This window comes from Mycobacterium sp. PDNC021, from assembly GCF_048282635.1.
Taxonomy (GTDB): Bacteria; Actinomycetota; Actinomycetes; order Mycobacteriales; family Mycobacteriaceae; genus Mycobacterium; species Mycobacterium llatzerense.
Genome location: NZ_CP182502.1, coordinates 4,395,509 through 4,451,589, shown reverse-complemented (window position 1 = coordinate 4,451,589; position 56,081 = coordinate 4,395,509). Strand labels below are relative to the sequence as shown.

At 68.0% G+C, this 56,081-nt stretch carries 57 protein-coding genes and 1 pseudogene (2 of these 58 running past the window's edge); 32 read left to right on the top strand and 26 right to left on the bottom strand.

Going from position 1 to position 56,081, the window contains the following annotated elements; genetic code table 11:
- A protein-coding gene (locus tag ACNO8X_RS21275; RefSeq protein ID WP_043399648.1) for a HesB/IscA family protein crosses the window boundary here: on the top strand, positions 1–262 show its 3' portion. 107 nt of this gene lie to the left of the window's left edge; only the last 262 of its 369 coding nucleotides appear in the window; its start codon lies beyond the left edge, outside the window; its stop codon occupies positions 260–262.
- 32 nt (positions 263–294) lie between these two features.
- On the opposite strand, the gene ACNO8X_RS21270 is transcribed toward ACNO8X_RS21275, so the two are convergent.
- Entirely contained in the window at positions 295–939 is a 645-nt protein-coding gene (locus ACNO8X_RS21270; RefSeq protein WP_260941181.1) for a hypothetical protein, read from the bottom strand.
- A 74-nt stretch (positions 940–1,013) separates the two neighbouring features.
- Between ACNO8X_RS21270 and ACNO8X_RS21265 the strand changes: the two genes are divergently transcribed.
- On the top strand, positions 1,014–1,988 hold the full coding sequence (locus ACNO8X_RS21265) for a carbohydrate kinase family protein (protein WP_418002585.1): 975 nt from the start codon (positions 1,014–1,016) through the stop codon (positions 1,986–1,988).
- A gap of 84 nt (positions 1,989–2,072) precedes the next feature.
- Here the strand turns inward: ACNO8X_RS21265 and asnB are convergent, their stop codons facing one another.
- The gene (asnB, locus tag ACNO8X_RS21260; RefSeq protein ID WP_418002584.1) at positions 2,073–4,028 is read right to left on the bottom strand and encodes an asparagine synthase (glutamine-hydrolyzing); all 1,956 of its coding nucleotides are present in this window, start codon (positions 4,026–4,028) and stop codon (positions 2,073–2,075) included.
- A gap of 138 nt (positions 4,029–4,166) precedes the next feature.
- On the opposite strand from asnB, the gene ACNO8X_RS21255 reads away from it, so the two are divergent.
- The 4 genes from ACNO8X_RS21255 to ACNO8X_RS21240 all read left to right on the top strand — a co-directional run bounded on the left by ACNO8X_RS21255 (position 4,167) and on the right by ACNO8X_RS21240 (position 7,326).
- The gene (locus tag ACNO8X_RS21255) at positions 4,167–5,207 is read left to right on the top strand and encodes a cytochrome c oxidase subunit II (RefSeq protein ID WP_071289421.1); all 1,041 of its coding nucleotides are present in this window, start codon (positions 4,167–4,169) and stop codon (positions 5,205–5,207) included.
- A 10-nt stretch (positions 5,208–5,217) separates the two neighbouring features.
- Entirely contained in the window at positions 5,218–5,637 is a 420-nt protein-coding gene (locus ACNO8X_RS21250; RefSeq protein WP_043399640.1) for a cytochrome c oxidase subunit 4, read from the top strand.
- A 189-nt stretch (positions 5,638–5,826) separates the two neighbouring features.
- A complete protein-coding gene (locus ACNO8X_RS21245; RefSeq protein WP_418002583.1) occupies positions 5,827–6,654 on the top strand; it encodes a hypothetical protein in 828 nt (275 codons plus the stop codon).
- Positions 6,655–7,326, top strand: a complete 672-nt coding sequence (locus tag ACNO8X_RS21240; RefSeq protein WP_418002582.1) for a DUF2561 family protein — start codon at positions 6,655–6,657, stop codon at positions 7,324–7,326.
- On the opposite strand, the gene ACNO8X_RS21235 is transcribed toward ACNO8X_RS21240, so the two are convergent.
- Positions 7,323–7,433: a hypothetical protein gene (locus ACNO8X_RS21235; RefSeq protein WP_418002581.1), complete on the bottom strand. Its 111-nt coding sequence runs from the start codon at positions 7,431–7,433 to the stop codon at positions 7,323–7,325. The genes ACNO8X_RS21240 and ACNO8X_RS21235 overlap by 4 nt on opposite strands.
- A gap of 181 nt (positions 7,434–7,614) precedes the next feature.
- Between ACNO8X_RS21235 and ACNO8X_RS21230 the strand changes: the two genes are divergently transcribed.
- Positions 7,615–8,067 (top strand): hypothetical protein, encoded by a 453-nt coding sequence (locus ACNO8X_RS21230; protein WP_418002580.1) that lies wholly within the window; start codon positions 7,615–7,617, stop codon positions 8,065–8,067.
- Positions 8,068–8,183: 116 nt separating this feature from the next.
- Here ACNO8X_RS21230 and ACNO8X_RS21225 read toward each other — a convergent pair whose 3' ends face one another.
- Genes ACNO8X_RS21225 through ACNO8X_RS21210 form a run of 4 tightly spaced genes read right to left on the bottom strand, consistent with a single transcriptional unit; the run spans position 8,184 to position 12,428 of the window.
- Positions 8,184–9,821, bottom strand: a complete 1,638-nt coding sequence (locus tag ACNO8X_RS21225) for a cytochrome b (RefSeq protein WP_071287035.1) — start codon at positions 9,819–9,821, stop codon at positions 8,184–8,186.
- On the bottom strand, positions 9,818–10,981 hold the full coding sequence (locus tag ACNO8X_RS21220; protein WP_064858744.1) for a ubiquinol-cytochrome c reductase iron-sulfur subunit: 1,164 nt from the start codon (positions 10,979–10,981) through the stop codon (positions 9,818–9,820). Before ACNO8X_RS21220 ends, ACNO8X_RS21225 begins: the two co-directional genes overlap by 4 nt.
- Entirely contained in the window at positions 10,978–11,820 is an 843-nt protein-coding gene (locus ACNO8X_RS21215; protein ID WP_409431433.1) for a c-type cytochrome, read from the bottom strand. Before ACNO8X_RS21215 ends, ACNO8X_RS21220 begins: the two co-directional genes overlap by 4 nt.
- Complete coding sequence (locus ACNO8X_RS21210) at positions 11,817–12,428, bottom strand: cytochrome c oxidase subunit 3 (protein WP_043403275.1); 612 nt, start codon at positions 12,426–12,428, stop codon at positions 11,817–11,819. Before ACNO8X_RS21210 ends, ACNO8X_RS21215 begins: the two co-directional genes overlap by 4 nt.
- Positions 12,429–12,497: 69 nt before the next feature.
- On the opposite strand from ACNO8X_RS21210, the gene trpD reads away from it, so the two are divergent.
- Positions 12,498–13,589, top strand: coding sequence for an anthranilate phosphoribosyltransferase (gene trpD / locus ACNO8X_RS21205; RefSeq protein ID WP_231575724.1), 1,092 nt, complete (start codon positions 12,498–12,500; stop codon positions 13,587–13,589).
- Here the strand turns inward: trpD and ACNO8X_RS21200 are convergent.
- A pseudogene (locus ACNO8X_RS21200) lies at positions 13,527–15,335 on the bottom strand (DEDD exonuclease domain-containing protein); the annotation flags it as partial. The gene trpD and the pseudogene ACNO8X_RS21200 overlap by 63 nt on opposite strands.
- A gap of 130 nt (positions 15,336–15,465) precedes the next feature.
- On the opposite strand from ACNO8X_RS21200, the gene ACNO8X_RS21195 reads away from it, so the two are divergent.
- The 4 genes from ACNO8X_RS21195 (at position 15,466) to ACNO8X_RS21180 (ending at position 19,014) form a co-directional block, all read left to right on the top strand.
- The gene (locus tag ACNO8X_RS21195; protein WP_043987105.1) at positions 15,466–15,705 is read left to right on the top strand and encodes a hypothetical protein; all 240 of its coding nucleotides are present in this window, start codon (positions 15,466–15,468) and stop codon (positions 15,703–15,705) included.
- 154 nt (positions 15,706–15,859) lie between these two features.
- Positions 15,860–17,002, top strand: coding sequence for a peptidoglycan hydrolase RipC (ripC, locus tag ACNO8X_RS21190; protein WP_418002579.1), 1,143 nt, complete (start codon positions 15,860–15,862; stop codon positions 17,000–17,002).
- A gap of 59 nt (positions 17,003–17,061) precedes the next feature.
- The gene (locus tag ACNO8X_RS21185; RefSeq protein ID WP_418002578.1) at positions 17,062–17,829 is read left to right on the top strand and encodes a peptidase; all 768 of its coding nucleotides are present in this window, start codon (positions 17,062–17,064) and stop codon (positions 17,827–17,829) included.
- Between the two features lie 18 nt (positions 17,830–17,847).
- On the top strand, positions 17,848–19,014 hold the full coding sequence (locus tag ACNO8X_RS21180) for a glycosyltransferase family 4 protein (protein WP_418002577.1): 1,167 nt from the start codon (positions 17,848–17,850) through the stop codon (positions 19,012–19,014).
- A gap of 17 nt (positions 19,015–19,031) precedes the next feature.
- On the opposite strand, the gene ACNO8X_RS21175 is transcribed toward ACNO8X_RS21180, so the two are convergent.
- From ACNO8X_RS21175 to ACNO8X_RS21160, 4 genes are all read right to left on the bottom strand, one after another.
- Positions 19,032–19,511 (bottom strand): hypothetical protein, encoded by a 480-nt coding sequence (locus ACNO8X_RS21175; RefSeq protein WP_418002576.1) that lies wholly within the window; start codon positions 19,509–19,511, stop codon positions 19,032–19,034.
- 9 nt (positions 19,512–19,520) lie between these two features.
- Positions 19,521–21,011 carry a M23 family metallopeptidase gene (locus ACNO8X_RS21170; protein WP_418002575.1) on the bottom strand — a complete coding sequence of 497 codons (1,491 nt, stop codon included), beginning with the start codon at positions 21,009–21,011 and terminating at the stop codon, positions 19,521–19,523.
- Positions 21,012–21,185: 174 nt separating this feature from the next.
- Complete coding sequence (locus tag ACNO8X_RS21165) at positions 21,186–21,803, bottom strand: hypothetical protein (protein WP_418002574.1); 618 nt, start codon at positions 21,801–21,803, stop codon at positions 21,186–21,188.
- 160 nt (positions 21,804–21,963) lie between these two features.
- Positions 21,964–23,751 carry an AMP-dependent synthetase/ligase gene (locus ACNO8X_RS21160; protein ID WP_418005989.1) on the bottom strand — a complete coding sequence of 596 codons (1,788 nt, stop codon included), beginning with the start codon at positions 23,749–23,751 and terminating at the stop codon, positions 21,964–21,966.
- A gap of 102 nt (positions 23,752–23,853) precedes the next feature.
- On the opposite strand from ACNO8X_RS21160, the gene ACNO8X_RS21155 reads away from it, so the two are divergent.
- From ACNO8X_RS21155 to ACNO8X_RS21130, 6 genes are all read left to right on the top strand, one after another.
- Positions 23,854–24,243: a polyketide cyclase / dehydrase and lipid transport gene (locus ACNO8X_RS21155; RefSeq protein ID WP_418002573.1), complete on the top strand. Its 390-nt coding sequence runs from the start codon at positions 23,854–23,856 to the stop codon at positions 24,241–24,243.
- Between the two features lie 106 nt (positions 24,244–24,349).
- The gene (locus ACNO8X_RS21150; RefSeq protein ID WP_260941199.1) at positions 24,350–24,787 is read left to right on the top strand and encodes an SRPBCC family protein; all 438 of its coding nucleotides are present in this window, start codon (positions 24,350–24,352) and stop codon (positions 24,785–24,787) included.
- Positions 24,783–26,033 carry an ArsA family ATPase gene (locus ACNO8X_RS21145; protein WP_390892782.1) on the top strand — a complete coding sequence of 417 codons (1,251 nt, stop codon included), beginning with the start codon at positions 24,783–24,785 and terminating at the stop codon, positions 26,031–26,033. The genes ACNO8X_RS21150 and ACNO8X_RS21145 overlap by 5 nt, the downstream gene beginning before the upstream one ends.
- A complete protein-coding gene (locus ACNO8X_RS21140; protein ID WP_418002572.1) occupies positions 26,030–26,443 on the top strand; it encodes a hypothetical protein in 414 nt (137 codons plus the stop codon). Before ACNO8X_RS21145 ends, ACNO8X_RS21140 begins: the two co-directional genes overlap by 4 nt.
- Before the next feature lie 87 nt (positions 26,444–26,530).
- On the top strand, positions 26,531–27,232 hold the full coding sequence (locus ACNO8X_RS21135; RefSeq protein WP_418002571.1) for a lysophospholipid acyltransferase family protein: 702 nt from the start codon (positions 26,531–26,533) through the stop codon (positions 27,230–27,232).
- 144 nt (positions 27,233–27,376) lie between these two features.
- Positions 27,377–27,757: a hypothetical protein gene (locus tag ACNO8X_RS21130; protein ID WP_418002570.1), complete on the top strand. Its 381-nt coding sequence runs from the start codon at positions 27,377–27,379 to the stop codon at positions 27,755–27,757.
- A gap of 34 nt (positions 27,758–27,791) precedes the next feature.
- Here ACNO8X_RS21130 and ACNO8X_RS21125 read toward each other — a convergent pair whose 3' ends face one another.
- Positions 27,792–29,051, bottom strand: coding sequence for a glycosyltransferase 87 family protein (locus tag ACNO8X_RS21125; protein WP_418002569.1), 1,260 nt, complete (start codon positions 29,049–29,051; stop codon positions 27,792–27,794).
- A 112-nt stretch (positions 29,052–29,163) separates the two neighbouring features.
- On the opposite strand from ACNO8X_RS21125, the gene ACNO8X_RS21120 reads away from it, so the two are divergent.
- Positions 29,164–30,003, top strand: a complete 840-nt coding sequence (locus ACNO8X_RS21120) for a hypothetical protein (RefSeq protein WP_418002568.1) — start codon at positions 29,164–29,166, stop codon at positions 30,001–30,003.
- Positions 30,004–30,498 carry a polyadenylate-specific 3'-exoribonuclease AS gene (locus ACNO8X_RS21115; RefSeq protein WP_418002567.1) on the top strand — a complete coding sequence of 165 codons (495 nt, stop codon included), beginning with the start codon at positions 30,004–30,006 and terminating at the stop codon, positions 30,496–30,498. It abuts the gene before it with no gap.
- A gap of 1 nt (position 30,499) precedes the next feature.
- Here the strand turns inward: ACNO8X_RS21115 and ACNO8X_RS21110 are convergent, their stop codons facing one another.
- The 5 genes from ACNO8X_RS21110 to sigC all read right to left on the bottom strand — a co-directional run bounded on the left by ACNO8X_RS21110 (position 30,500) and on the right by sigC (position 34,347).
- Positions 30,500–31,957, bottom strand: coding sequence for a copper resistance CopC/CopD family protein (locus tag ACNO8X_RS21110; protein WP_418002566.1), 1,458 nt, complete (start codon positions 31,955–31,957; stop codon positions 30,500–30,502).
- Complete coding sequence (locus ACNO8X_RS21105) at positions 31,954–32,634, bottom strand: YcnI family protein (protein ID WP_418002565.1); 681 nt, start codon at positions 32,632–32,634, stop codon at positions 31,954–31,956. Before ACNO8X_RS21105 ends, ACNO8X_RS21110 begins: the two co-directional genes overlap by 4 nt.
- 26 nt (positions 32,635–32,660) lie before the next feature.
- Positions 32,661–33,230, bottom strand: a complete 570-nt coding sequence (locus ACNO8X_RS21100; protein ID WP_418002564.1) for a DUF5134 domain-containing protein — start codon at positions 33,228–33,230, stop codon at positions 32,661–32,663.
- A gap of 28 nt (positions 33,231–33,258) precedes the next feature.
- Positions 33,259–33,717 (bottom strand): hypothetical protein, encoded by a 459-nt coding sequence (locus tag ACNO8X_RS21095; protein ID WP_418002563.1) that lies wholly within the window; start codon positions 33,715–33,717, stop codon positions 33,259–33,261.
- A gap of 75 nt (positions 33,718–33,792) precedes the next feature.
- Entirely contained in the window at positions 33,793–34,347 is a 555-nt protein-coding gene (gene sigC, locus ACNO8X_RS21090; RefSeq protein WP_043403239.1) for an RNA polymerase sigma factor SigC, read from the bottom strand.
- A 214-nt stretch (positions 34,348–34,561) separates the two neighbouring features.
- Here sigC and ACNO8X_RS21085 point away from each other — a divergent pair, with 214 nt between their 5' ends.
- Positions 34,562–36,727 carry a heavy metal translocating P-type ATPase gene (locus ACNO8X_RS21085; RefSeq protein ID WP_418005988.1) on the top strand — a complete coding sequence of 722 codons (2,166 nt, stop codon included), beginning with the start codon at positions 34,562–34,564 and terminating at the stop codon, positions 36,725–36,727.
- A gap of 49 nt (positions 36,728–36,776) precedes the next feature.
- On the opposite strand, the gene ACNO8X_RS21080 is transcribed toward ACNO8X_RS21085, so the two are convergent.
- A complete protein-coding gene (locus ACNO8X_RS21080) occupies positions 36,777–38,735 on the bottom strand; it encodes a cytochrome c oxidase assembly protein (protein ID WP_418002562.1) in 1,959 nt (652 codons plus the stop codon).
- Between the two features lie 113 nt (positions 38,736–38,848).
- On the opposite strand from ACNO8X_RS21080, the gene ACNO8X_RS21075 reads away from it, so the two are divergent.
- Positions 38,849–40,222 (top strand): PepSY-associated TM helix domain-containing protein, encoded by a 1,374-nt coding sequence (locus ACNO8X_RS21075; RefSeq protein WP_418002561.1) that lies wholly within the window; start codon positions 38,849–38,851, stop codon positions 40,220–40,222.
- The gene (locus ACNO8X_RS21070) at positions 40,219–40,875 is read left to right on the top strand and encodes a DUF5134 domain-containing protein (RefSeq protein WP_418002560.1); all 657 of its coding nucleotides are present in this window, start codon (positions 40,219–40,221) and stop codon (positions 40,873–40,875) included. Before ACNO8X_RS21075 ends, ACNO8X_RS21070 begins: the two co-directional genes overlap by 4 nt.
- 5 nt (positions 40,876–40,880) lie before the next feature.
- Here the strand turns inward: ACNO8X_RS21070 and ACNO8X_RS21065 are convergent, their stop codons facing one another.
- Positions 40,881–41,594 carry a zf-HC2 domain-containing protein gene (locus ACNO8X_RS21065; RefSeq protein WP_418002559.1) on the bottom strand — a complete coding sequence of 238 codons (714 nt, stop codon included), beginning with the start codon at positions 41,592–41,594 and terminating at the stop codon, positions 40,881–40,883.
- A gap of 112 nt (positions 41,595–41,706) precedes the next feature.
- Here ACNO8X_RS21065 and ACNO8X_RS21060 point away from each other — a divergent pair, with 112 nt between their 5' ends.
- A complete protein-coding gene (locus tag ACNO8X_RS21060) occupies positions 41,707–43,104 on the top strand; it encodes a class II 3-deoxy-7-phosphoheptulonate synthase (RefSeq protein ID WP_260941226.1) in 1,398 nt (465 codons plus the stop codon).
- A gap of 81 nt (positions 43,105–43,185) precedes the next feature.
- Here the strand turns inward: ACNO8X_RS21060 and ACNO8X_RS21055 are convergent, their stop codons facing one another.
- Positions 43,186–44,427: a protein kinase domain-containing protein gene (locus ACNO8X_RS21055; protein ID WP_418002558.1), complete on the bottom strand. Its 1,242-nt coding sequence runs from the start codon at positions 44,425–44,427 to the stop codon at positions 43,186–43,188.
- Between ACNO8X_RS21055 and ACNO8X_RS21050 the strand changes: the two genes are divergently transcribed.
- Entirely contained in the window at positions 44,417–44,821 is a 405-nt protein-coding gene (locus tag ACNO8X_RS21050; RefSeq protein WP_043403214.1) for an Rv2175c family DNA-binding protein, read from the top strand. The two genes, ACNO8X_RS21055 and ACNO8X_RS21050, sit on opposite strands and share 11 nt — an antisense overlap.
- A gap of 38 nt (positions 44,822–44,859) precedes the next feature.
- Here ACNO8X_RS21050 and ACNO8X_RS21045 read toward each other — a convergent pair whose 3' ends face one another.
- Entirely contained in the window at positions 44,860–45,375 is a 516-nt protein-coding gene (locus ACNO8X_RS21045; protein WP_418005987.1) for a TetR/AcrR family transcriptional regulator, read from the bottom strand.
- 127 nt (positions 45,376–45,502) lie between these two features.
- Here ACNO8X_RS21045 and ACNO8X_RS21040 point away from each other — a divergent pair, with 127 nt between their 5' ends.
- Together ACNO8X_RS21040 and ACNO8X_RS21035 are read left to right on the top strand one after the other, a co-directional pair.
- Positions 45,503–46,105, top strand: a complete 603-nt coding sequence (locus tag ACNO8X_RS21040) for a class I SAM-dependent methyltransferase (RefSeq protein ID WP_418005986.1) — start codon at positions 45,503–45,505, stop codon at positions 46,103–46,105.
- 2 nt (positions 46,106–46,107) lie between these two features.
- Positions 46,108–46,497 carry a PPOX class F420-dependent oxidoreductase gene (locus tag ACNO8X_RS21035; RefSeq protein WP_418002557.1) on the top strand — a complete coding sequence of 130 codons (390 nt, stop codon included), beginning with the start codon at positions 46,108–46,110 and terminating at the stop codon, positions 46,495–46,497.
- Here the strand turns inward: ACNO8X_RS21035 and ACNO8X_RS21030 are convergent.
- The 4 genes from ACNO8X_RS21030 to ACNO8X_RS21015 form a co-directional block, all read right to left on the bottom strand.
- Positions 46,494–47,993: an alpha-(1->6)-mannopyranosyltransferase A gene (locus ACNO8X_RS21030; protein ID WP_418002556.1), complete on the bottom strand. Its 1,500-nt coding sequence runs from the start codon at positions 47,991–47,993 to the stop codon at positions 46,494–46,496. The two genes, ACNO8X_RS21035 and ACNO8X_RS21030, sit on opposite strands and share 4 nt — an antisense overlap.
- A 9-nt stretch (positions 47,994–48,002) precedes the next feature.
- Positions 48,003–49,061: a bifunctional (2E,6E)-farnesyl/geranyl diphosphate synthase gene (gene idsA2, locus ACNO8X_RS21025; protein ID WP_418005985.1), complete on the bottom strand. Its 1,059-nt coding sequence runs from the start codon at positions 49,059–49,061 to the stop codon at positions 48,003–48,005.
- Positions 49,062–49,177: 116 nt separating this feature from the next.
- Entirely contained in the window at positions 49,178–49,804 is a 627-nt protein-coding gene (locus tag ACNO8X_RS21020) for an LppM family (lipo)protein (protein WP_418005984.1), read from the bottom strand.
- A gap of 90 nt (positions 49,805–49,894) precedes the next feature.
- On the bottom strand, positions 49,895–50,488 hold the full coding sequence (locus tag ACNO8X_RS21015) for a GNAT family N-acetyltransferase (RefSeq protein ID WP_260941233.1): 594 nt from the start codon (positions 50,486–50,488) through the stop codon (positions 49,895–49,897).
- Positions 50,489–50,740: 252 nt separating this feature from the next.
- Between ACNO8X_RS21015 and ACNO8X_RS21010 the strand changes: the two genes are divergently transcribed.
- The 5 genes from ACNO8X_RS21010 to ACNO8X_RS20990 all read left to right on the top strand — a co-directional run.
- Positions 50,741–51,133, top strand: a complete 393-nt coding sequence (locus ACNO8X_RS21010) for a DUF3040 domain-containing protein (protein ID WP_260941234.1) — start codon at positions 50,741–50,743, stop codon at positions 51,131–51,133.
- 377 nt (positions 51,134–51,510) lie between these two features.
- A complete protein-coding gene (mraZ, locus tag ACNO8X_RS21005; RefSeq protein ID WP_043403199.1) occupies positions 51,511–51,945 on the top strand; it encodes a division/cell wall cluster transcriptional repressor MraZ in 435 nt (144 codons plus the stop codon).
- Positions 51,920–53,068 carry a 16S rRNA (cytosine(1402)-N(4))-methyltransferase RsmH gene (gene rsmH / locus ACNO8X_RS21000; RefSeq protein WP_418002555.1) on the top strand — a complete coding sequence of 383 codons (1,149 nt, stop codon included), beginning with the start codon at positions 51,920–51,922 and terminating at the stop codon, positions 53,066–53,068. Before mraZ ends, rsmH begins: the two co-directional genes overlap by 26 nt.
- The gene (locus ACNO8X_RS20995; RefSeq protein WP_418002554.1) at positions 53,065–54,249 is read left to right on the top strand and encodes a hypothetical protein; all 1,185 of its coding nucleotides are present in this window, start codon (positions 53,065–53,067) and stop codon (positions 54,247–54,249) included. Before rsmH ends, ACNO8X_RS20995 begins: the two co-directional genes overlap by 4 nt.
- Positions 54,246–56,081 carry the 5' portion of a peptidoglycan D,D-transpeptidase FtsI family protein gene (locus tag ACNO8X_RS20990; RefSeq protein WP_418002553.1) on the top strand. The gene runs 111 nt beyond the window's last position, so only the first 1,836 of its 1,947 coding nucleotides appear in the window; its start codon is at positions 54,246–54,248; its stop codon lies off the right edge, out of view. The genes ACNO8X_RS20995 and ACNO8X_RS20990 overlap by 4 nt, the downstream gene beginning before the upstream one ends.

The following is a 56,081-nucleotide window of genomic DNA, read 5'->3' as shown; positions in this document are numbered from 1 at the left end:
CCGTGACGACCTTGCGCTGCGTATCGCCGTGCAACCAGGCGGCTGCGCCGGCCTGCGTTACAACCTGTTCTTCGATGACCGCACCCTCGACGGTGACCTGACGGCCGAGTTCGGTGGCGTCAACCTCACCGTCGACCGGATGAGTGCTCCCTACGTGCAGGGCGCGACCGTCGACTTCGTCGACTCCATCGAGAAGCAGGGCTTCACCATCGACAACCCGAACGCCACCGGCTCCTGCGCCTGCGGCGATTCGTTCAACTGACCTAGCCGACCGTGCTGGTCCGGCGGCCTCTCCTACAGGGAGTCCGCCGGACGCGGCAGGTACGAGCAGACCAGAGTCTCGCGCGGCTGCACCAGCAGCTGGGCGACCGCCTGGAATTCGTTGTTCTTCGGTCCCGAACCGCGCGGCAGCCGGCCTGACGGCGCCACCTTCATGGTGAACAGCACCTGCGCCTGATTCGGCGACAGCATCACGATCTTGTCGATCGACGTCACATCCGCCTGACCGAACTGCTTGCGGAACGCATCACTGGCCAGATTCGCCACGGTGAAATCCGTGGCGTGGTCCTTCACGCCGTCATACAAGCCGCACAGCGCGTGCCGCGCCACCGCTTGCTTGTCCTGCTGCAGCAGCGCGTTCAGATAGCCCTGGATCGCCGACTTGGCGGTGGCGTCGGTCAGGCCGCGGTCGCTGGTGCTGCGGACCGTGAAGATGAGTCCACCGATGACCGCAATGACCGCAACCACGGCGCCGACGACCAGCAAGATCCGCTTCTTGTTGTTACCGCCGCCCGACGGGTACTGCACCGCCGGTGGCAGCGTCGTCGGATAGGCCGGAGGAGGGCCGGCGGAAGGTGCACTGTAGGGGGCACCGTAGGTGGAGTTCCCCGGACCCGGCTGCGGGGGAATCGATTCCGGGTACGGATATGCGCCGTCCATGTTGTCCACAGGCTAGCGCACCCGGCCTGACGTCCCGGTCCGGCTACTCCGGCTGTGCTGGGTAAGCTCGCCGAATGACCATTGCCGTGACCGGATCGATCGCGACCGACCATTTGATGCGTTTCCCCGGCCGATTCGCCGATCAGTTGCTGGCCGAGCACCTCCAGAAGGTGTCACTGAGCTTCCTGGTCGACGACCTGGTGGTGCACCGCGGCGGCGTCGCCGGCAACATCGCCTACGCCATCGGCATCCTGGGCGGCAGCCCCGCGCTGGTCGGCGCGGTGGGTAAGGATTTCGACGAGTACCGCGGCTGGCTGACGGAGCACGGCGTCGACTGCTCGCAGGTACTGGTGTCCGACTCCGCCTACACCGCACGGTTCGTTTGCACCACGGACGAGGACATGGCGCAGCTGGCGTCGTTCTATCCCGGTGCCATGTCCGAGGCGCGCAACATCAAGCTGGCTGATCTCGTTGCCGCCCAGGGCGAGCCGGAGCTCGTGATCGTCGGGGCCAACGACCCCGAGGCCATGTTCCTGCACACCGAGGAATGCCGGAAGCTGGGTCTGCCCTTCGCCGCCGACCCAAGCCAGCAGCTGGCCCGCCTGTCCGGCGAGGAAATCCGTCGCCTCATCGACGGCGCCGCCTACCTGTTCACCAACGACTACGAGTGGGACCTGCTGCTGCAGAAGTCCGGCTGGTCCGAGGCCGAGGTGATGAGCCAGATCGAGCTGCGGGTCACCACGCTGGGGGAGAAGGGCGTCGACATCGTCGGCCGCAACGGGTCGTTCATCCACGTCGACGTGGTGCCCGAGAACGAGAAGGTCGATCCCACCGGCATCGGTGACGCGTTCCGGGCCGGCTTCCTCACGGGCCGCGGCGCCGGCCTGAGCCTGGAGCGGGCCGCTCAGCTGGCCTCGCTCGTCGCCACGCTGGTGCTCGAGGCGCCGGGTCCGCAGGAATGGACCTGGGACAAAGCCACTGCGCTGCCGCGTCTTTCGGCCGCGTTCGGGGCCGAGGCCGCCGACGAGATCGCCGCAGCCCTGGGCTGACAAGAACTCGCGCCGAGAGTGCGGGAAGTGGCCGAATTCAAGCCGAATTCGCGGTCATTTCCCGCACTTTCGGTGTATTTGGGGTCAGAGCTCGACGGGGTAGACGGGCTCGCTGATCTGCGGCGTGACGCTGCCCTCGATGAAGATGGCGTGCCACAGCATGAAGATCAGCACCGTCCACAGTCGGCGGCTGTGATCGCTGACGCCGTTACGGTGCTCCTCGAGCATCTGCCGCACGGCGTCGAGGTCGATCAGGTCCCCGGTCTGCGACGCGTTGACCGTCGCGTAGGCCCACTCCAGCAGCTCACCGGAGCGCAGCCAGTGCCGGATCGGCACCGGGAAACCCAGCTTCGCGCGGTGCAGCACATGAGCGGGCACGATGGGCTCAAGGGCCCGCCGCAACGCGTATTTGGTCGTGGTCCGGGTGATCTTCTGGTCGTACGGCAGCCTGGATGCGACCGCGAAGACCTCGGGATCGAGGAAGGGCACCCGCAGTTCCAGCGAGTTGGCCATGGTCATCTTGTCGGCCTTGACCAGGATGTCGCCGCGCAACCAGGTGAACAGGTCCAGGTGCTGCATGCGCGCCACCGGATCCCAGCCGGCGGACTCGGCGTAGATCGGCGCCGTCACATCGGTGTGGGTCCACTCCGGATTGAACTGCGCCAGGGTCGCCTGCAGCTGCTCGTCCGAGAAGCTGCGGGCGTTGCCGTAGTAGCGCTCCTCGAGCGTCAGCGACCCGCGGTGCAGCAGGCTCTTGCCCCGCATACCGTCCGGCAGCGACTTGGACGCCTTGCCGAGCCCACGCCGCAGCCCGCGAGGGACGCGGTCGAACGCCTTGAGCGACAGCGGTTCCCGGTAGATGGTGTAGCCGCCGAACAACTCGTCGGCGCCCTCGCCCGAGAGCACGACCTTGACGTGCTTGCGGGCTTCGCGGGCGATGAAGAACAGCGGCACCAGCGCCGGGTCGGCCACCGGCTCGTCCAGGTACCAGACGATCTCCGGCAGCGCCTCGACGAACTCGGCCTGGCTGACCACCTTGGTCACGTGCCGTGCCCCGATGGCCTCGGCTGAGGCGACGGCCACGTCGACCTCCGAGAATCCTTCGCGCTCAAAGCCTGTGGTGAACGTGATCAGTTTCGGGTTGTGCCGCATCGCCAGCGCGGCGATCGCGGTGGAGTCGATACCGCCGGACAGGAACGCGCCGACGGTCACGTCGGCCCGCATGTGCTTGGCGACGGAATCTTCCAGCACCGCGGTGATTTCGTCGTACCGGGCCTGCTCCTGCCCTGTGACAAATGGCACAGCGGCGAACTTCGGCTTGAAGTACCGCGTCACCTCGGGCTGCTGGCCGGGCCGGATCCGGGCGTAGCTGCCCGATTCCAGCCGACGGATGCCGCGCTGCAGCGTCTCGGGTTCGGGCACGTACTGCAGCACCGTGTAGTGCTGGACGGCGCGTTCGTCGATGCTCAGGTCGATGCCGGCGCGGGCCGCCAGATCGAGAATGCACTTCTTCTCGCTGCCCACGATGGTGCCGCCGGGGCCTGTCGCCAGGTACAGCGGCTTGATGCCGAACGGGTCACGCGCGCAGAACAACTCACGGGTCTGTGTGTCCCACAGCGCGAAGGCGAACATCCCGCGCAGGCGGCCCAGCGCCGCCGTGCCCCAGTAGTGGTACGCGGCGACGATCGCCTCGCTGTCGCCCTCGGTGGCGAACTCGGCGCCGAACTCGGCCCGCAGTTCCTCGCGCAACTCGAGGTAGTTGTAGATCTCGCCGTTGAACACCAGCGCATACCGGTCCGGCGACTCCGGCGGGCCCCAGCGCAGCGGCTGATGGCTGTGCGCGATGTCGATGATCGAGAGCCGGTTGAAGCCGAACACGACGGTGTGGTGACCGTCGGTCGGATCGCTGTCGTCCGCCCACGCTCCCGACTCGTCCGGACCGCGGTGGCGCATCGGATGCGTGGCATCCGAAACCGCGTTCACCAGGTCAACGGAATGGTCGGCAAGAGGGTCGGCCAGATAGGCCAGCAGTCCGCACACGGCGCCAGTATGCCTGTTCAGGCGGGTGAACTCAGAACTGGCGCTGCCGATTGGCCGGTCGCTTCGCTCGGCGCCATGGGCGTGGTCTACGCTGCGTAGTATTCGACCGGCTTGACCGACCTCTAGGAGGGCCTCAACGTGACCGCTCGCGGGCTCCGTTTGGTGGCGTTGTCCGCCATTCTCGGCGCGTCGACGCTGCTGCTCAGCGGATGCAGCTGGCAGACCGTATTCGGCTTGGGCTGGCCGGAGGGTATTACCCCCGAAGCCCATGCAAACCGTGACCTGTGGGTCTGGTCGGTCATCGCCTCGTTCGTCGTCGGCGCCATTGTGTGGGCGCTGATCTTCTGGGCGATGGCGTTCCATCGCAAGAAGAAGACTGACACGGAGCTGCCTCGCCAGTTCGGCTACAACATGCCGCTGGAACTGGTGCTGACCGTCGTGCCGTTCCTCATCATCTCGGTGCTCTTCTACTTCACCGTCGTGGTGCAGGAGAAGATGATGGACCACAGCAAGCCTGCTGAGGTCACCATCGACGTCACCGCGTTCCAGTGGAACTGGAAGTTCGGCTACCAGAAGGTGGCCTTCAAGGACAACACCTTCTCCTACGACGGCGCTGACGCCGCCCGCAAGGAAGCCATGAAGTCCAAGCCCGAGGGCAAGGACGCGCACGGCGAGGAGAAGGTCGGCGCGATCCGTGGCGAGAACCCCGAGGACCGCAGCTACCTGAACTTCGACAAGGTCGAGACCATCGGCTCCAGCACCGAGATTCCGATCCTGGTGCTGCCGAAGGGCAAGCGCATCGAGTTCCAGATCGCGTCGGCAGACGTCATCCACGGCTTCTGGGTGCCGGAGTTCCTGTTCAAGCGGGACGTCATCCCGAACCCCGAGGCCAACCACTCGGACAACATCTTCCAGGTCACCGAGATCGAGAAGACCGGTCCGTTCGTCGGCCGCTGCACCGAGATGTGCGGCACGTACCACTCGATGATGAACTTCGAGGTGCGCGTGGTGGAGCCGGAGCAGTTCAAGGCTTACCTGCAGTACCGCATCGATCACCCCAAGGCGACCAACGCCGATGCGCTGGTGTCGATCGGACTGCCGCCGGTGGCGCAGACGACCCATCCGTTCGACACTCGCCGCGGCGAGCAGGCCGGCTCGCCGGCTCAGGCGAGCAAGTAGGGGATACGCAATGCATATCGAAGCCCGACTTTTCGAGATTCTGACCGCCTTCTTCGCCCTGGCGACCGTCGGCTACGGCGCGCTGACCGCGCTGTATGCCAACGGTGGCGTGGAGTGGGCCGGCACCACAGCGCTGGTGCTGACCACCGGTCTGTCGCTGATCATCGGCACGTTCTTCCGGTTCGTGGCCCGTCGTCTCGACACCCGGCCCGAGGACTACGAAGACGCCGAGATTTCCGACGGCGCAGGCGAGCTGGGCTTCTTCAGCCCGCACAGCTGGTGGCCGTTGCTGATCGCGCTGTCGGCCTCGACCACTGCGGTCGGTATCGGTCTGTGGCTGCCCTGGCTGATCGTCGCCGGTGTGTGCTTCGTGCTGGCCACCGTCGCGGGCCTGACGTTCGAGTACTACACGGGCCCCGAGAAGCACTGACAGCTACGGCCCCTGTGACCTGATCGCTCTGCGGTCAGGTCACAACCGTATGTCAGATGGTCCTGAAGGCGGCCTCCTCACGGCCACGCCGGGCCCATGTTGGGTAATGTCTGCCGGAGCGCTGGAATGTCGCCGCAAGCGGTGTTCCTCAGCTGCAGCGACACAGCGGTCGAGAGGGATTAGGCGTACGTGAGCGGGTCACATTCCCCGGGCTCGGATGATGCGGCCCGGGAGACATCGGGCGTCGGTGAAGGCACCGGCGAAACCGAGATCTATTCGCAGGCCTACTCTGCGCCCGAATCCGAGCACTTCACCGTCGCTCCGTACGTGCCGCCCGAGCCGGGGCTGTACGACTACGACAGCTACGAGGCCAAATCCGATACCGCCGACGACGCCCCGCCACCGCGGTGGCCGTGGGTCGTCGGCGTCGTGGCGATCATCGCCGCAATCTCGTTGGTGGCGTCGGTCGCCATTCTGGTGACCCGCAACACCAGCTCGGAGAACGTGGCGACGCCGTCGACGAGCACCACCTCGGCGCCCCCGTTCCAGGACGAGTTCACCACCACGACCCCGCCGCCGCCTCCGTCGACGACCACCGAAGCGCCTCCGCCGCCGCCACCCCCGCCGCCTCCGTCGACGGTGACGGTGACCCAGCCGCCGCCGACGTCGGAAGAACCGCCGCCGCCCCCGCCGCCCAGCACCGCCGCGGCCGCGCCACCGGCCACGACGTCCGCGCCGCCGACCGGGCCGCGGTATGTCACGTACCGGATTTGGGGCACCAAGGCGCCGCTGGACCGTATTTCGGTGACCTACACCGACGCCGCGGGACGCCAGCGCACCCAGCAGAACGTCTATATCCCGTGGATGATCACTCTGACACCGATCTCGATGTCAGATGTGGGCTCGGTCCAGGCGTCCAGCCTGCTGCGGCTGAGCCACCTGAATTGTTCGATTGTGACCAGCGACGGCCAGACCCTGGCCTCGCAGACAAACGATGATTGGCAGACGAGCTGTTAAATGCCGTACAACGCTGAGACTTCAACCCGGTCGCGAGTGACCGGCGGCAGCCCCGAGCAGTTGGACCGTCTTCTGCTCGGTGGCTGTGTGGCCCTGTGGCTGGCGGCCCTCGGCGCCGGGGTGGCGGCCGTCGTCGCGTTGGTGGACCTCGGTACCCGGCACCCGTCCGGTGCTCCGGCGTCGCACACCCCGTGGCTGCTGTACTCCGTCATCGGGGTGTCCGCGGCGGTGATCGTAGGCGCCATCCCGCTGTTGTTGCGAGCCCGTCGCGGTGGAGCAGCCCCGCTGCCGCTGCTCGGGGGTGGGTCGTCTGACGCCGACGACCGTCGTCCCGTCGGTGACGCCCAGCAGAGCGCATTGCGCTCCTTTGACGATCCGGTGGTACGGCGCTACTCCGCATCGCCGGCGACCAGCATGGTGGGCTTTCCGGTAGCCGCGGTGGATCAGCTGTGGCTGCGCTGCACGCTCGGGATCGCCGCCGCCATGGGCGCCGCGACGTTGTTCGTCTTCCTGGGCGCGTACATGCTGGCCGACCGCCACGACGAGTTGGCCTGGATCCTGTACGGCCTCGCACTTGTCCTCACCGCGGTCATGGTGGCCATTCCCTGGTACTGCCTGCGTGGTCTGCACGCGGTGCTGGAGGCTTCTGCCGAGGACGCCCGCACGGCCTAGCGGTCGGCGCAGGCGCGGATGGTGCGCTGCGCGATGTCCCTGAGGTATTCGGGTGTCACCGCGTCTGCGGTGAGCAGGGTACGGAAGTAGACCGGGCTGGCAGCCATCTCCAGCAGTGCGCGTGGGTCGGTGCCGGGCGGGAGTTCGCCCGCGGGCCGCCTTCACCGACAGCAAGTTGAGCCTGGGTGCCGACGAGATCCGTCGTCGCCTGGCGCGCGACATCCGTCTCGCCGGCGTCGTGGCCCGTGGGTCGACGCGGCTGTCGGCCGGGCGCCGCGTGACGAGCGTGTGCGACCTGCACGTCGCCGCGGCGGCAGTGCCGCGGCGTTCGTCGAATGGTTCACGGACGCGGAGCGCGACGACTACGCCCGCAGCATGATCGCCGCGAATCCTGACCACTTCCTCATCGACACCGCCCCGGACGGACGACAGGAAGTGATCGAGACGACCGGCAGCCCGCTGACGACGCAGTTCTTCGTCGACTACGAAGACACGTCACCGCTCGTCACGCCCCGGGACGCGGCGTATCCCGTCGAGGCGGCAGGGGTGGCGCGCACCGAGGCCGGCCTCGCGATCGGCGGGGTCCGGCACGAGTTCCGCGACGAGGCGAACGGTTTCCATGCCCGGCTGTGCGTGGAGTTCCCGCGCCTGACGGCGTCGTACCTGGTCGCCCAGCACCGGTGGCACCTCGCGTGCGAGTTCGGCAACTGGATCGAGGCGGCGTTCGCCGCAATGGGATAGAGCGGCGTTCGCGTGAACAACGCGGCATTGCCGCCGGTGGGGTAGGGGAGTGGACCCCGAAAACGACTTCGGCCCGGTCTGGTGGAAACCAGACCGGGCCGAAACCGTATATCGAACTAGTGGTGGCCGTTGGACCCGTTGGGCGAAATCTCGTCCTGGTATTCCTTGAGCGCGGTGAGTGCCTTGTGCTCGGCGGCGTGTTCGGCGTCGGCGAGGGCGGCTTGTTCGACGGCAGAGTCGGCGAACAGGAAGCTACCGGTACCGGGCGAGCCGGCCGATCCGAGCTTGTTCATGCGCTTGGGCAGTGCGGCACCCTGGTACTCCAGCGGGATCGGGTGGCCGTGGTCGTCGACCGGGCCGAGCGGCTGGTGCAGCTCGACGTACGCGCCGTGCGGCAGCCGCTTGAGGATGCCGGTCTCGATGCCGTGCTCGAGGACGGCGCGGTCGCTGCGCTGCAGGCCTACACACCAGCGGTAGGTGAGGTAGTAGACGATCGCGGGCAGGACGACCATGCCGATGCGGCCGATCCACGTGGTGGCGTTCAGTGAGATGTCGAACTTGAGCGCGATGATGTCGTTCATCGCGGCCAGGGTCAGCACCATGTAGAACGCGATGGCCATGGCACCGATGGCGGTGCGGACCGGCACGTCGCGCGGACGCTGCAGCAGGTTGTGGTGCGCGTCATCGCCGGTGAACTTCCGTTCCAGGAACGGCCAGGCGATCAGCAGACCGAACACCACGCCCATCAGCAGGGCGACACCCATCACGGCAGGGATGGTGTGGCCGAAGGGGTAGAACTCCCAGGCCGGCCAGATACGGGCCAGGCCTTCGGTCCACATCATGTAGAAGTCGGGCTGGCTACCGGCGGATACCTGCGAGGGCTTGTAGGGGCCGAGCTCCCAGATGGGGTTGATCTGCAGCAGGCCGCCCATGATGCCCAGGACGCCGGTGACCAGCGCGAAGAACGCGCCACCCTTCATCGCGAACACCGGCATGACGCGCACGCCGACGACGTTCTTCTCGGTGCGGCCGGGGCCGGGGAACTGGGTGTGCTTCTGGAACCACACCAGCGCCAGGTGGGCGCCGATCAGGGCCAGGATGATGCCCGGGATCAGCAGGATGTGCAGGGCGTACATGCGCGGGATGATGATGTTGCCGGGGAAGTCGCCACCGAACAGTGCCCAGTGCATCCAGGTGCCGATGACCGGGATACCGAGGGTGATCGAGGAGAGCGCGGCGCGCAGGCCGATGCCGGACAGCAGGTCGTCGGGCAGCGAGTAGCCGAAGTAGCCCTCGAACATGGCCAGGATCAGCAGCAGCGAGCCGATCATCCAGTTCGCCTCACGCGGGCGGCGGAACGCACCGGTGAAGAAGATGCGCGCCAGGTGCACCATGATCGACGCGGCGAACATCAGTGCAGCCCAGTGGTGAATCTGGCGGACGAACAGGCCGCCGCGGACCTCGAACGAGATCTCCAGGGCCGATTCGTAGGCGCGCGACATCTGCACGCCACGCAGCGGCTGGTAGACGCCGTTGTAGACGACCTCGACCATCGAGGGATCGAAGAACAGGGTCAGGTACACGCCGGTGAGCAGCAGCACCAGGAAGCTGTACAGCGCGATCTCACCGAGCATGAAGGACCAGTGCGTCGGGAAGACCTTGTTCAGCTGGCGGCGTACCGCGGCCGACGGGTGGTACCGCGAGTCGATCGCATCGCCTTGTGCGGCAGCGATGTCAGCGAGCTTGGGACTCATGATTTGCGCTCCCAGAATGCCGGTCCGACGGGTTCGATGAAGTCGCCGTTGGCGACCAGGTAGCCCTCTTTGTCAATCGTGATCGGCAGCTGCGCCAGGGCGCGGGCCGCCGGTCCGAAGATCGGCCGCGCGAAGTGCAGCGCGTCGAACTGCGACTGATGGCAGGGGCACAGAATGCGGTAGGTCTGCTGCTCGTACAGCGACGAGGGGCAGCCCAGGTGCGAGCACACCTTGGTGTACGCGAAGAAGTCACCGAAGTTGAAGCTCTCCTGGCCCTGGCGCTTGACCACACGGCTCAGGTCCTCGGGCTTGATGCGGATGAGCATCACCGGGTTACGCACACCGAGAGCGATGTGGCCGAGCTTCTCGTGCGACTCGAGGGTGGTGCCGTCGCCGTCGGACTCACGCCACGGGAACACGGTCTCCATGCCGCCCGCGTCGAGGTCCTCGGGACGCATCTTCACGAAGGGGGACTCACCCGGCAGGCCGGTGGCCCGCGCCAGGAAGATGGTCTCGCCGTGGAAACGCGGGGTCCAGCCCGACGTCCACAGGACGGCCTTCTTGCCGTCAGCGGTCGGCACGACCGGCTTCCACGGGTTCTTGATCAGACCGCCGATGAAGGCGACCGCGGTGCCCAGGCCAAACGCGCCGAGGCCGACGCCGAGCGACAGGCCGATCAGCTTGCGGCGCTTGAGCGTCGAGCCTTCGAGCGCATCGGTCAGGTTGGCCGCGACGGTGGCGCGATGGACCTCGGGGGAGGCGCCGTCGTGGCGGTCCTGGATCGAGATTTCCTCGGGGATGAACTTCTTCTGGAAGAGCACCGCACCGATGCCGATCGCGAGGATCGACAGACCGAAGGTCAGGCCGTACAGCGGGGTGGCCAGCGAGTAGATGAACTCACCGTCGGACTCGAACGGCTTGTACTCCCACGGCCAGAACAGGAACACCAGCAGCAGGGCCAGGCCGGAGAGACCACCGAGCAGCAGCCAGGCCGCGACCTGACGCTCGGCGCGCTTCTCCGCCTTGGTGCCCTCGACGGGCCAGCGCGGCTCCTTGAAGACGGTAGTGACGCCGTCGATCTTTCCGCCCAGTTCGACGAGCTCTTCGCGCGACATCTCGCGCAGTTCCGCGTCACTGGGAATGTTCACGTTCTCGCTCATGCGCGAGCTCCGATCCACATAGCCGCGCCGATCACGGCGACCATCCCGATAATCCACATCGCCATGCCCTCGGGCGCGGGGCCGAAGCCGCCGAGGCCGTAGCCGCCCTGGCTGCGGTGCTCAGCCGACTCGCGGACGTAAGCGACGATGTCGCGCTTCTCTTCCGGGGACAGCTGGCGGTCCGAGAACTTGGGCATGTTCTGCGGGCCGGTGAGCATGGCGGTGTACACCTGCGCCGGCACTTCGGCGGCATGGCCGAGGTCGGGCGCGTACTTGCCCGACGACAGCGCGCCACCCTTGCCGGTGAAGTTGTGGCAGGACGCGCAGTTCAGGCGGAACAGGTCGCCACCGCGGGCGACGTTCTCACCGATGAACGAGTGCTGGTTGATCTGGCCGTTGGCGTCACGCGGGACCTGGGGACCGCCGCCGTTGGCCTGGATGTAGGCGCCGAGGGCGTCGATCTGGTGCTCGTCGAACGCCGGGTCCTTGCGGGCAGCCTGGGCCTCGCCGCGCATGGCAGGCATGCGGCCGGTGGACACCTGGAAGTAGACGGCCGCGTCGCCGACGCCGATGAGGCTCGGGCCGCGGTCCGTCACACCCTGCAGGTTGGCGCCGTGGCACGAGATGCAGGACGTTTCGAACAACTGCTTGCCCGTACGCAGCAAAGCCAGCTGCGACTCGTCGGCGACCGCGACCTGAGGCCGCGGCGTCAGGGTGGCCGCGAGGCCACCAGCGACTAGAAGTCCGAGCAGCAGCAGCATCGCTGCTGAGAGGCGCCGGTGTAACCGACGACGGGACTTGCTGGTCATCGAACCCCTTCTCATCGACGAGTTGGTCATCGGACGAAGTAGATGGTGGCGAACAGGGCGATCCACACGATGTCGACGAAGTGCCAGTAGTACGACACAACGATGGCAGCGGTGGCCTGGGCCGGCGTGAACTTGCTCATCTTCGTGCGGGCAAGCAGGTAGACGAATGCCACCAGACCGCCGATGACGTGCAGGCCGTGGAAACCGGTGGCCAGGTAGAACACCGAACCGTAGGCACTACCGGGAATGGTGGTGCCGTGCTCGACCAGGTGGATGTACTCGTAGCCCTGGCCCAGCACGAAGAACAGGCCCATGAGGAACGTGATGACGTACCACCGGCGGAGCCCGAACACGTCGCCGCGCTCGGCCGCGAACACGCCCATCTGGCAGGTGAACGACGACGCGACCAGCACCAGCGTCACCGGCACCGCGAGGGCCAGATTGAGTTCGGTCGGCTTCGGCGGCCAATCGCCGCCGGCCTGGGCACGCGCGGTGAAATACATTGCGAACAGGCCAGCAAAGAACATCAACTCGCTGGAAAGCCACACAATGGTGCCGACACTGACCATGTTCGGCCGGTTCAGCGAATGCACCCTCGACGTGATGGCGGTTCCGGAGGTACCTACAGCGCTCGTCACAGCGGTAAGTATGACGCTTTGTAGTTGTTGAACTCCACCCGGGTGCCGACATTGGTCATAATCGGGTTCGTGCCAACCACCGATCCCCATCAGGAACCGATCACCGACGGGCCCCAGTGGCCCCAGATCCTGGGCCGGCTGACCACCGGCCAGAACCTTGCCGTGGGTCAGGCGGGGTGGGCAATGGACCAGGTCATGACCGGTTCCGCGACCCCGGCGCAGATCGCTGCATTCGCCATCGCGATGAAGATGAAGCGGCCGACCTCCGCGGAGGTGACGGAGCTCGCCGACGTGATGTTGCGACACGCCCGAAAAGTGCCCGCGGACGCGCTCGCGGCGATCGGCACCGATGTCGTCGACATCGTGGGTACCGGAGGTGACGGCTCCAACACCGTGAACCTGTCCACGATGGCGTCGATCGTCGTCGCCGCGTGCGGAGTGCCGGTGATCAAGCACGGGAACCGGGCGGCGTCGTCGCTGTCCGGTGGTGCCGACACCCTGGAAGCCCTGGGCGTGCGGATCGACCTGTCGCCGGGAGACGTCGCCCGCTCGGTCACCGAGGTGGGCATCGGGTTCGCCTTCGCCCCGCAGTTCCATCAGTCCTACCGGCACGCGTCGGCCGTGCGGCGGGAGATCGGGGTGCCGACGGTCTTCAATCTCCTTGGGCCGCTCACCAATCCGGCGATGCCGCGGGCCGGTCTCATCGGCTGTGCGTGGGCGGAACTGGCCGAGGTGATGGCAGGTGTGTTCGCCGCGCGCGGCTCCAGCGTCCTGGTGGTGCACGGCGACGACGGGCTCGACGAGCTGACCACCACGACGACGAGCACCATCTGGCGCGTGCAGGCCGGCACCGTGGAGCGGCTGACGCTGGATCCGGCGGCGTTCGGTTTCGCTCGCGCTGACCTGAGCGAGTTGCGTGGCGGTGACGCCACGGCCAACGCGGAGTCGGTGCGTGCGGTACTGGCAGGCCAGGCCGGCCCGGTCCGGGATGCCGTGGTGCTCAACGCCGCAGGCGCCATGGTGGCTCATGCCGGGCTATCCAGCGACGCCCAGTGGGTGCCGGCGTGGGAGCGTGGCCTGGCCCGCGCCACGGAGGCGATCGATTCGGGCGCGGCCGAGCAGCTGCTCGCGCGGTGGGCTCGGTTCACCCAGAAGGTCTGACCGCTGTGCCTGCTGCGCCGCTGCCCGGGCCGATCGGGCGGTGGCGGCCCACTCGGCCCACCGCCCGGCCGCAGTGATCGGCAGGCAGTAGCCCGCTCCTGATTCGGTGTCGGTGCGCACGATGCGCACACCGGGCGCGGCCAGCCAGCGCACGATGAGTGCCACCTCCTCGACGGGCGCGCCGCCCAGCGGCCGCTCTGACGTCAGGATCACCTGTGCCGCAGCGGATATCGCGTCGACGACGGGCATCGGCGGGACCCGCCGCGGCGCGTTGCCTGCCGCCGCCAATTGGCCGTACCGGACCACGACGAGGTGCCAGCCACCGGCACCGTCGGGCCGGGCGGCCACCAGCTCCGGCAGCGCGGTCAGGGCCCGCAGGCGCTGACCGCGCCACAGTCCGTCGATGACGGTGGCGGCATGGTCCCGGAGCCGTGCCGCGGTCTCGTAGCGGCCCTCGGCCGCCAGGTCGTCGATGTGTTTCAGTGCTGCGCCGAGTGCGGAATCATCAACGCCGGCAATGTTTTCCGCAGCCCGGCCGGCAAATTCGGCATACCCTCCGGCGGTGATACCACAGGGCGCCGGACACGGCGACAGTTCACGCTCCGGGCACTGCGGCCCGTGCTCGGCTGCCCGGGCCAGCCGGGTCGTGCAGGTCCGCACTCCGGTGAAGCGGGCCAGCAGCAGGGCCGCGTCGACGGCGTCGGCATGGGCCCGGAACGGGCCGACGGCCCGGTCGTGACGCGGTGCCCGGACCACGCTGAAACGAGGGAACGCCTCGTCGGTGAGCACCACCCACCACCATTTGTGCGGAGCCTTCGAGCGCCGGTTGTAGGGCGGTGCGTGCGCGGCGAGCAGTCGGAGTTCGCGAACCCCGGCTTCCAGCTCGTGGGCGCACTCCACGTGATCGACGCGGACGGCCAGTGACGCCATCTCTTTCATGCGGGCGCGCGGGTCGGCTCCGGTGAAGTACTGCCGGACCCGGCGGCGCAGATCGACCGCGGTGCCGACGTAGAGCACCTCCTCGGACGGCCCGCGAAACAGGTACACGCCAGGGGAGTTCGGCAGTGCGTCGGCGAGCTTGCGGTTGCGGCGCTGTGCGCCGGTGACGTCGGGGAGATAGCCGCGCAGCTCGGCCAGCGTGTGCACACCCTGGTTGCCGATGCGCTCCAGCAGCCCGTGCAGCACGTCGACGGTGGCGCGCGCGTCGTCGAGGGCCCGGTGGGTGGGTGTGGTGGTGGCGCGGAACAACCGGGCCAACTCCGAGAGCCGGACGCTCGGCGCCTCCTCCCGGGTCAGCACCCGGCGGGCCAGCTTGACCGTGCAGAGCACCGGCGGGTTGGGCCAGGGCAGCTGCGCGCGTTCGGCCGCGGCCCGCAGGAAGCCGATGTCGAAGCCGGCGTTGTGGGCGACCAGGACGGCACCGCGACAGAATTCCAGAAACGCGGGCAGCACCGACTCGATGCGCGGGGCGTCGCAGACCATGGCCGTGGTGATCCCGGTCAGCTGCACGATCTGGGGCGGGATGGCACGACCGGGGTCGATCAGGGTGCCCAGTTCGCCGATGATCTCGCCGCCGCGGATCTTGACGGCGCCGATCTCGGTGATGGCGTCCCAGCCGCCGCCGGTCTCGTCCGCCCGGGCCCGGCCGCCGGTGGTCTCCAGGTCGACCACCACGAACGTGGTGTCACGCAGCAACGCCTCATCAAGATCGAAAGCCAGCTGGTCGGTGGCGCTGCCGGAGCCCATGACGCGACAGTAGGGGCCGGCACCGACAAGAAATCCCATCGATGTCATTCCGTTATCGGGTTGCTGATCAGCCGCACTTTTTGTCGGTGGACGTCGCTAGCGTGCGCCTCAACCGATAAAGGAGTCAGAGATGAAGATGGACAACGGGCCGGTGAAGATCGACTGCGACGACTGCGCGGTGCGTGGTCCCGGCTGTGGTGACTGCGTGGTCAGCGTTTTGCTGGGTGTGCCCGAGACGTTGATGGACGACGAGCGCCGCGCACTGGAGGTACTCGCCGATGCGGGCATGGCGCCGCGTTTGCGGTTGGTGCCGATCGGCCGTCCGAAAGACCAGATCGGGCCCGCGTCAAGTGCTACGGGCGTAGCGTGACGACCCTCACATTGTGATGCTGGTTAACAGGATCGGGGGGCGGGCTGATAGATTGGCCATTCCCGTTGGACAACGCCGATGCCGTTTCGTAACCTATCTGAGACCTCACTGAGTTCGAAGCGGCTCGAACCCGCAGTTGTAAGGACGCGAAATCTTGAGTCTCCACCGCACACACCGCACCATATGCGGTCTTAAACGACCAGTAGCCGGTGCGATCGCGGGGCTCACCATACTTGGTAGCGTATTTGCGGGCAACGTCCAGGCCGATCCGGCCGACGACGCCGTAGCAAAGCTCAATGAGCTCTCGCGCCAGGCAGAGCAGACCACCGAGGCCATGCACGCCGCGCAGCTCGATCTGGACAAGAAGCTGGCCGCCGCGAAGACCGCCGACACCAAGCACGAGGCCGCCGCCGCAGCCGCGGACGTCGCTCAGGCCGACCTGGCTACCTATCAGACGTCTGTCGACAAGATTGCTGCAGCGCAGTACATGGGCGGCCGGACCGACGGCATCGACGCCATCCTGACCGCGGACTCCCCGCAGGGCCTGATCGACCAGCTCTCCGTCCAGCGCGTGATGGCCAGTGAGATGGCCGCGCAGATGGCCAACTTCCACAGTGCCTCCGACACCGCTACCAAGGCCGAGGCCGACTCGGCCAGGCTCGCCGCCGAGTCCAAGACCGCCGCCGAGCAAGCCGCCGCGGTACGTGCCGATCTGCAGTCCAAGCAAAGCAAACTGCAGGTGCAGATCGCCATCGTCAAGTCCCGCTACACCGCGCTGACGCCGAGTCAGCGCCAGGCATTGGCGGCCCTGCCGCCGGCCCCGGCCGCCCCGCCGGTACCCGCTCCGGACGCCCTGCCGCCGGCTCCGGGTGACGATCCCGCCATCAACGCTGCAGGCCCCACCCCGCCGGTCGAGGGCGCGCCTGTAGTGCCCGACGTCGCCGGCGGTACCGCTGCCGGCGCCATCGCGGTGCAGGCCGCGTTGACCCGCATCGGCGATCCCTACTCCTGGGGTGCGGCCGGTCCTGGCGCGTTCGACTGCTCGGGCCTGGTGATGTGGGCGTTCCAGCAGGCCGGCATCTCGCTGCCGCACTCGAGCTATGCGCAGGCGGCCGGAGGCCAGGCGGTGTCGCGCGACCAGATGCAGCCCGGTGACGTCGTGACCTACTACTCCGACGCCTCGCACGTGGGCATCTACATCGGCGACGGCATGATGGTCCACGCCTCGACATTCGGTGTGCCCGTGCGAGTGGCGCCGGTCGACAACGCACCGATCTACAACGTGCGTCGCTACTGAGCCTGTCCCGACGTCTGCCACGACGGGCCGTCCTCGGCCTGTTCGCCGCTGAGGCGGCGGTGGCCGCCGCGATACTGAGCCGCGGTCGTGCGAACGAGGCCGCCCCGTCGCAGCCCGGGCCAACACCGCCGCCGCCGTCTTCGTCACCAGCACCGACGACCATCCGCCTGGCTGACGGCCGCACCGTCGAACTCCTGGCCCTGGACCCCGGCTCGACCCTGCCGGGCCGCATCACCACCGAACTCGACGGCGCGGTCGCCGCAGTCACCGAATTCTGGGGCGACGACTGGCGCCGTCAGATCACCATCGTGACCACCGGTACCGACGAGGAATTCCAGGTACTGGCTGCTGGGCGTCAGGAGTTTGCCGCGGCCACCACCGTCGACCGCATTGTGTTCGCCCCCGGCGCCGCCAAGATGGGGCCCGGCGCGCTGCGAATCGTGTTGCGCCACGAGCTTTTCCATTACGCCTCCCGGCCCGTCACGGCCGCCGATGCGCCCTGGTGCCTGACCGAGGGCGTCGCCGACTACGTCAGCCGCCCGCGCACGCCACCGCCCGGCCCAGCCCACGCCGCTGAGTTCGCGGTGCTGCCCGGCAACGCCGACTTCCAGGTCACCGGGCCGGCGCTGTCGCTGGCCTATGACCGCGCCTGGTGGTTCGTCCGGTTCGTCGGCGGGCAGTTCGGCGATCCGGTGCTGCGACGGCTGTATCTGGCCGCGTGCGGTGTCGGTCATCCCAGCCTCGACACCGCGCTGGCCGCCACCCTCGGCCTGGATGGCGACGCGTTGACCGCTGCGTGGCAGCGGTGGCTCGCGGCTCAGGGCTGACGCGATAGCCTGACCGCGATGTCTTCCCTGTCGCCCAGCTCGCCCCGGACGTCCCGGGTGCTGCTGCTGACCAACGACTTCCCGCCCCGCCGTGGCGGCATCCAGTCGTATCTGGAGAGCCTCGTCGGCGAGTTGCTCGGCCGCGGGTCGCACGAGCTGACGGTGTACGCCCCGAAATGGAAGGGCGCGCCGGAATACGACAAGGCTGCCGCGGCCGCCGGATACGAGGTGGTCCGCCACCCGACGACACTGATGGTGCCCGAGCCGACCGTCGCGCTACGGATGCGCAAGCTCATCGCCGAGCACGACATCGACACCGTCTGGTTCGGCGCGGCCGCACCGCTGGCATTGTTGGCCCCGCTCGCCCGCGACGCCGGGGCGACCCGGGTGGTGGCCAGCACGCACGGTCACGAGGTGGGCTGGTCGATGCTGCCCGTCGCACGAAACGCGTTGCGCCACATCGGAAACAACACGGACGTGGTGACGTTCGTCAGCCACTACACGCGCAACCGGTTCGCCGCGGCGTTCGGGCCGGAAGCCGCGCTGGAATACCTGTCGCCCGGGGTCGACGTGGACCGCTTCGTCCCCGACGAGGTGGCCCGCGCGGAGCTGCGGGCCCGGTACGGGCTGGGGCAGCGGCCGGTGATCGTCTGCCTGTCGCGCCTGGTCCCACGCAAAGGTCAGGACATGCTGATCCGGGCGCTGCCCGCCATCCGGGAACGGATCAACGGTGCCGCGCTGGTGATCGTCGGCAATGGGCCGTACCGCGACGATCTGCAGAAACTAGCGCAGCGCTACGACGTCACCGACCATGTGGTGTTCACCGGCGGGGTGCCAGGCGACGAGCTACCGGCCCACCACGCGATGGCCGACGTCTTCGCCATGCCGTGCCGCACCCGGGGGAGCGGCCTCGATGTCGAAGGGCTCGGCATCGTCTTCCTCGAGGCCTCCGCGTGCGGTGTGCCGGTGGTCGCCGGCGACTCCGGCGGCGCACCGGAAACCGTCGTGGAAGGAAAGACCGGCCACGTGGTCGACGGTCGCGACGTGGCCGCCATCGCGGCAGCCATCGGTGACATCCTGGCCGACCCCGACCGGGGCGCCGCGATGGGCGCCGCCGGCCGTCAGTTCGTCGTCGACAACTGGCAGTGGAAGCTCAAGGGCGAGCGGCTCGCCGAGCTGCTCTAGGGCGGTATCGGACGCGGCTACCGCTCACCCGCACCGGCCACAGGTTGGTTCTCCGCCGGTACGAATACCAGGAACGCGGAAACCACGACTGCGGCGATCAGACCGAAACCCGGCTTCCACGCACTGTATTCCGCGAACGGACCACCCACACTGGAGATGTAGGCGATCAAGGCAACCGTCGATATCACCCTGTGCTGCAGTGCTACGCGTGAGATGCGCATCAGGTAGAGCCAGCAGAAGATCACGCTGACGCCGAGGGCGATCCATAACCCGATCTTGAGACCCGGACCGGTCCCAATGGACCGGACTGCCGGGTCGAGCATGGTGTACAGCGCGAGTGCTTCGGCCGGGATATACCGCATCAACTTGTCTGACACACCGGCCAATTCGGGCTTCTGGCCAGGCTGCGTTGGATCCAACTTCGTCCGATCGAACGTGCGGTAGTCGGACGTCGGCTTGGTCGTATTCGGAGCGACGATCACCAGGTTTCTGTTCACGGCAGACGCCTACGTCCTGCGTCCGCGTGGACGTGGCGTGTCACCTTCAGGTGGCTTCTTGGTAGAACTGTCGCGCGATTTCCTAGCTGGTCGCTTTTCCGGCGGCGTCTGTCCGGCCAACTGCTGCAGCCTGGTGAGAATCAGTTCAGCGCGGGCGCGCGCCGCGGCATCCTGCGACGACCCAGCGCATTTCGTGACGAGCCCGACTGCGGCGGGATCGCCGAGCAACGCGTCGCGCTCTACCGCTGTGTCGTCTCCGTCGCCACCGTACACATTGCGCGGCACGACCCTGCGGGGACCGTCGAACGCGAGGACCCGACTTCGGTCAAACGTGGCGACCGTTTCGGGGACCGCACCCACGTCGATACCGCATACCGCCGCGAACTCCACCGGGTTGCGACCGTCAGCCGAATTCATATCGCAAGGGCCGAACGGCAGGCAGCCATTGGGCAACGAGTCGCCATTGCCGTAGCCGTTGTCGTCGGTGTATTGGTGAGCGATCTTGCCGGGGTAGTCCGGGTTGAATCCCCATGCGGCAAGGACGATTCCGAGCCCGCCGGGCTTGTCGGGCCAGAGTGCGTTCAGGTCGCCGGCGGTCCCGTACGCGATCACTCGTCGCGGGTCGCCCAGCCACTGCGCCAACGCCCAGTACGCGCCGTTCAGCCCGTCGGATTGGTCACCGCCGATTTTGCCGTCCCAGCTCTCGATATCGATCATGACCGCCATGCGCGGATGCGGCTCTCCGACCATGTCCTTGATGGTGTCGACGGTGACTTCCCAGTTCTGCCGCCAGACGAAATACACGATGAAAAAGTCGAGGGCACCTTCATCGCACTTGCGCCTGCACCAGTCGTAGTTCTCATCCCAGTGGTGGTCGTGGTAGTCACCGTCATTGGACCGAATGGCGATAACCCGATACGGATAGGAGTCGTCTACCGGGACTTGGTGCTCCGACACATCGGCGTAGATGGTGTCGGTCAGCGCCACCGCACTTCGCGGTATCGACGACGGGCCGGTGAAACGAAGCGGCGCAACGCCTCTTAGTGACGTGCTGCCATTCAACGACGCGACGGCCGGCTCGCCGGGGTAGGGGCATCCGGCGAGCCAGGGCAGGGGATCGATCTGCGCGCCCCTGGCCCAGACATACTTGTGCACCTCGAAATGCAGGTGCGGCCCAGTCGAATTGCCGTTGTTGCCGACGAAGGCGATGTGCTGGCCGGCTTCCACCCAGTCGCCTTGCTGAAGCCCGGTCGCGGAGGCGTCCCACATGTGTCCGTAGACGGTGGTTCCGCCGCCGGCCTCCGCCGGATGATCGAGCACGATCCATTGGCCAAAACCATCGGCGTTTCCGATGTACTTGACCACGCCGGCCTGCGCCGCATAGATCGGAGTGTTGTCAGCCGCTTCCAGGTCGATGCCGAGATGCATTTCGCCCCAACGAGGACCGAAGAGGGAACCCAGTTTGAATTCGTTCGCTCGCATAGGCCAGAACCGGGCCATCGCATGCCTCTTTCGTAGAAGGGAACATGCACAGTGTGACACTCGGTTCGGATGCATTCAGCAAATTCACTAGAATCGCGATGATTGTTGAATTATATTGGGCAGCAATGTTTTTACCCTATGAATCCAGGGTGAACTGCGACCCGGCAACGTCGGATATTTCGGGGTCCACGTTTAGTTGTAGTCGGCCACCACCAACTCGATCTCGCCGGCATCCTGCAAGCGCCTCAGCAGGACCATCGCACCGCATTGAGCACTCACCGCTGTTCCGTCCCACGTACCGTCCGCGACGTACTTGCCGCAGACATAGTGGTTACTGAAGCTCCATAGGTACGGCGACTTCACCTCCGAGTGATACTCGCGATACCCCCAGCCGTTGAAGCCTTCAAGGCAATACGCCACGTGCTGAACGGACCAGTCGGTCTCCGCGTTGAGTCCGTCGATTTCCAAGGCGTCGACTGCGCTGTCTTCCCACGAGAACGGCGGCTCACCGTCGGGCGGGCGCCCCTCCGGCACGTTGACGGTGCGGGCGGTAAGAGGGTCGCCGTTGTGCAAATGGCGGCTGAAGTCGCCACCGGCTTCGAGGCTGTGGATGACTGCGACGACGAACCACGGCACACTGGTGCGCCGCTCGATGTTCAGGTATGCCTCTTTGTCGCCAATGATGCGTGCGACGGTCCAGTCGACGTCGGCGACCTTGTCCTCGTGGATCACCATCTCTGACCACAGGGCCGCGTATTCGTCGCGCACATCGGGAAAATCGACCCACAACGTCGACACGGCACGTGCCATCTGAGCCCCCCGTTGTGGTGACACGAACACGAATGTTCTGGCCGGTTCGTCAACGCATCGTAGGAAACCCGCACATGCTCTCTGGGCTTATTGACGAAAGCCGCCCCAGATGACCACTGGGGCGGCTTTCATGTGTCATCTGACAAACGGTGCGTACATGTCAGCTGTAGAGCGCCGCGATCTCGGCGGCGAACTTCTCGGCGACCACCTTGCGCTTGACCTTGAGCGTCGGCGTCAGTTCGCCGGTGTCCTCGGTGAAGTCGACGGGCAGAATCTGGAACTTCCGGATGGCCTCGGCCTTGGACACCGTCTGGTTGGCGTCGTCGACGGCCTTCTGGATCTCTGCGACCAGCGCCGGGTCCGCGGCCAGGTCGCCCACCGAAGCGCCGGCGTCCTTACCGTTGCGCTGCTTCCAGCCCTCGAACGCCTCGGGATCGATGGTGATCAGCGCGGCGATGAACGGCTCCTGATCGCCCACGCACATGGCCTGACTGATCAACGGGTGCGCGCGCATCACGTCTTCCAGCGGGGCCGGGGCGACATTCTTGCCGCCGGCGGTCACGATGATCTCCTTCTTGCGACCGACGATCGACAGGTATCCGTCGTCGTCGATGGCGCCGAGGTCACCGGTGTGGAACCACTCGTCGGTGAAGGCCTCGCCGGTGGCGGTCGGGTTCTTCCAGTAGCCGCTGAACACCACGCCGCCGGAGAGGAGCAGCTCGCCGTCTTCGGCGATGCGCATGTTGTTGCCGGGCACCAGCTTGCCGACGGTGCCGACCTTCAACTCGTCGATCCGGTTGACGGTGATGGCGGCGCTGGTCTCGGTCAGGCCGTAGCCCTCGTAGATGGTGACGCCGACGCCGCGGTAGAAGTGGCCGAGACGGGCGCCGAGCGGGGCGCCGCCGGAGATGGCGCCGACGCAGTTGCCGCCCAGGGCGGCCTTGAGCTTGCCGTACACCAGCTTGTCGAACACCGTGTGCTTGAGATTGAGCAGCAGGCCGGCCCCGCCGGTGTCCTGCGCCTTGCTCCACTCGATGGCCGTGTCGGCGGCGATCTGGAAGATCTTGCCCTTGCCGTCGTTGCGGGCGTTCTGCTCGGCGGTGTTGTAGACCTTCTCGAACACGCGCGGCACCGACACCACCAGCGTCGGCTTGAAGACCCCGAGGATCGGCACCAGGTTCTTGATGTCGCTGGTGAAGCCGAGCGTCACCTGGTTGCTGAAGCCGGCCACCGCGACCGCGCGGGCCAGCACGTGCGCCAGCGGCAGGAACACCAGCAGCTTCTGGCCCTTGGCCAGCAGGTCGGGGAAGCAGGCCTTGACGCCGCGCAGCTCCGAAAGCAGGTTGGCGTGGGTCAGCTGGCAGCCCTTGGGGCGGCCGGTGGTGCCCGAGGTGTAGATCAGGGTGGCCGGGTCGCTCGACTTGATCGCGGCCAGGCGGGTGTCCAGCTCGGCACCGTCCACCGCGGCGCCGGCGGCGGCCAGCTGATCGAGGGCACCGCTGTCGATCACCAGCACCTCACCGAGCGCGGGCACCTCGGCCCGGATCGACTCGATCTTGGCGGCGTGGGCGTCGGCCTCGGCGAATGCCAGGACGGCGCCGGAGTCGGCCAGCACATGCCGGATCTGGTCGGCGGCGGAGGTCTCGTAGATGGGCACCGTCACCGCGCCGATCGACAGGATCGCGAAGTCGATGATCGGCCACTCGTAGCGGGTCGCCGACAGCAGCACCACCCGGTCGCCGGGCTTGACACCCTTGGCGATCAGGCCGAGGGCGGTGGCCCGAACCTGGGCCGCGACTTCTGCGCTGGTCACGTCGGTCCAGGTGTCGCCGACCAGGCGCTGAATGGCTACGTGGTTGGGGTCGCCGCGCTCGAGGGAGTACACCGGGGCGACGACGTTGTCGTACTCGCCGATGGTGAACGATGCCGGAACGCTGAACTCACGCACGGTGTGGCCTTTCGGGTCGTGGCAGTGCACCGACAGCAATGCCGTGCTCAGCGTAGTCGGGTGCTTCATCACACTGTGGGGGCGTATGTGAAGCTGGTGGGGATGAACAGCATCCAGATCGCCGACGAGACCTTCGTGTGTGCCGACCCAGCCGCAGTCGGAGCCGCCGTGGCGAACCCGAGCAGCTGGCGGCGGTGGTGGCCGGACCTGTCGTTGACGGTCGTCGAAGACCGCGGTCCGGCTGGGCACCGGTGGACCGTCACCGGCGCGCTGACCGGGACCATGGAGGTCTGGTTGGAATCCGTCATGGACGGTGTCGTGCTGCATTACTTCCTGCACGCGGAGCCGACGGGCGTGTCCGGCGCCGCGCTGGCCGAGCTGAACCTGGCGGAGCTCAACCATCGTCGTCGGGTGGCCGGGAAGAACATGGCTTTCGAGATCAAGACCGACCTCGAGCGGACCCGCCCGGTGGGCGTGTCCCGGTTGGCCTGAGGCCCGCATCACCCGACCAGGGCTGGGCGCTGGCGGTACATTGAGAGCTCGGCAGACGGGCGTCGGACAGCCTGCGCCGGCATCGTTAACTCGGGGAAGTGGACACGTGGCGGACAAGACTGCGCAGACCATCTACATCGACGCCGACCCGGCGACCGTGATGGACGTCATCGCCGATATCGGCTCATATCCGGACTGGGTCGCCGAGTACCCGGAGACCGAGGTGCTGGACGTCTACGCCGACGGTTACCCGAAGACGGCCCGGATGGTCCTCGACGCCACGGTGCTCAAGGACACCATGGTGTTCACCTACCAGTGGCCCGCCGACCGCCGGTCGGTGAGCTGGTCCCTGGTGTCCAGCTCGCTGCTGAAGGCCCTCGAAGGCACATACCGCTTGTCGCCCAAGGGTTCTGGCACCGACGTGACGTACGAACTGTCGGTCGACCTGATCATCCCGATGATCGGATTACTCAAACGCAAGGCAGAGCGCCGCCTGACCGACACGGCGCTCAAGGACCTGAAGAAGCGAGTCGAGTCTGATTGACACGGACCCTGCTGGGCGCGCCCGGATCAGTCTGTTCGTCGGTAAGGGTGGAGTAGGCAAGTCGACGGTGGCCACGGCCACCGCGGTGCGTGATGCCCGGGCCGGGCAGCGGGTGCTGATCGTGTCGACGGACCAGGCCCACTCCACGGGCGACGTGCTCGGCGCGGACGTCCAGCCGACCGGATTGCGGGTGCCCACGCAGGTGCCCGTCGACGACGGCGCCGGCGTCATGCTCGATGCCCTGGCGCTGGACACCCTGGCGCTGCTGGAGGCCCGGTGGCGCGAGGTGGCCGCGGTACTGGTCGCCCGGTTCCCGGAGTCCGATGTGGGAGACGTTGCACCGGAGGAACTTTCGGCACTGCCCGGGATTCAGGAGGTGCTGGGGCTGCACGAGGTCGCGGAGCTGGCGGCCTCGGGCAACTGGGACCACGTGATCGTCGACTGCGCCTCGACAGCCGACGCCATGCGGATGTTGACGCTGCCCGCGGCGTTCGCCCTCTACCTGGAGAAGGCCTGGCCGCGGCACCGGCGGCTGTCGGTCGGCCTGGCCGATGCCAAGACGATCGCGATGGTGACCCTCGTCGAGCGCCTCGCCGGCGCCACCGAGGCGCTTGGTGAGCTGCTGGACCAGCCCGACGTCACCGCGCACCTGGTGCTCACCCCGGAACGGGTGGTGGTGGCAGAGGCGGTGCGGACGCTGGCGTCGCTCACCTTGATGGGTGTGCATGTGTCCGAGCTGATCGTGAATCAGGTTCTGATCCAAGACGATTCGTACGAGTACGTGAACCTGCCCGCGCACCCCGCCTTCGACTGGTACGCCGAGCGCATCGCCGAGCAACGCAGCATGCTCAGCGACCTGGATGCCGCCGTCGGCGACGTGCGTCTGGTGCTGGTGCCGCACCTGGCCGGCGAGCCCATCGGACCGAAGGCACTGGGGGAATTGCTGGAGGCGTCGCGGCTGCGGCACGGCGCCCCACCGCCCGCGCCGCCGCGCCCCATCGTCGACCGCGAATCGGGCTCAGGATTGGCCGCTGTCTACCGGCTACGGATAGAATTGCCGCAAATCGACCCGGAGTCGCTGACCCTGGGCCGCGTCGACGATGACCTCATCATCGGCTCGGGTGGTACCCGGCGCCGGGTCCCGTTGGCATCTGTCCTGCGCCGTTGCATCGTGACCGGCGCGTCATTGCGCGGCTGCGAACTGACTGTCCGTTTTCGCCCTGACCCGGAGGTGTGGCCCAAGTGACGCACACCAATTTCGGGGCTGAATCCCTCGGCGACCTACCGATGGACCTGCGACTGCTGGCCCAGGCCCTCATCGACAAGATCGACCCCGTGGTGCGGCTGTCCGTGGCGATGCTCGCCGACGGTGAGAATCCCAGTGACTGCAATCAGGTGTGGTGCCCGGTGTGCGCACTGGTCGCGTTGGCCAACGACGAACAGCATCCGATGCTGACGGCAATCGCCCAACACAGCACCACTTTTCTGGACGCGGTGCGCGCCGCGCTCGCCGACCAGGGGCCCGCCGGCCCGCACCCGGAGCCGCCGACGGATCCGTCCGGTCCAGGTGGCAAACACCGTCAGGCCGACGAGCCGCCGTCGAGTCCTGCAGAACCGGGTCGTTACCAGTCCATCCCGGTCTCTGTAGAGGAATAACCAGTCCGCCGCGGGCTGTGGTCCGGCCGACAGTCGCGAGTAAGGTTGTCGCAGGGCACCGTCCGGGTGCCTTCAGCGGGAGGTTCGATGTTCTTCTGGTTGTACAAGCACATCTTGATGGGCCCGTTGCTGCGTCTGCTGGGCCGTCCGAAAGTCACGGGGCTCGAATACGTCCCCGATCACGGCCCTGTGCTGCTGGCCAGTAATCACCTGGCTGTCGTCGACAGTTTCTACCTGCCGCTGGTGCTGCGCCGCCGGATCTTCTTCCTGGCCAAGGCCGAGTACTTCACCGGTACCGGTATCAAGGGCAAGCTGATCAAGTTCTTCTATTCGTCGACCGGTCAGGTGCCGATCGACCGCACCAATGCCGACTCCGCGGCCGACGCGCTGACCGCCGCGGCCAAGATCCTGGATCAGGGCAAGCTGCTCGGCATGTACCCCGAGGGCACCAGGTCTCCCGACGGCAAGCTGTACAAGGGCAAGACCGGCCTGGCCCGCATTGCGCTGGAGACCGGCATCCCCGTCATTCCCGTCGCCATGATCAACACCGACGTGGTGAACCCGCCGGGCAGCAAGATGTGGCATTTCGCCCGCGTCGAGGTGAAGTTCGGCAAGCCGATGGACTTCCGCCGCTTCGAGGGCCTGGCCGGTAACCGGTTCATCGAACGCGCCGTGATCGACGAGGTGATGTACGAGCTGATGCGCCTCTCCGGCCAGGAGTACGTCGACCTCTATGCGGCCGACGTCAAAGACGGCAAGACGCCGCCGGCGGCGGTCAAAGCCGGCTGACGCAACCGCCTGCCGTTGCGATTGCCAGCAACTGCACAGTTGGTTTCCAGGCTTGCTCTTTGTGGACATGTGAGTTCGCTGAAAGGGTTATCGTCGCCTTCTAGCGTGTATAGCTGAAGCGGACTCCCACAAAGGAATGGTGCGATGGCCCATTTCGATAACCAGCGGCACCACCGTCTGCTTGCGGTCGCGGTCGGAGCGTTCGTCGTCGTACCGACCGTGGGCTCATTCGTGCCGTTGCCGAACGTCCATGCCGAACCGAACAACGGCGGCGAGTGGGACATCCAGTGGTATGACGGCTGCATCGACAACTGGGTGCTCGGCAACCCGGACTACGTCAAGGCCGGCGACCCCATTCCTGAAGGCGTGTATCACAACTGTTGCACCATTTCGGGTGGGATTTGGAACTACGGCGCCCACAAGTGCGAGGCCCCGCCCGCAACGGGGGCGTCGTCCGGGCAGCGCACGCCGCCAACGCGCACAGCCAACCTGCCGCCGGGCGCAACACAGCTGAATCCGCAGTAGCCGGTCCCGTAGGTCAGCGCGGGAATGGGTTCGGCTAGCCGGCGGCAGGAATCTGCGCCGCATCCTGTCTCGCGTCGGTCGACGTCGTGCCGGGGCCCGTGATGGTGCCCGCCGCTGCGATCACGGCCAGCCCCCACCACACATACGAGCTGCCGATCACCTGACGCCACAGCGTCGCGTCGATCTCGTGGTGTTCGGGCAGCAGCCGGATCGGGGTGCAGACCAGCAGGAACACCCCGACGGCGCTGACCACCGCGAGGGCGGCACTGCGTTCCCGGTAGGCGAGCACCGTGATGGTCACCAAGGTCGGCACGACCCACACCCAGTGGTGCGACCACGACACCGGCGACACCACCAGGCCGAACATCGCCACGCACATCAGGGCCAGCACCGGCTGTCCCGCGCGCAGCACCCGATGTGCCGCCCACACCGTCAGCGCCAGCACCGCGAAGCACAGCACCACCCACAGCACGAATCGCGGCGTCGCCGACATCCCGAACCGGGCCAGCGTGCCGGAGATGTTCTGGTTGGTGTTCAGCGTCGCGGTGCCGATGCGGTCGGTGTTGCGCACCGTCTTGGTCCAGTACTCCCACGAATCGCCCCAGGCCAGGGCGAACGCGAACAGCGTCACCGCGACCGACGATGCCACCGTCGTCAGCAGCGCGCGGAAATCGCGACGCAGCAGGAAATACAGCAGGAACACGGCCGGCGTCAGCTTGAGGGCGATCGCCACCCCGAGCAGGACACCGCGGGGCCAGGGCGTGCGGCGGGGGACGCAATCGGCGATCACCAGCGTCATCAGGACGACGTTGATCTGACCGAAGTTGAAGTTGGACCGCACCGGTTCGAGGAACAGCACGGCCGGTCCGACGATGGCGGCGGCCAGCCAGCAGCGACGGACCAGCGCCGAGCCGCCGAGCTGCGACTGCTGCCAGACGTCCAGCCTGGTCAGCACGATCACGATCGACACCAGCAACAACACGAACGTCGTCACCGTGATGGCCACGCTGGCCCCGGGCAGGGGGAGCCAGGCGAACGGCGCGAACATGATCGCGGCCAGCGGCGGGTAGGTGAACGGCAGGTCGATACCCGCCTCGGTGCGGAAGATCGTGCTCTCGTTGTACAGCGGGGTGTTGTTCAACCAGGCACGACCGCCCATGCGGTACACGTCGATGTCGATTCGGTACGGCGTATGGCCCAGCAGCCGCCAGGCGCCCCATACCAACGTCAACGTGGCCAGCAACTGCAACAGCCGCCAGGCCAAGGTGGGCCGCAACCCGGGTCTGATACGCATCTCGCCGGACAGCCTATCGGGGGGACCGGCGCGTCGGCGCCCTGCGGGGCAGTGACACGCATACACGGGCGTAAGTTTCTTCACCGTGCGGTCGCCCCTACCTACGGAGTTCGTGTCCAGTGGGCGGCTGCCGTTGTTGTGGTGTCTGATTGCGTTCATCTTGACGTTTTTCGTCACCCGCACCGTGGTCCGTTATATCCGGGCCCACGCCGATAACCCGGCGCCGCGCAAATGGTGGCAGCCGCGCAACATCGGCCACGGCGGCCTCCACGTCCATCACATGGTGATCGGCATCGTGCTGGTGATGGTGTCCGGGGTGACGATGGTGACCCTGGCGGTCGACGGCGGCGTCCCCGAATTCACCGTGGCAGCAATCTTTTTCGGTATCGGTGCGGCCCTGGTGCTTGATGAGTTCGCGCTGATCCTGCACCTGTCGGACGTGTACTGGGCCGAGGACGGCCGGACGTCGGTGGACGCGGTGTTCGTCGCCGTCGCGGTGGCGGGACTGCTGGTCCTGGGATTCAACCCGCTGTCGTTCTTCGACATCACGGTCTGGCGCGACGACCAGGACGTGACCGCCCGGATCGTGGTGGTGGCGCTGGCCCTGGTCACCCTGGCGATGGCGGTCATCGTGCTGCTCAAGGGCAAGGTGTGGACCGGCCTGATCGGGATGTTCATCACACCGCTGCTGGTCATCGGCGCGATCCGGCTGTCGCGACCGCACGCGCCGTGGGCCCGTTGGCGGTACACGAGCCGGCCCCGCAAGATGCACAAAGCGCTGGAACGCGAGCGATGGCTGCGCCGGCCGGTGGTGCGGGCGAAGCTGTGGTTACAGGATGCGATCGCGGGTATGCCAAAGTTTCCCGACGACGCGGCCGTGGACCAACAGCTCGACCGCGAGATCCATGCGGCACCCGCGCCGCCGGACCGAATCCCGACCGAGGTTGCCTGAATGAAGTACTTCTACGACACCGAGTTCATCGACGACGGCCGCACCATCGAGCTGATCTCGATCGGTGTGGCCGCAGAGGACGGACGCGAGTATTACGCCGTCTCCTCGGAGTTCGACCCGGACCGGGCGGGTTCCTGGGTGCGCAAGAACGTGTTGCCGAAGCTGCCGTCGCCGTCGTCGAAGGTGTGGCGCTCGCGGCGCCAGATCCGGTCGGACCTGGAGGATTTCTTCAACATCGACGGCGACGAGCTGATCGAACTGTGGGCCTGGGTCGGCGCCTACGACCACGTGGTGCTGTGCCAGTTGTGGGGGCCGATGGCCGACCTGCCGCCGGCCATGCCGCGCTTCACGCGCGAGCTGCGGCAGTTCTGGGAGGACTGCGGCAGCCCGCGGATGCCGGCACGGCCGCGCGACTCGCACGACGCACTGGTCGACGCGCGGCACAACCTGGACCGCTATCGGCTGATCGCCGAGATGATGACAGCGCCCCGGTAACTCACCACGCGCGGAACGGCACGCTGGTGACGGCGGCGTCGTTCGCGCCGAACTGCACCGTCAGCTGCAGTGTCCACAGCCCGGGCCGCGGCGCGGTCGCATAGGTGCTGTGCCAGCGGCCGTCGGGCCCCGCGGTGAACCGCACGGGCAGTGAGGCGATCTCGGCACTCGACAGGGTGCCGCGCAGCGCGGTCGCGCCGGGCGCACTGATGTCGATCGGGATGGCGCCGTGTCGCGTGGTGTCGAGATGCACCTGCGCCTGACGGCCCTGATCCAACGCGGCGGTGGCGGTGAGCGGCGGGCCGTAGGTGGTGCGGGCCGGTGGTTCACCGGTGAGCACCGTGGTCAGCACCAGCACCAGCACCGCGAGCGCGGTTTCCAGTGGCACGGTGCGGCGCAGCCGATCCGGCGTGAGTCGCCGCCGGCCCAGATACGCCAGGGCGGCCATCAGTGTCACCAGGAAAACCTTGGCGCACAAGGCCATTCCGTAGCCGGTCGACCACAACGATTCGATGGGCGACACCTGACGCCAGGCCTGGTATTCGCCGGTGAGCAGCACCGCCGCGACGCAGCCGAACGCCACCCGGGACCACCGCTGTAGTTCGTCGCTGCGCCGAGCCGGCAGCACGATCAGTGTCAGGACGCACAGGCCGCCCACCCACAGCGCCATGGCCAGTAGGTGCATGGTGGTGGCGGTCGTGGCCAGCCACGGGTCGGGCCCGGCTGCGGCATGCCCCGAGGCGGCGATGCCGACCGCAAGCCACCCGGCGGCGACGGCGAAGAGCGGCGTCCCCACCCGGGCGCTGCGGACCAGCGTTATCGCCGCCACACCCAGCAGCGCCACCTGGGCATAGAGCCCCGTGCCGGTGGTGACGGTGTCGATGACGGTCGCGGCGGCCAGCAGCACCCAGCCCGTGCCGGTCAGGACGCGGGTCCGGCGCAGCGCGAGTGCCCACCCCCACACCAACCGGGCCGCCACGAGAACGCCGACGCACAACACCAGGCCGGTGTACTTGAGACCGCGCGCGACATCCGATGCCGTCGATGACGAGACGACCGGACGAGCCTCCGGCGGCGCGTCCGGCGCCTGCTGCACGCCGAAGCTCACCGAGCCGGACACCTCGTGGCCGTCGGCCGACATCAGCCGCCAGGTGGCGGTGTAACTGCCGCGCGGCAGGCCCGGCGGCAGCTCCAGCTCGACGGCGGTGTTACCCGACTGCTGCCGCACCGCCCGGTCGACCCGGACGCCGGAGTTCGTAATCACCTGTACCGCACCGGGAATCAGGCGAACCGGCTCGTCGAAGGTCAGGGTGACCCGGCTCGGTGCGGCCGGCAGGGTGGTGCCGTCGACCGGATCGCTCGAGACCAGGACGGCGTGCGCGTGCGCGATGGGAGCCGGCAGCAGGAGCGCGAGCAGAGCCGCGAACAGGACGACCGGCAGCGCTGCGACCGATCTCAATTCTTTCGTCGTGACATCGCCAGGTTAGCGATCCCCAGCAGCAGCGCGACCACCGACACGGCCAGCGCCGTCAGACCCGGCCACGCCGGTGTCGCGGACGCCGGGGCAGCGGCCGCGGGTCGGTCGTGGTCGTCGCCGCCGGCGGGCTTCAAGTGCAGGGAGGGCGCCGGATGCTCGGGCTCGGGCTGCCCCGGGTTGGCCTTCTCGTTCCAGTTCACGACCTTGCCGTCGCTGTAGGTCTGCACCGCCGGCAGCGACAGCGTGTTGATCTTGGGCAGCGGGCCGGCCGAGATGGCGAAGACGTTGAACTGATGCGGTGGGATGGCCGCGTCCGGTGCCGTGGCCTTCCATTCGACGGACGAGACGTACTCGGTGACCTCGACGCCGTCGTCGTCCTTCTGCGGTGTGGGCAGCTTCTTCTTGGTGAGGGTGGCCGTCCAGCCCCCCTTCTGCTGGGTGCTGACCGAGATGATCGGCTGGTCGTCGGGCAGGACGACCATCAGCGCCGTGGTGGACGCGGTGTCCGACTCGGTCGGGACGCGGAAGTTCAGCACTCCCCAGCCACCCTGGGTGGCGTCGCCGGTCACCTTGACGTGGGCTGCAGCCGGTGCGGCCAGGGCGACGGCGCAGGCGGCCGTCGCAGTGACGGCGACGAAGGTCTGAAAAGGCTTGGGCATGTTGTCCTTTCGGGGCAATAAGAGGGTCAAACGGCCATGACAGCGAAGGTGGCGCTCATTCCGAGCGCCATGAGCAGGTCGGCGTACGGGCGCTTCGGCCCGCGTACCAGCAGATAGAACCACCACAATGCGGCAACGCAGAACGCGACCGCGAGCGCGGTGCACACCACGACGAGCCAGACCGGGGGAGTCACCGCGACGGCGCCGTGACCGAGATGCGCGCTATGCGGGCCCGACGCCTGAGCTGCCGAACTGGCCACTGCGACCGGCAGTCCGGCGTTCGGCGCCATGAGCAGGCCCATCAGCGCCATCGCGGCCATCATCGCGCAGTGGTAGACGGGGTGCGGCAGGTCGAACCCAAACAGTGCCAGGTAGGCGAAATACAGCGCACCGGCGGTGAACACCAGCACGTACAGCAGCGGTGACACCCGCATACCGGCCGGCCACAGCATCGCGATCATGCCCACCGACGCCAGCGCGTGCATCGCCCCGACCCCGCGCTGCTGGGGCGCGCGCCGTCCGGCGCCCGCGAACAGCAGCGCCGCCACCGCGAACACGGCGGTCAGCGCCCAGCGCAAGGCAGAGTCGGCGATCACGCTGTCATTAGTCGTATGAAACCGGTCTTCAGTTCCCGGCGGCCTTGGCCCGCATGTCGGGTTGCGATCGGTCCAGCGGTGTCAGTGCCACGCCCAGCCAGCAGACCGCCAGTACCGCGGCTGCCACGAAGCCGGCCAGCGGCCACCACACGGCGACGCGCGCCGGCGACGTCTGGCACCACCAGACCGCCCCGAATCCCGCCGCAGTGGCCACGCCCGACAGGTACAGCGCCGCGCAACATACACGAAACCGCTTGCGCCACAGCGCTGTTGCCGATGCCACCGCGGCCAGGGTGAAGAGCACGGCGACGACCTTCAGCACCCAGCGATGAGTTTCGGACCAGCAGATACCAGCGGACACCGCGAGTACGACGACCGCGACAGCGGTGGGGTAGCAGCGCGCAGGGCCGATCCAGACCTCGTCGAACACCCGTCGCCCGATGGCGCTCAGGGTGTGCTCGAGGTCGATGGTGTGGCGGGTGGACAAGCCCAACTCCGTTCAGTCTGCAGAACAGTCTCGCAGAATTGGTCGGATGGGTGGGGGCGCGGGTTCCGCAGCCGCTCAGCCCGCGCTCTGGTCCTGATTCCCTGCCTTCAGCAGGTCGTCGCGGGCCCGGGCGACCCGGGAACGGATGGTGCCGACGGGGCAGCCGCAGATTTCGGCGGCCTCGGCGTAGGACAGGCCCAGCACCTGCGTGAGCAGGAGCGCTTCCCGGCGGTCTGAGTCCACGCCGTCGAGCAGCATGCGGATTTCGACGATGTCCTCGAACCGGGCGGTCGGCTGGTGCATGTCGACGACGGTCTCGGGTTCGATGGCGGCGCTGCTACGCGGCCGGCATTGCTTGCGCCGGATGTGGTCCACGACGACGCGGCGGGCGATCGACAACAGCCAGGTGCGGGCGGTCGACCGGCCGCGAAACCGGGGCAGCGAGCCGAGGGCCCGCAGGTACGTCTCCTGGGTCAGGTCGTCGGCGTTGCCGGGCTCGTCGAGATAGGCGACGGTGCGCCAGACATCGCGCTGGGTAGCCTTGATGAACTGGTCCAATGCGGCGCGATCGCCCCGACCGGCAGCAAGAGCCAGGCGGGTCACTTCATCGTCGTCGCCGCGGCTGTTCACGGCCCGACCATATGCGACTGTTGCCGGGAACTCACAGCCGGGCACGTCCGACCAATGTTTTGGGTAGCTCCCGCTTCGCGGGGACAATAGGAGGATGATGACGGCCAGCTCGGTCAGCACAGTGGTTGGCAGCGCGGTCGACGCTGCCCCCGATGCCACTGCCACTGCCGCCGACGGCGCTTCGGCGCGTCGGGTGCAGCTCGACGTGACCGGCATGTCGTGTGGCGCCTGCGCCGCGCGGGTCGAGCGGACCCTCAACAAGATGCCGGGCGTCCGCGCCACCGTGAACTTCGGTACCCGCGTCGCCACGGTCGACGCCCTTCCCGAGATCGCCGACACCGAGCTGTGTGACGCGGTCCGCAAGGCCGGCTGCGATGCTGAACCCCGGTCGGGGGCGGTCATCGGGGAGCGAGATGACGAGGACCTGTCGCAGGCCCGGTACCTGCTGCGCCGCCTGCTGGTGGCCGCGGTGCTGTTCGTGCCGCTCGCCGATCTGTCGGTGATGTTCGCCGTCGTCCCCAGCACCCGGATCACCGGTTGGCAGTGGATATTGACCGCGCTGGCCCTGCCGGTCGTCACCTGGGCCGCCTGGCCGTTCCATCACGTGGCCCTGCGCAACGCCCGCAACCGGGCCGCCTCCATGGAGACGCTCATCTCGGTCGGCGTGACTGCGGCGACCGTGTGGTCGCTCTACACGATGTTCGTCGGGCACCACGCCACCGCGACCACCGGCATCTGGCAGGCGCTGGCCGGCAGCGACGCGATCTACTTCGAGGTCGCGGCGGGCGTCACGGTGTTCGTACTGGCGGGCCGCTACTTCGAGGCCCGCGCCAAGTCCAAGGCGGGCAGCGCGCTGCGGGCGCTCGCCGCGCTGAGCGCCAAGAACGTCACGATCCTGCTGTCCGACGGCTCCGAGATGGTCATCCCGGCAGAAGAACTCGCCGAACAGCAAAAGTTCGTGGTGCGCCCCGGTCAGACGATCGCGGCCGACGGACTCGTGGTCGAAGGCTCCGCCGCCGTCGACACCAGTGTGATGACCGGTGAGGCCAAGCCGGTTCGGGCCACCCCGGGCAGCAGCGTCATCGGCGGCACGATCGTGCTCGATGGTCGCCTGATCGTCGAGGCCGCCGCCGTCGGTGCCGACACGCAGTTCGCCGGCATGGTGCGGCTGGTCGAGGAAGCGCAGGCGCAGAAGGCCGAGTCGCAGCGCCTCGCCGACCGCATCTCCTCGGTGTTCGTGCCGTGCGTTTTCGGCATCGCCGCGCTGACCGCGTTGGGTTGGGCCCTGGCCGGGGCGGGTCCGGACAAGGTGTTCGCCGCGGCGCTGGCGGTCCTGGTCATCGCCTGCCCGTGCGCGCTGGGTCTGGCCACGCCGACGGCGATGATGGTGGCGTCCGGACGCGGCGCCCAACTCGGCATCTTCCTCAAGGGGCACCGCTCGCTGGAGGCGATCCGGGCCGTCGATACCGTCGTGTTCGACAAGACCGGCACCCTGACCACCGGGCACCTGGCCGTCACCGCGGTCACCGCGGCCGACGGTTGGCAGTCCGATGACGTGTTGGCCCTTGCCGCGGCGGTGGAGTCGGCTTCCGAGCATGCGGTCGCGGTGGCCATCACCACGGCCGCGCCGGAACACGAGGCAGTCACCGATTTTCAGGCCGTACCCGGCCGCGGCGTCGTCGGCACTGTGGGGGAGCGCGAGGTGCGGATCGGCAAGCCGTCCTGGGCGGCCGGCCGTGCCGCGGTGCCGCTGGCCCTCGCCGAAGCGCGCCGCAGCGCCGAATCCCGTGGGGAGACGGTGGTTTTCGTGGCCGTCGATGACCAGCTGTGCGGTGCCGTCGCGGTCGCTGACGCGGTCCGTGAATCGGCTGCCGGTGCCATCGCCGCGCTGCACGAGCGCGGGTTGAAGACCATCCTGCTGACCGGCGACAACCCCGCGGCCGCCGCCGCGGTGGGTGCCGCGGTCGGCATCGACGACGTCATCGCCGACGTCCTCCCGGACGGCAAGGTCGACGTCATCCAGCAGCTGCGCGACCGCGGCCGCATGGTCGCGATGGTGGGTGACGGCATCAACGACGGCCCGGCGCTGGCCTGCTCGGATCTGGGTCTGGCGATCGGCCGCGGCACGGATGTCGCGATTGGTGCCGCGGACATCATCCTGGTCCGCGACAGCCTGGATTCGGTGCCGCAGGCCCTGGACCTGGCCAAGGCGACGATGCGCACGATCCAAATGAACCTGGTGTGGGCATTCGGCTACAACGTCGCCGCCATCCCGGTGGCGGCCGCCGGCCTGCTCAACCCGCTGATCGCGGGCGGGGCGATGGCCTTCTCATCGTTCTTCGTGGTGTCGAACAGCTTGCGGCTGCGCAACTTCCGGTGATTTGGTGCACGATTTTCCGCGGTAGCCGCGGAAGATCGTGCACAAATCCCTATTGCTGGCCGCGCTGGCGGGCCAGCTCGCGGAGCATCGCGTTGTAGGCATCGAGGTCGTCGTCGCCGTCGCCGTAGTCAGCATCGGCGTGCCGGTCGGCGCGGGACGCGGCGCGGCGATCCTGCCGCGCCCACTGCGCCACCAGGGCGATGACCACCAGAATGACGGGCAGTTCACTCGAGCCCCAGGCGATGGCACCGCCGAGGTGCTGGTCGGCGCCGATGCTGGATAGCCACGGCAGGCCGACGAACCGGTAGAAGGAACCGCCCATGGTGTCGGTCATGGTCATGGTCGCGATGCCGAAGAACGCGTGAAAAGGCATGACCGCGAACAACAATCCGAGCCGGCCCAGGAACGGCAGGCGCTTCGGGCCAGGGTCGATGCCGATGATGCCCCAGTAGAAGAGGTAGCCGACGAGCAGGAAGTGCACGCTCATCAATTCGTGGCCCCAGTGGTAGCGGACCAGGGTGTTGAAGATCGAGGTGAAGTACACCGCGTACAGCGACGCGACGAACAGTACGAACGCCACGATCGGATTCGACAGTGCGGCCGTCACTTTCGAGTGCACCAGCCACAGAATCCACTCTCGTGGTCCCGGCGGGGCACCCTCACGCGCGGGTGGCAGGGCGCGCAGCGCCATGGTCACCGGGCCGCCCAGTACCAGTAGTACCGGGACGAACATGTTGAGAGTCATGTGCTCGGCCATGTGCACGCTGAACATCGCCGACCCGTAGGCCCGCACACCCGAGCTGCTGGTGAACAGCAACACCGCGCAGCCGACGAGCCAGGCGATCAATCGGCCGGCCGGCCACTCGTCGCCGCGGCGCCGCAGCTTCAGGTACCCGTACAGGTAGGCACCTGCGAGCACGACCGCACCAATACCGATGAAGGTGTCGAACCGCCAGACCGTCAGCAACCGAACCACGTTCGGCGGGTCGGGCAGTTCGTAGCCGAGGAAAATGTCCCAGGTCGTGAACTGGTGATGCAGCAGGCGCGGCGCCGTCTGCACCGCCATGGCGGACACCGCGGCGAGCGCGACGATCGCGGGCAGACAGGTGGCCAGCCGTGAGGGCTTGGCTCGCCGCAGCGCCGCGGCATCGGTGATCCAGGACGCGGCCAGCGCGATCGCGGCGACGATCGCCCACCGCCCGTAGCCGCTGCCCGTCAGCCCGGTGGGGCCGAGCTGTTCGGCCAGCAGCAGCACGCCGTAGATCAGGGCCGCGGTTCCGCAGGCGACCTGGATGATCAGCACGCGCCGGTAGAGGTCGGCGGCCGGCGGGCTGATGACAGCGGCGATCTTCGTGCCGGCCAGCACCGCCAGCGCCACCGCGAACACGATCACCGCGCTGGTTGTGTAGTCGTGGTCAGGACCTTCGCTCGCGTTGCCGGTGACCGGCAGCGCCAGCACGCCGATCACGCTGGGCAGCAGCAGCACGACCATGGCGATCCAGCGCAAGCTGAACCGCAGGATCAGTGCGACCAGCGCGGCGCAGAGGGTGGCGGCGATCCAGCCGCGGGACATCTCGGATGCGCCGATGGCCTCACCCAGCCGGCCGCTCTCCACCAGCCGAAGAGCCGGCACCCCTGCATCTGTGGCCGCCTGCACCACCATCATGAGCGCCGAGGCGACCAGCCAGACCAGCGAAACCCGTTCCAGCACAAGGTGGACGCGGAAGGCCGGTGGGTCGATGACACCCTTGGCGTCGGGTCGCGCGGTGGTGACGACGTAGGCCAGGCCGCCGAGACAGATCGCGCCGGCGAAGAGGGCGGTGAAGTACCCGACCGGCTCGGCCACCGAGGTGAGCGTTCCGGGGAAGCTGTCGCCCGTCGCGACGAAGCGCTGGTCACCCGAGATGAGCGCGTAGGTGACCAGGGCGGCCACCGCAGCCAGATAACCCAACATCGGCAGTGCGAACCTGCCGGCCTGGCGCGGCGTCGGCGCCTCGTCCGAGCCCATCGAAATACCGGCCTTCCACCTGAAGAACTGATCAGGCCCAGTCTACGACCAGGTGTCGTAGAAATTTTCCGGGCGCAGGAACTCTTGGCGCCGCGGGCCGACCAATACCAGTTGTGAGTCATACCCAGCTGCCCGAATCGGACGTCCCCACCGCGACCGATCCATCGGCGTGGAAGCGCTTTCGCCCGGCATTGTTGCGGCTGCACTTCTACGCCGGCTTGTTCGTCGCGCCGTTCATCCTCATCGCGGCTGTCACCGGGCTGCTGTACGCGGTGATCCCGCAGATCGACAGCGCGGTGTACCGGCACGAGCTCACCGTTGATCACGTCGGTGAGCATCGTTTGCCGCTGGCCGAACAACTCGTCTCTGTTCGCCGCGCGCACCCCGAAGGCACCGTCACCAGCATCCGGCCGCCCGCCGCGCCGGACGAGACGACGCAGGTGACGCTCGCGGTGGACGACGTCCCGGCCGACTACGCGCGCACCGTGTTCGTCGATCCGTACACGGGCGCGGTCCGCGGCGCCCTGACCACCTACGGCCAGTGGTTGCCGGTACGGGCCTGGTTCGACGAACTGCACCGCAACCTGCACCTCGGGGCGTTCGGGCGGAACTACAGCGAGCTGGCGGCCAGCTGGTCGTGGGTGATCGCCGGCGTCGGGCTGCTGCTGTGGATCGGACACAACCGGGGAGAGCCGCGTCGGTTGGTTGTCCCGGATGTGCGGGCGTCCGGGCGGCGCCGGCTGCTGTCGTGGCACGGCACGCTCGGGGTCTGGATCCTCGCGGCGGTGGCGCTGCTGGCGGTGTCGGGGATGACGTGGTCCCGGTTCGCCGGCGAGAACGTCGCGGCGCTGCGGACGCAGTTGAGCTGGACCAGCCCGTCGGTGGATACCGCACTGCCGGGGCAGGCCGCCGGGGCGACTCTCGATGAGGCAACCGCACTGCGCGGAGCCGACGCGACGCTGCAGGTGGCGCACGATGCGCATCTGCGGACCCCGATGTGGATGTATCCGCCGACGACGACGGGCCAGGGCTGGCAGGTCGCCGAGCGCAAGCGGGACTGGCCGACGCAGTACGACGCGATCGTCGTCGACCCGGCCACGAGCAAGGTGACCTCGCGGCTGGACTTCGCCGAGTGGCCGCTGATGGCCAAGATGACCGACTGGGTCGTCGACCTGCACATGGGCGTCCTGTTCGGACTCGTCAACCAGATCGCGCTCATTGCGGTCGCCGTCGGGCTGATCGTCGCGATCCTGCTCGGGTACCGCATGTGGTGGCGCCGGCGACCTACCCGCGGTGACGGGTTCGCCCTGCCCACCGGCCAGCGGCGCGGCGCGCTGTCGGCACTGCGTCCGTACGAGGCGGTGCTGTTGGTCGCGGTCCTTGCGGGCGTCGGCTACTTCGCCCCGCTGTTCGGCCTCACCCTGGCCCTGTTCGTCGCGGTCGATGTGGCTCTGGGTTCGCGTCAGCGTCAGCAGGTGACCAAGTGATCGCGGACATCTGGCTCCGGCTGATCGTCACCGGCCTGTTCCTGCTGAGCGCCGCCCAATGCGTCTACGCCCTGGTCACGGCGCGCGAGAACCGAACCTGGGTCGACCAGATCAGCCGTCTGCTGCATCTGTTGATGGACGTGGCGATGCTGGTCATGGCGTGGCCGGCGGGCATGGGTGTGCCGAACCGGCCGCCGATGGTGTTCTTCCTGCTGGCCGCGGGCTGGTTCGCGGTCGTCCTGGTGACGCGCGCCGGCCACCGGGTCGCCGACGGCTATCACGCGGTGATGATCCTGGCGATGGCCTGGATGTACGCGGTGATGGACGGCCGGCTGCTGCCCGGTCAGTGCGCGGGGACAGCTGCCGACGCGCCGCAGCCGGCGTCCTCGATGCCGTCGATGCCGGGCATGGACATGTCCGGGCCGGCGTCGCATTCCGGTGCGATGGGCGGCTGCGGGCACCCGGCGCAGTGGGTCACCGGCGTGAACTGGGTGGTCACCGTGCTGTTCGGGATCGCCGCGGTGTGGTGGGCTATCCGCTACTTCACGGTGCGCCAGCAGCGCCCGGACGCCCCGGCCCGCCTGTGGTTCGCCGTGGCCTGTCAGGCCATGGCGGCGGCCGGTATGGCGATCATGTTCGCCGTGATGGTCTAGCTGGGTCAAGCCGCGTTGCCGTCGGTGGGCCACAGGTGGCCCCGCCGGCGGCCGCGGGAGGCATTGCCCGGCAGCGTGATGTCGTCGAGCGTGGGTGCCGCGTCGCGGTCCGGCCGGGGCGGCTCGAGGGTGTGGCGGCGCCAGACCAGCACGGTCAGCACCACACCGGCCAGCGCCGGCAGATGGCTCAGCATGCGTATCGCACCTACCGCGCCGGTCAGTCCGTCGATGACGACGTAACCGGTGAGGACCAGCGTGAACACCCCACCGACCACGGCCAGGCCCAGGGCTGCAGCGGGCCGGGCGGCGGCCACCAGCATGGCGACGCCGAGCGCGACGGACCAGGCCGTCGACTCGTTGACCACGTGCCCGCCCATCGCATGCCCGACGTGCACCCCGATGCTGACGCCTGCCGCCTGGAGCACGGCCAGCACGATCTGGATGGACCCAACTGCGGCGAGGCCGATGCGCAGCCAGTCGATGCCGGCGGGGCTGTCGGGAAGGGCAGGTTGCGAGACCGTGTCGGCCACTGCGGTGATCCGGGTGCGGTCCGAGGCGATCAGCCCGCGCAGCAGCTGCATCTGGCTGTTCATCTCGTCCTGCCACTGCCGGCACTCGGGGCAGGACGTCAGGTGCTCGTCGACGCGGCGCGCGGGGACGGGTTCGTGCTCGCCGTCCATGCGCGCGGACAGCGCCTCCCGAGCGATCTTGCACTCCACATCGTCAATAGTCGCGCACCGGGCCCGGTTTTCTCCCGGTGGTCCCAAATCTGTCTTCCGCGGCCGTATTGGCGGGTAAATACCCGCTGGTCGGCGCCGGTACCATAGACACGTGAACTGGACCGTCGACGTACCCATCGACCAGCTGCCCGAGCTGCCCCCGCTGCCAGAGGACCTGCGCGCCCGTCTTGCCGACGCCCTGTCCCGTCCGGCGGCGCAGCAGCCCAGTTGGCCCGCGGACCAGGCCGCTGCGATGCGCAAGGTGCTCGAAAGCGTGCCGCCCATCACGGTGCCGTCCGAGATCGAGAAGCTCAAGCTCCAGCTGGCCGACGTGGCGCAGGGCAAGGCGTTCCTGCTGCAAGGTGGCGACTGCGCCGAGACCTTCGTCGACAACACCGAGCCGCACATCCGGGCCAACATCCGGACCCTGCTGCAGATGGCCGTCGTGCTGACCTACGGCGCCAGCATGCCGGTGGTCAAGGTGGCCCGCATCGCCGGCCAGTACGCCAAGCCGCGCTCGTCGGACATCGACTCGCTCGGCCTGACGTCCTACCGCGGTGACATGGTCAACGGTTTCGACCCGGACCAGGCCGTTCGCGTGCACGATGCGTCGCGTCTGGTGCGGGCCTACGCCAACGCGAGCGCCGCGATGAACCTGGTGCGGGCGCTGACCTCGTCGGGTCTGGCTTCACTGCAGCAGGTGCATGAATGGAACCGCGAGTTCGTTCGCACGTCGCCGGCGGGTGCCCGGTACGAGGCGCTGGCGGGCGAGATCGACCGTGGCCTGAACTTCATGACGGCCTGCGGCGTCAACGACCGCAACCTGCAGACCGCCGAGATCTACGCCAGCCACGAGGCCCTGGTGCTCGACTACGAGCGCGCGATGCTCCGGCTGTCCACCGAGTTCCCACTCGAGGCCCCCGAGCCCCGCCTGTACGACCTGTCGGCGCACTACGTCTGGATCGGCGAGCGCACCCGTCAGCTCGACCATGCGCACATCGCGTTCGTGGAGACCATCGCCAACCCCATCGGCATCAAGATCGGCCCGACGACGACGCCGGAAATGGCCGTCGAGTACGTGGAACGCCTTGACCCGCACAACATTCCGGGCCGGCTCACGCTGGTCAGCCGGATGGGTAACGGCAAGGTGCGCGACGTGCTGCCGGGCATCATCCAGAAGGTGGAAGCCTCCGGTCACCAGGTGATCTGGCAGTGCGACCCCATGCACGGCAACACCCACGAGAGCTCGACGGGTTACAAGACCCGGCACTTCGACCGCATCGTCGACGAGGTGCAGGGCTTCTTCGAGGTGCACCGCGCGCTGGGCACCCACCCGGGCGGCATCCACGTCGAGATCACCGGCGAGAACGTCACCGAATGTCTTGGTGGCGCGCAGGATATCTCCGACGACGACCTGGCCGGCCGCTACGAGACGGCGTGCGACCCGCGTCTGAACACGCAGCAGAGCCTGGAGTTGGCATTCCTGGTCGCGGAGATGCTCCGCGACTAGACCACCCCGCCGAGTGGCCACTTATCGCGCGATTTCGTGAGAAATCCGTGCGGTAGGTGGCCTTTCGGCGCTTTCGGCGCTTTAGAACAACCCGTTGAGATTGGTGCCGAGCGTCCAGGCGCCCGCGGCGGTGAGCGCCGTCAGGGTCAGGATCGCGATGAGCCAGAACAGCACGGCGCGCCGCGACCGCTGCCTCGCCCAGGCGAAATCGTCGAGGGCGATCCCGGCGAATTGCTTTGCCGCCACGGGTGATTCGAGCAGCGCGGGGTCCATCGCCGGATCCATCGTGAACTGCAGGGTGTGCTGGGGCGCCGGTTTCGGCGCCGCTGCCCGACCCGTCGCGACCGTGGTGCGCTCCGCGCGGCCGCGCTGGGCGGCTGCCGCGGTGTGCTGCGCGGAGTTCTGCGGCGCGGGCACCTGAAATTCGGGCAGGCCCAGATCGGTGACGATGGCAGCCAGCTCGGCGGCCATGTCGCCGGCATCGAGGTAACGATCGTCCACGCCACGGGCCGTGGCGCAGGCCACCAGGTCGTCGAATTGCGTTGGCACACCCGCGATTGCCGCGCTCGGCGGCGGTACGTCCTGGTCCAGCCGCTGATACGCGACGCTCAGCGGGGTGTCGCCGGTGAACGGGGTGGTGCCCGTCAGGAGTTCGTACGCCAGGATGCCGACGGAGTAGACGTCGCTGCGCGGGTCGGCGTCGCCGGTGCTGACCTGTTCGGGGGAGAGGTACGCCGCGGTGCCGAGGATGACACTCGTCGACGTGATCTTGGCCTCAGCCACGGCCCGCACCAGCCCGAAATCGGCGATCTTGACCTCGCCGGTGTCGGAGATCAGGACGTTCTCGGGCTTGATGTCACGGTGCACCAGGCCTGCTTGGTGGGCCACCGCCAGACCGTCGAGCATCGGGGCGAGTACTGCCGCGACCGCGTGCGGCGGCATGGGTCCGCGCTCGCGCAGCAACTCCCGCAGCGTGCCGCCCTCGACCAGTTCCATCACCAGGAACGGATGGCGGCCGTCGAATCCCTGGTCGTAAACCGCTACCAGCCCAGCGCTTTTCAGGCCGGCGGCGGCACGGGCCTCGCGCTGGAACCGGGTCAGGAACTGCTCGTCGCCGGAGTACCGCGAATCCATCACCTTCAGCGCCACCAGGCGGTCGAGTCGGGTGTCGAGGCCGCGGTACACCGTCGACATGCCGCCGCTGGCGATCGGGGCATCGACCCGGTAGCGGCCGTCCAGTACCGCACCGATCAGTGGGTCCAGTTGGTGGGATGGCTGCACCCGGCAATGGTACGGCTCTAGAATCTCCTGCGTGAGCAGCATTCCGGCCGCCGAGGACGTTATCGATCCCGATGAAGCGGTCTACGATCTTCCCGCAGTGTCAGCCATGCTGGGTATTCCGGTGACCAAGGTGCATCAGCAGCTGCGGGACGGTCACCTGATCGGGGTGCGACGCAACGGCGCCATTGTGGTGCCGAAGATCTTCTTCGACGCCAAGGGCCATGTCGTCAAGCAGCTGCCCGGCCTGCTGGTGCTGTTGCGCGACGGTGGCTACGACGACACCCACATCGTGCGGTGGTTGTTCACCGCCGACGAGTCGCTCACGCTGACCCGCGATGGCAGCACCGACCGCATCGCCAACGCGCGCCCGGTCGACGCGCTGCATTCGCACCAGGCCAGGGAAGTGCTGCGCCGCGCCCAGGCCATGGGTTACTGACGGCACCGCCGTCTACACGCCACTGACGGCACCGCCGTCTACGGGTTACCGAGTAACCCAGCCAGCACCGGCGCCATGATCCGCACGATGTCCTCGTCGGAGGCGGCGGCCAGGTCGGGGAACTGCAGCAGGTAGCGCTGGCTCGCGATACCCATCAGCGCCGCGCTCAGCAGGGCCGCCCGCAACCGCGCGTCGGGTCCGTCGATGTCTGCCGCGACTGACGTGACGACCTGGTCGGTCACCTTGGCCCGCAGCAACTCCAGCGCGTCCGGGCTGGTCATCGCGGTGCGGAGCAGCACCGCCATGGGGCCGTCGGGGTCGGCGGCCCAGGCGGTCAGCAGGCCCTGCAGATAGTTCTGTGCGGTCTCGGCGGGGTCGGCTGTCGTCATGTCCCCGACGGGAATCGTCCACTGCACCGCCTCGTGGAACAGCTCCTGCTTGCTGCCGAAGTGCTTGATCACCGTCGCCTTGTTGATGCCGGACAATTCGGCGATGCCCCGGATGGTGGCTTTCTCGTAGCCGGCCTCGGCGAACACCTTTCGCGCGGCCAGCAGAATCCGCTGCCGCGTGCGCTGGCCCTTGCGCTCTGGGGTCGGTGCAGTCACGGTCACATCCTCTCAGGGAACAAAAGTAAACGCACGGTGCGTTATTCTGGCGGACATTCGACGAGGAGGAAATGTGATGGATTGGGATGGCGCTTACCGCAACGAGGACGCGCCCGCATGGAACATCGGCGAGCCGCAACCTGAGTACGCCGCACTGATCGACCAGGACGGAGTCGTTCAGGGCGAGGTGCTCGACGCCGGCTGCGGTTACGCGGAACTCGCCCTGGCCCTCGCGGCGCGGGGCCACACCGTGCACGGGATCGACCTGACGCCGACGGCCGTCGCGGCGGCCACTGCTGCCGCGGCCGAACGGGGTTTGCGCACAGCCACTTTCGAGCAGGCGGACATCAGCGCGTTCACCGGGCACGACGGGCGATTCGGGACCATCTTCGACAGCGGCCTGCTGCATGCTCTGCCGGCCGAACTGCGGGACGGCTACCTGCAGTCCGCCTACCGCGCAGCGGCACCCGGCGCCACGTTCTACATCCTGGCCTTCGGCACCGGAGCGTTCGGCGACCACGACGGTCCGGGACCCACCCAGTTCACGGCAGACGAACTGCGCCAGATCGTCTCGAAGGAATGGCAGGTGGACAGCATCCGGCCGGCGCAGCTGCAGGCCGGCGCCGGTGCTGAACAGGTGCGGCTGCCCGGACACCTCGTCGTCGCCAGGAGGGCGTGATCATGTCGTTCACACCGGCTGAGCGCGACTTCCTGGGCACCCAGCCGATCGGGCGCCTCAGCACCATCGGGCCTGAGGGACAGCCGCAGATCCGGCCGGTGGGAGTGCACCTGGGTCCGGACGGCACCGTCGACATCGTCGGCCACGCCCTCGCCGCAACGCAGAAGTGGCGCAACGTCATCGCCAATCCGAAGGTGGCGTTCATCGTCGACGAGGTCACCTCGGTCGTGCCGCCGCGGGCGCAGGGGATCGAGATCAGGGGCACCGCGCGGGCGCTGCCCGGCGAGGGGAGCACCGACGGCGGGCTCAGCGGAGACATCATCCGGCTGACGCCCACCCGGATCGTCAGCTGGGGCATCGACGGTGAGGGCACGCGGGCCCGGAACGCCTAGCGGGCGGGCTCGGTCTCGACGGCCGGCTCCGGTGCGTGTGACAGCGAATACCACGCTGCCACAGCACAACCCGTGGCCAGGATGACGTGTAGCCAGGAGTACATGCCGTGCGATCCGTCGGGTTTGAAGATCACCATGATCCAGGTCGAGAACCCGGCGATCAGCGCGATCGCCGACCGGCTCTGCGCCAGTGCCGAGACGATCGCCAGTGGCCAGGTGTAGTACCAGGGCAGCGCGGCGGGCACGAACAGCACGACGACGGCCATCACCAGCGCGATGCCGATCAGCGCTTCCCGGTCGGTGTGGCGGAATCGCCACCACAGCAACGGGAGTGAGATCGCGATGATCGCGATGCCGGTGATCCGGGTGACGTCGAGCACCGCGTAGAAACTGACGGTGGTGAACAGCCCGCCGATGGCGTGGATCAGGTTGGCTATGGCGGTCGGGATCGTCAGCCAGTTGACGATCTTGACCGAGCCCGCCAACGCCGTCAGCCAGCCGAGCCCGACACCCGCCGCCACCGTCACCACGGCGAACACCACGGTGAAGATCGCCCCGGACGCGGCGGTGGCCGCGAGCCAGGTGCGCACCGCGCCCCACGGGTGTCGTTCGCGCAACTGGCGCATCCAGACCCACACCATGAACGGAAGTGCCAGTCCCGCGGTGGCTTTCACCGCCACCGCGAGGGCGATCAGGCTGACGCCGGCGATGGGATGACGTTCGAAGGTGAGCGCGATGGCGGCCATCATCAGCCCCACCATCAGCATCTCGTTGTGGACGCCGCCCATCAGATGGATGATCACCAGCGGGTTGAGCACGCAAATCCACAGGGCGGCAGCGCTGTTGGCGCCGACGTGCCGGGCCACCCGGGGCGCGGCCCAGATCAACATGATCAGACCGGGCAGCATGCACAGCCGCAGCAGCATGGTGCCCTGCACGACATGGTCGCCGACGATCATGGTGACGAACTTGGCGACCAGGATGAAGGCCGGTCCATAGGGCGCGGTGGTGGTGGTCCAGATGGGACTCACGTTGTCCAACAACGAGTTCGGGTTGTCCACCGGCCCGACCAGGTAGGGGTCGAGGCCGTCGCGCAGCAGTGCGCCCTGCGCCAGGTACGAGTACGTGTCGCGGCTGAACACCGGGACGCTCAGCAGCAGTGGGGCCAGCCAGAAGCCGGTCGTCGCGATCATCGTGTAGTCGGTTGCGGTGCGGTCCACCACGCGCCGGCCCAGCGCCAGCCAGGCGATCAGCATCAGTGCGACGCCGGTCCACAGCAGGATCGACGACACCACCAGCCCATGGCCGAACCGGAACCACGACAGGTGCATCGACTCCAGCAGCGGATCGTGCTGCCGGGTGCTCCCGGCGCCCAAGCCGCCCAGCGCGATCAGGATGGCGCCGGTGAAGCCGAGCAGCGCGGGGCGGCCCTCGTCGGATCGCCCGAACGCGATCAGCCGGGCCAGCGCCCCGGGCGCGGTAGTCGAGGTGGTCATCGTCGGCGCCTACGCGGACCGGTTCGACGCGCGCCGGGCGAGCTCGGTGAGCCCGTTCTTGGCGCCCTCGTCGATGGGGGCAGCGGCCAGCGCGTCCAGTCCACGTTGGGTGAGCAGTGAGATGCGCTGCTCCACGGCGGCCAGTGCACCCACGGACTCGATGACGCCGCAGAGCTCGCTGACCTGACCGTCCGTCAAGTCGGTGCCGATCGCGCTGCGCAGCAGGTCCGCCGCGGTCGGGTCGGAGCTTTCGGCCAGTTCCACGGCCTCGGCCAGCAGCACGGTGCGCTTGCCCGAGCGCAGATCGTCACCCGACGGCTTACCGGTGACGGCCGGGTCGCCGAACACTCCGAGCACGTCGTCGCGCAACTGGAACGCGATGCCCAGATCGGTGCCGACGGCGTGGAAAATCTTCTGCACGTCGGGCCGGTCGGCGGCTGCTGCGGCGCCCAGCTGCAGCGGCCGGGTGACGGTGTACGACGCGGTTTTGTACAGGTTCACGTTCATGGCCGAGGCGACGGTGTCGGCGCCGCTGGATTCGGCGACGATGTCGAGGTACTGCCCGCCGAGGACCTCGGTGCGGATGTGTGCCCACACCTCGTTGACCCGCCGCCGCGCGTCGGCCGACAGGTCGGCGTTCGAGACCACGTCGTCCGCCCAGGACAGTGCGAGGTCACCGAGCAGGATGGCTGCGGACAGCCCGAACTGCTCGGACGAGCCACGCCAGCCCTGCTGGCGGTGCCGCTCGGCGAACAGCCGGTGCACTGTCGGCAGGCCGCGCCGGGTCGCCGAACAGTCGATGACGTCGTCGTGGACCAGGGCGCAGGCCTGCAGCAGTTCCAATGCGGAGAACAGGCGCAACACCGCCGGGTCGGCCGGGTGGCCGGGATCGGGCGCCATTGCGCGCCAGCCCCAGTAGGCGAACGCCGGGCGGACCCGTTTGCCGCCGCGCAGCACGAACTCTTCGAGTGCCCCGGTGACCTCGGCGTAGGCGTCACCGATGTACGCGCTGTCCCGCCGGCGTTCGGCGAGATAGTCGCGCAGTTGATCTGTGATGGCATTCGCCAGCTCGCCAGCCGACGGACCTGCGGCATCGACGCTCAGCGCGCGTCCCCTCTCCTGACCCCGGAATTGTGCATCCAGATTAGAGGGTGCCGGGTCACCGGTCGGACGCAGTGACAAAGTCACTCATCGGACACTGCGGCGAGCTTGGGGGAGCGGTCGCGGCCCCAGTAGGCGAGGCCGCCGATGATGCCGGCGACCGCGAAGGCCAGGACGGCCATCCAGATCGCGGCCGTGGTGAACGAACGCGCGCTCGGGTCGGTGTAGCGGGCCTGGGCTTTCATGGTGCTCACGACGCCGGGTTTGAGCTTCCACTGGACGATGTCGCTGGCCACCCGCTCGCCGTTGGTCGACGTGACATCGCCGGGGAACGCCACCGACAACGTGACATCCGAATCCGGGTCGGTCACCGTGGTCAGGTCGACGCGGCCTTCGAGGATCACCAGGTCACCGGCCCGGCGCAGCGAGATGTCGGCGCCGGCCGAGTCCCGGCTCAGGTTGGCCAGCTGGGGCACCTCGGAGAAGCTCAGGTCCGAGAACACGGCCTCGGAGCCGACGTAGTCGTCCTTGCGGTAGTCCGAGACCGCGACCTTCTGCGCGAACGGCAGGTTGTTGGTCAGCTGCGGGCCCTTGTCGTCCGCGTCCTTGGCCTTCGCGGAGGCGACGATCTGGCCAGACACCCGGTCGTCGGGCGAGACGGTGAGCGAGGTGTGGACGCGCACGCAGCCGACCGCCAGGGGGAGCAACATCAGAAACAGCAGCAAGGCACGCAGGTGGCGGCGGCGGTTCACGCCGTTATCGTGCCAGATGGGGGCAGGGTCAGCGGCACACCGGATGGATCACAGTGGCAGGGCTCGGCCCAAAATGGCGAACGGCCGTGGATCACCGGGGAAGAAGTAGCTGCGCATGACGTCGTGGAATCCAAGCCGGCGGTACAGCCGCCAGGCCCGGTTGCCTTCGCCGAGGATTTCCGGGGTGGACAGCAGGACATGGGATTCCGCGCAGCCGACGAGCAGTCGACGGGTCAGTGCCTCGCCGAGTCCCAGGCCCTGAGCCCGTGGGTGGATGTGCAGCTCGGTGAGTTCGAAGTACCCGTTCAGCAATTGGTCGATGCGTTCGCTGGGCGTGCCGACCTGGCGCAGGCCGGCGGCGACCTGTTGGTACCACCACTGATCGGGTGCGCCGCGGTACCCGTAGGCGACGCCGAGCATGGGGGCGGATCGAAGTGCCGCGTCCGGGGTCTCGTCCTGGCTGAGGACGTCGAACGCGGCGACGCCGGTCCAGCCGTCGCGCCGGGTGTGGTCCAGCCACATCGACGCGCGCTGACGTTCGGTGCCCCGCGGGTAGCGCATGGCGTCGACGTAGACGGACAGCGCGTCATCGAGTCGGTGCTGCATGTCAGCCGGCGACAGATCGGTCAGGAGCGTCGCCACGGTGTGAGCCTTTCGGTGCGTCAGGGAGGTCTTGGGAGGGGGTGGGAACGTTGAAGGAGGTGGGTGGGAACGTCGAAATCGGGTTGCGCAGCAGGCGCTGTCGCCCGGCCGACGTCCCAGTCTTACAATTCGGGAGTCTGAAGTATGTGGTACGTGTCTGTGTGACCTCGTATCATGACTGTTAGGGATCCGTGACCACGGGTGCAGACGTCAGGAGCCGCTGCGGGCAGCGGTGTGAGTTGGGAGGCGCGGATGCCACTCTCCGATCATGAGCAGCGCATGCTCGACCAGATCGAGAGTGCGTTGTACGCCGAGGACCCGAAGTTCGCTTCGAGCGTCCGGGGCGGCACGCTGCAAGCGCCGTCGGCACGGCGGCGGCTGCAAGGCGCGGGGCTGTTTGTCCTCGGTCTTGCGTTGCTGGTGCTGGGTGTGGCGTTTCGGATCCTGTGGATCGACCAGCTCCCCATCCTGAGCGTCATCGGCTTCGTGGTGATGTTTGCCGGTGCGGTGTTCGCGGTGACCGGTCCCCGGAAGCTCTCCAAGGAGAAGTCGGCGCCGTCTGCCGGCAAGTCCAAGCGCGCTCGCGCTGGTAACTCGTTCACCAACCGCATGGAAGACCGGTTCCGTCGCAGGTTCGACGACTAAACGCGCACGTGTGACACAGGGGTAGCCGATTCGGCTGCCCCTGTTTTGTTTTTCGCCGGTCGGGTGATGGTGTGACGCGCGACACGCCGGGCTGGTAGCGAAATTTGCCGGCGGCGGCGTCCGCCACGATTTTTCAGGGCTTGCGCTCCGCGGCCCCCCACAACGCCCCACTGCACTCCCGCATGCCCTTCCAGCTGGGATTTCGGTGCACAGCCAGGCCGTTTGATGCCGTCCTCCACCCCTGAGTTTCTGTGGTTGCTGCGCCGAGTGGGGCAGATAAGGCCATTTTTAGACTTGGAATGGAGTGAAGTGGGGGATTGTGGGGTAATGTGGCGGACATCGGAGAGACCGGACTCCGGAGTGGCGGGAGGTGCCTGGTGTTTTTGGGTACCTACACGCCGAAGCTCGATGACAAGGGGCGACTGACGTTGCCCGCCAAGTTCCGCGATGCACTGGCAGGAGGGTTGATGGTCGCCAAGAGTCCAGATCACAGCCTCGCTGTGTATCCGAGGGTTGAGTTCGAAGCCGAGATTGCCCGCCGCGTGGCGAGCACTCCTCGAAACGATCCCGCCGCTCGTGCCGACCTGCGCGTTTTCGCCGCGGGCGCCGACGAGCAGCACCCCGACGCTCAGGGCCGTGTCACCCTGTCCGCTGATCACCGTCGCTACGCGAGCCTGACCAAGGAATGCGTCGTGATCGGAGCGGTGGACTACCTCGAAATCTGGGATGCCGCGGCCTGGCAGACCTACCAAGACACTCACGAAGAGAACTTCTCCGCGGCAAGCGATGAAGCGCTCGGCAGCACCCTTTGACCTGCAGGCCCGTGCAGCGTGGCCTCTGTCCGAACCGGCCCTGGCGTACTTCCCCAACGTCAGGTCCGCGAACTCGGACAGAGACCTCGCTGCGGGGGCCGCACAAATCCACCAGCTGAAGCCTTTTGGGGGTGTTGCGTTGACCGATCGTCGGCCGCACATTCCGGTGCTGCTGGACCGCTGCGTCGAGCTGCTGGCCCCAGCACTCACCAGACACGGCGCCGACGGCGCCGGCGCCGTCATGATCGACGCGACGCTGGGCGCCGGTGGCCACTCCGAAGCCTTCCTGACTCGCTTTCCCGGTCTGACGCTGATCGGCCTGGACCGGGACCAGACCGCGCTGCGGCTGGCTTCCGAGCGCCTCGCACCGTTCGGTGACCGGGTGCACCTGGTGCACACCGCGTATGACGGCATCGACGACGCACTGACCCAATCTGGCTACCGCCCAGGTGAATTGGACGGCATCCTGTTCGACCTCGGGGTGTCTTCGATGCAGCTCGACCAGGCCGAGCGTGGCTTCGCCTACGCGCAGGACGCGCCGCTGGACATGCGGATGGACCAGACGTCGGGCCTGACCGCGGCGGACATCCTGAACACCTACGACGCCCGGGCGCTGACCCGAGTGCTGCGCGAGTACGGCGAGGAGAAGTTCGCCTCCCGCATCGCCGGCGCGATCGTCCGCGAGCGGGCTCGCCGTCCCTTCACCACGACGACCCAGCTCGTCGAGCTGCTGTACGCGGCGATCCCGGCCCCGGCCCGTCGCACCGGTGGGCATCCGGCCAAGCGGACGTTCCAGGCGCTGCGCACCGAGGTCAACGGGGAGCTGGACTGTCTGCGCGCGGCGATACCCGCCGCGCTGGACGCGCTGCGGCCCGGCGGCCGCATCGCCGTCGAGGCCTATCAGTCGCTGGAAGACCGAATTGTCAAGGGGTACTTCACCGATGCCACCGCATCGCGTACCCCGGAGGGCCTGCCGATGGAGCTGCCCGGCTACGAGCCGCTCTTCACCTCGTTGACCCGGGGTGCCGAACGGGCCGACGACCACGAACTCGAATTGAATCCGCGTAGCGCGTCGGTTCGCCTGCGTGCATTGGAAAAAGTTGTCACAAGGGGAGGTCTGTGATGGCAAAGCGGCCAGCGCCGGTACGCGGCGGCAACGCTCGACGGGCGACCCGGTCCGGCGAGGCAGAGCCGCGCCGGCGCACAGCGGTACGGCAGGACCCCGTGGACAAGCGGGATGCCAAGCGTGACAACAAGTCCGGTAGCAAGGGCGAAGCCCGCGTCAAGCGCGGCAAGCGCGACGTCCGGCCGCAGCGGTCCAAGCCCACCGGCGCCGGTCCGCAGACCACGCCGTTCGCACGGCCGACCGCGGCGCCGTCACGCCCCAAGAGCGCGTCGCAGGCCAAGGCCCGGGCCAAGGCTCGTAAGGCCAAGGCGCCCAAGGTTGTTCGCACCCCGCTGCGGGAGCGGATGCTTATGCGTATCGCCGAGATGGACCTCGACCCGCGGCACCTGATCGCGCGGGTGCCGTTCGTCGTGCTGATCATCGGGGCGCTGGGCATGGGCCTTGGCGTCACGCTGTGGCTGTCGACCTCCGCTGCCGAACGGTCCTATGAGTTGGGCCGCGCCAAGGAGATCAATCAGGCGCTGCAGCAACAGAAAGAGGCGCTCGAGCGTGACGTGCTGGTGGCGCAGGCCGCGCCGGCGCTCGCCGATGCGGCCCGCAACCTCGGCATGATCCCGTCCCGCGACACCGCGCACCTGGTGCAGGACCCGACCGGCAACTGGCTGCTGGTCGGCAGTCCCAAACCGGCGCAGGGGGTTCCGCCGCCACCGCTGAACACACCGCTGCCCGAGGTGGCCCCGCCCGCCCCGGCCGCCCCACGTCCGGTCCCGGCGCCTGCCGCGGCTCCCGCCCCGGTCCCGGCGCCTGCCGCGGCTCCCGCCCCGGTCCCGGCGCCTGCCGCGGCTCCGGTCCCGGTCCCGGTCCCGGGTGCAGTTCCGGTCCCCGGCGCTGTTCCGGCCCCGGCCGCCGCTCCGGCGCCACTCGTGATTGACCCGCGGGAACAGGTCGTACATGCGCCGGCGCCCGCGGCACCGGTGCTCCCGGTCCCGGCTCCCGCCCTTGCGGCGCCCGTCCCGGCGGCACCGGCCCTCCCGGTGCCCGGACTGGGCACGCTGCCCGGCCCGGCTCTGCAGCCGGAGAGCGTGCTCCCGGCTCAGGCCGCGCAGGTCCCGGCACAGATTCCGGCCCCGGTGGCGGCCCCGCTTCCGGTGCCGTCGGCCCCCGGCGCCCCCGCATGAGCGGCAAGAGCCCGCGCAGGACCGGCGCGCAGCGGACGGCCGCGTCGCGCAAACGGCAGCCCACCGCCAAACCGCGCACCGCGCAACCGCATTCGGCTCACGAACGGCGCACCCGCGAGGCCGTCGTACCCGAGGGCCGCACGGGCTCGTTCGGGTTCCGGCACAAGACCGGCAACATCGTCATCGCGCTGGTGCTGCTGGCCTCGGCAGTGCAGCTGTTCTTCCTCCAGGGTCCGCGGGCTGCCGGTCTGCGCGCCGAGGCGGCCAGCCAGCTCAAGGTCACCGACGTGGAGAAGGCGGTGCGGGGCAGCATCGTCGACCGCAACAGCGCCAAGCTGGCCTTCACCATCGAAGCCCGCGCGCTGACCTTCCAGCCCAACCGGATTCGCCAGCAGCTCACCGAGGCGAAGGCCAAGACCCCGGCGGCACCCGACCCGGACAAGCGACTCAATGAGATCGCCGTCGGCGTGGCGGGTCTGCTGAACAACAAGCCCGACGCCGCGACCCTGGCCAAGAAGATCACCGGCGGGGACTCGTTCGTCTACCTGGCCCGCGCGGTCGATCCCGCCATCTCCGACGCCATCACCAAGAAGTACCCCGAGGTCGGCGCGGAGCGTCAGGACATCCGGCAGTACCCCGGTGGCTCGCTGGCCGCGAACATCGTCGGCGACATCGGCTGGGACGGCCACGGCCTGCTCGGCCTCGAAGATTCCTTCGACGCAAAGCTTTCCGGCACCGACGGCTCGGTCACCTACGACCGCGGCTCGGACGGTGTGGTGATCCCCGGCAGCTACCGGGACCGGCATGACGCCATCAACGGCGCCACCGTGCAGCTCACCCTCGACAACGACATCCAGTACTACGTCCAGCAGCAGGTGCAGCAGGCCAAGGACATGTCGGGCGCGCGCGACGTGTCCGCGGTGGTCCTGGATTCCAAGACCGGCGAGATTCTGGCCATGACGAACGACAACACGTTCGATCCGGCGCAGGAACTGAACCGGCAGGACGACAAGCAGATGGGTAATCTGCCCGCGACGTCACCGTTCGAGCCGGGTTCGGTCAACAAGATCGTCACCGCGGCGTCGGTCATCGAGTTCGGCCTGTCGAATCCCGATGAGGTACTGCAGGTTCCGGGCAGTTACAACATGGGTGGCGTCACCATCCGCGACGCCTGGGGCCACGGCGTCGACCCGTACACCACTACCGGTGTCTTCGGGAAGTCCTCGAACATCGGCACTCTGATGCTGGCCCAGCGGGTCGGCCCGGAGCGCTTCGCGGACATGCTCACGAAGTTCGGCCTCGGCCAGCGCACGGGCTCGGGTCTGCCGGGTGAGAGCGCGGGGCTGGTTCCGCCGATCGATCAGTGGTCGGGTAGCTCGTTCGCGAACCTGCCCATCGGACAGGGACTTTCGATGACCCTGCTGCAGATGACCGGCATGTACCAGGCCATCGCGAACGACGGTCTGCGCATCCCGCCGCGCATCGTCAAGTCGGTCGTCTCGGCCGACGGCACCCACCAGGATCAGCCGGCACCCGAGAGTGTCCAGGTCGTGTCCCCGCAGACCGCGGCGACGCTGCGCAACATGTTCCGCGCGACCCTCCAGCGTGACCCGCGCGGCACCCAGCAGGGCACCGGCTGGCCGGGCGCCGTCGAGGGGTACCAGATGGCAGGCAAGACCGGTACCGCTCAGCAGATCAACCCGGCGTGCGGCTGCTACTACGACGACGATCACTACTGGATCACCTTCGCCGGCATGGCGCCGGCGGACGATCCGCGCTACGTCGTCGGCATCATGGCCAACAACCCGCTGCGCAATGCCGACGGCACGCCT

Excerpts from the sequence above, each read along its gene's own strand:
- ACNO8X_RS21265 (WP_418002585.1), top strand. The coding sequence starts at position 1,014 with ATGACCATTGCCGTGACCGGATCGATCGCGACCGACCATTTGATGCGT.
- ACNO8X_RS21225 (WP_071287035.1), bottom strand. The coding sequence starts at position 9,821 with ATGAGTCCCAAGCTCGCTGACATCGCTGCCGCACAAGGCGATGCGATC.
- ACNO8X_RS21155 (WP_418002573.1), top strand. The coding sequence starts at position 23,854 with ATGAACAGCATCCAGATCGCCGACGAGACCTTCGTGTGTGCCGACCCA.
- ACNO8X_RS21270 (WP_260941181.1), bottom strand. The coding sequence starts at position 939 with ATGGACGGCGCATATCCGTACCCGGAATCGATTCCCCCGCAGCCGGGT.
- ACNO8X_RS21035 (WP_418002557.1), top strand. The coding sequence starts at position 46,108 with ATGTCGTTCACACCGGCTGAGCGCGACTTCCTGGGCACCCAGCCGATC.
- ACNO8X_RS21220 (WP_064858744.1), bottom strand. The coding sequence starts at position 10,981 with ATGAGCGAGAACGTGAACATTCCCAGTGACGCGGAACTGCGCGAGATG.
- ACNO8X_RS21055 (WP_418002558.1), bottom strand. The coding sequence starts at position 44,427 with ATGCTGCTCACGCAGGAGATTCTAGAGCCGTACCATTGCCGGGTGCAG.
- ACNO8X_RS21195 (WP_043987105.1), top strand. The coding sequence starts at position 15,466 with ATGAAGATGGACAACGGGCCGGTGAAGATCGACTGCGACGACTGCGCG.
- ACNO8X_RS21085 (WP_418005988.1), top strand. The coding sequence starts at position 34,562 with ATGTCGTGTGGCGCCTGCGCCGCGCGGGTCGAGCGGACCCTCAACAAG.
- ACNO8X_RS21105 (WP_418002565.1), bottom strand. The coding sequence starts at position 32,634 with ATGCCCAAGCCTTTTCAGACCTTCGTCGCCGTCACTGCGACGGCCGCC.
- ACNO8X_RS21080 (WP_418002562.1), bottom strand. The coding sequence starts at position 38,735 with ATGGGCTCGGACGAGGCGCCGACGCCGCGCCAGGCCGGCAGGTTCGCA.
- ACNO8X_RS21135 (WP_418002571.1), top strand. The coding sequence starts at position 26,531 with ATGTTCTTCTGGTTGTACAAGCACATCTTGATGGGCCCGTTGCTGCGT.
- ACNO8X_RS21180 (WP_418002577.1), top strand. The coding sequence starts at position 17,848 with ATGTCTTCCCTGTCGCCCAGCTCGCCCCGGACGTCCCGGGTGCTGCTG.
- ACNO8X_RS21115 (WP_418002567.1), top strand. The coding sequence starts at position 30,004 with ATGAAGTACTTCTACGACACCGAGTTCATCGACGACGGCCGCACCATC.
- ACNO8X_RS21240 (WP_418002582.1), top strand. The coding sequence starts at position 6,655 with ATGCCGTACAACGCTGAGACTTCAACCCGGTCGCGAGTGACCGGCGGC.
- ACNO8X_RS21235 (WP_418002581.1), bottom strand. The coding sequence starts at position 7,433 with ATGGCTGCCAGCCCGGTCTACTTCCGTACCCTGCTCACCGCAGACGCG.
- ACNO8X_RS21215 (WP_409431433.1), bottom strand. The coding sequence starts at position 11,820 with ATGACCAACTCGTCGATGAGAAGGGGTTCGATGACCAGCAAGTCCCGT.
- ACNO8X_RS21165 (WP_418002574.1), bottom strand. The coding sequence starts at position 21,803 with ATGGCACGTGCCGTGTCGACGTTGTGGGTCGATTTTCCCGATGTGCGC.
- ACNO8X_RS21030 (WP_418002556.1), bottom strand. The coding sequence starts at position 47,993 with ATGACCACCTCGACTACCGCGCCCGGGGCGCTGGCCCGGCTGATCGCG.
- ACNO8X_RS21130 (WP_418002570.1), top strand. The coding sequence starts at position 27,377 with ATGGCCCATTTCGATAACCAGCGGCACCACCGTCTGCTTGCGGTCGCG.
- ACNO8X_RS21125 (WP_418002569.1), bottom strand. The coding sequence starts at position 29,051 with ATGCGTATCAGACCCGGGTTGCGGCCCACCTTGGCCTGGCGGCTGTTG.
- ACNO8X_RS21170 (WP_418002575.1), bottom strand. The coding sequence starts at position 21,011 with ATGGCCCGGTTCTGGCCTATGCGAGCGAACGAATTCAAACTGGGTTCC.
- rsmH (WP_418002555.1), top strand. The coding sequence starts at position 51,920 with ATGAAGCGCTCGGCAGCACCCTTTGACCTGCAGGCCCGTGCAGCGTGG.
- ACNO8X_RS21040 (WP_418005986.1), top strand. The coding sequence starts at position 45,503 with ATGGATTGGGATGGCGCTTACCGCAACGAGGACGCGCCCGCATGGAAC.
- ACNO8X_RS21020 (WP_418005984.1), bottom strand. The coding sequence starts at position 49,804 with ATGTTGCTCCCCCTGGCGGTCGGCTGCGTGCGCGTCCACACCTCGCTC.
- ACNO8X_RS21010 (WP_260941234.1), top strand. The coding sequence starts at position 50,741 with ATGCCACTCTCCGATCATGAGCAGCGCATGCTCGACCAGATCGAGAGT.
- ACNO8X_RS21250 (WP_043399640.1), top strand. The coding sequence starts at position 5,218 with ATGCATATCGAAGCCCGACTTTTCGAGATTCTGACCGCCTTCTTCGCC.